This is a genomic window from Streptomyces sp. NPDC030809 (assembly GCF_055572195.1).
In genome coordinates, this window is sequence record NZ_JBVIDV010000012.1 from 31648 (window position 1) to 87374 (window position 55727).

Consider the following 55727-nt stretch of genomic DNA (forward strand, 5'->3'; position numbering starts at 1 on the left):
CACCCCCCCCCCCCCCCCCCCCCCACCCCCCCCCCCCCCCCCCCCCCCCCCCCCTCCTCCCCCCCTCCTCTCTCCCCCTCCCTCCCCCCCCCCTCCCCCCCCCGCGCCCTCAGGCGGTCGCCGAGCGGTACTTGCGGACCGCGAGGGTCCGGAAGACCGTGATGATCACCAGGGACCACAGCACCGACGCGAGCACCGGATGCTGCATGGGCCAGGCCGGGGAGTCGACCACCCCGGGATTCCCGAACAGCTCCCGGGCCGCCTGTACGGTCGCACTGAACGGGTTCCAGTCCGCCACGTGCCGCAGCCAGGGGGTCATCTGCCCGGTGTCCACGAACGCGTTCGACACGAAGGTCACCGGGAAGAGCCAGATCAGGCCGCCCGAGGTGGCCGCCTCGGGAGTCCGTACGGACAGCCCGATCAGCGCGCCGATCCAGGTGAACGCGTACCCGAGGAGCAGCAGCAGCGCGAAGGCGCCGATGACCTTGCCCGCGTTGGTGTGCGTGCGCCAGCCGACGAGCAGCGCCACCACGGCCAGGACGAGCAGGGTGAACGCGGTCTGCACGAGGTCCGCGAGGGTGCGGCCGGTGAGGACCGCCCCGCGGGCCATGGGCAGGGAGCGGAACCGGTCGATCAGGCCCTTGTGCATGTCGTCGGCGATGCCCGCGCCGGCCCCCGCCGTGGCGAAGGTGACGGTCTGGGCGAAGATGCCGGCCATCAGGAATTCCCGGTAGACCCCCGGGTCGGTGCTGTTTCCGACCTGCATCGAGCCGCCGAAGACGTAGCTGAAGAGAACGACGAACATCACCGGCTGGATCACGCCGAAAATGATCATCTCCGGGATGCGGGACATCCGGATCAGGTTCCGCTTCGCGATGACGAGGGAGTCGCCCACCGACTGGACCACGCCCCCGCGGGGCTTGGGGGCGGTGTGGCCCGCGTCGAAGGCGGAGGTCTGTGCGGTCACCGGCCGTCCTCCTTCCGGGCGGGGCGGCCCTGGTGCCCGCGAGGGGCCCGGCGGCCGCCGTCGGCGGACTGCCCGCCTCCGCCCCCGTTGTCCTCCTCCGTCAGTGCGGCCGCGTGGCCGGTGAGGGAGATGAACACGTCGTCGAGGGTGGGGCGGCGCAGCCCGATGTCGTCGATCTCGATCCCGCGGGCGTCCAGCTCGCGGATCACCTCGGCCAGCAGCTTGGCCCCGCCGGTGACCGGGACGGTCAGCTTGCGGGTGTGCTCCTCGACCGTGGTCTCGCCCTTGCCGAAGGCGGCGAGCACGGTGCGGGCGTCGCCGATGTGCTCGCGCTCGTGCACGACCACCTCCACCCGCTCCCCGCCCGTGCGCGCCTTCAGCTCGTCGGAGGTGCCGCGGGCGATGACCCTGCCGTGGTCCACCACGCAGATGTCGTGGGCCAGGTGGTCGGCCTCCTCCAGGTACTGGGTGGTGAGCAGCAGGGTGGTGCCGCCCGCGACCAGCTCCTGGATCACGTCCCACAGGGCCTGCCGGTTGCGCGGGTCCAGCCCGGTGGTCGGCTCGTCCATGAACATCACGGGCGGCCGTACGACGAGGGCCGCCGCCAGGTCGAGGCGGCGGCGCATGCCGCCGGAGTAGGTCTTGGCGGTGCGGTCGGCCGCGTCGGCGAGGTTGAAGCGCTCCAGCAGCTCCACCGCGCGGGACTTCGCCGCCTTCGCACTCATCTGGTAGAGCTGCCCGACCATCTGGAGGTTCTCGCGGCCGGTGAGGTACTCGTCCACGGCGGCGAACTGGCCGGACAGGCCGATGGAGCGGCGCACTTCGTTGGGGTGCTTGAGCACGTCGATGCCGGCGACGACGGCGCGGCCGCTGTCCGGCTGGAGGAGGGTGGTCAGCACCCGCACGGTCGTGGTCTTTCCCGCGCCGTTGGGGCCGAGCAGGCCCAGCACGGTGCCCTCGGGCACATCGAGGTCCACGCCGTCCAGTGCCCTCACCTCGCCGAAGGTCTTCACCAGGCCTTCGGCGTATATGGCGCCTGGCATAGGGGTTCTCCCAGCGTCAAATCGGCTGATACCTACGCAAATCCTAGGTGTGGAGCGGCCTGCCCGCCCGGGCGGCCGGGTGGGCAGGAGGCTGCACCGTAACGCGTTATGTCGCGTACGTCTGGCGTTTTGCCGATTTCGGTGCGCGGGCGGCAGGGGCGGTGCGGGCGGCCGGTGCGGTGCGGGCTGCGGGACCGCGCGGGCCCGTCAGCCGAGGACCCGGTAGCCCGCCGCGTGCAGCGCGCGGGCCACCGCCGTGCAGTGCTCCGGGCCCTTCGTCTCCAGGTGCAGCTCGACCTCCACCTCGGTCAGCCCGAGCCGCGGGTCGGTCCGTACGTGGCTCACGTCGAGCACGTTCGCGTCCACCCCCGACAGCACCCCCAGCAGCCCGGCCAGCGCCCCCGGCCGGTCCGGCACCCGCAGCCGGAGCGAGAGGTAGCGGCCCGCCGAGGCCATGCCGTGCCGGAGGATCCGCTGGAGCAGCAGCGGATCCACGTTCCCGCCGGACAGCACGGCCACCACCGGCCCGCCCCCGTACCGCTCCGGATCGCTCAGCAGCGCCGCCACCGTGCTGCACCCGGCCGGCTCCACCAGCAGCTTGGCCCGCTCCAGGCACAGCAGCAGCGCCGTGGACAGCGCCTCCTCCGACACCGTCCGCACGTCGTCCAGCAGCTCGCCGATGATCCGGAACGGCACGTCCCCGGGGCGGCCCACCCTGATCCCGTCGGCCATCGTGGCCGGATCGTCCACGGACACCGGGTGCCCGGCCGCCAGCGAGGGCGGATAGGCCGCCGCACCCGCCGCCTGCACCCCGATCACCCGCACGTCCGGCCGCAGCGCCTTGACCGCCACCGCGACCCCCGCCGCCAGTCCGCCGCCGCCGATCCCGACCAGGATCGTGCGCACCTCCGGGCACTGCTCCAGGATCTCCAGGCCGACCGTGCCCTGCCCCGCGATGATGTCGTGGTGGTCGAAGGGGTGGATGAAGACCGCCCCGGTGCGCTCCGCGTGCTCCTGCGCGGCCGCCAGGGTCTCGTCCACGACCTGCCCGTGCAGGACCACCTCGGCCCCGTAGTCGCGGGTGGCGGCCACCTTCGGCAGCGGGGCCCCGGCCGGCATGAACACGGTGGACCGCACCCCCAGCAGGGAGGAGGCCAGGGCCACCCCCTGGGCGTGGTTGCCGGCGCTGGCCGCCACCACCCCGGCCGCCCGCTGCACCGGGCTCAGCCCGGCGATGCGCACGTACGCCCCGCGCAGCTTGAAGGAGCCGGTCCGCTGGAGGTTCTCGCACTTCAGGTGCACCGGCGCGCCCACGAGCGAAGACAGGTGCCGGCTGCCCTCCATGGGGGTCACCCGGGCGACCCCGGACAGCATCTTCTGGGCCCCGCGGACGTCGTCCAGGATCACCGGGGCGATCGGGGCGGGCAGGCCGTAGCTCATGCCGCCAGTCTCCCAGCCGGACGCGGGCCCGGCGCGGGGGCTTGCGGGGCGCGGCGGGCAGGGCGCGAGGCAGGGTGCGGAGCAGGGCCGCTCGCGCACCCGCGGGCGGTACGACCGGGCTGCAACAGCCCCTGTCCGATTGCCCGTACCGGATTGTGCACGCGCCGTACGGGTCGCACCCGGGCGGCGTACTCTGTCCCCCATCCCTGTCGCCCTTGCATGAAGAGAGCCTCTGGCCATGCCCTCCTCCCCGGCCTACCCGGACGTCCCGGCCGACTCCGCAGCCGGTCTCCTCGACGCCCTCCAGCACCAGGTGGCGGTCTTCGCCCGCCGTGCCGAACAGACCCGGCTCGGCGGAGTCGGCCAGGCCCGCAACTCGATGGACCGCGCCGCGTACCTGCTGCTCAACCGGCTCGACCTGGAAGGCCCGATGGGGGTCAAGGCGCTCGCCGCCGGCATGGGCATCGACTCCTCGACCGTCACCCGGCAGGTCGCGCCGCTGGTGGACACCGGGCTGGTCAAGCGGACCTCGCACCCCGAGGACGGCCGGGCCGTGGTCCTCGCCCTCTCCCCGCGGGGGCTGGCCCGCCTGGAGGACGTACGCTCCTCGCGCCGCGAGCTCATGGCACAGGTGACCGAAGGGTGGACCGAAGAGGAGCGGGAGTCCTTCACCGCCCTCCTGACCCGTTTCAACGTCTCCCTCTCGGAGCGCATGGCGGCCGCGGGAACGGAATCCACGGACCCCTCGCAGCCCTCTTGACCAGGGCGGCCCCGCTGCCCCCTTATGGGAAGGGTGACGGCAGGGCCGCAAGGTCAAAGCGCTTACTGGGACCGGGAGTTCGAGGCGTTCGTCGCCGGAGCCGCCGGCCGGCTGCTGCATGCCGCCACCCTGCTGACGGCCGAGCCCGACGAGGCCAACCCGGCCGCCCGCGAACTCCTCGCGGGCGCCCTGGCCCGTACGTACGCGCACTGGGGGCGGCTGCGCGGGGACGACCCGTACAACCACGCCCGCCGCGAGCTGTGCACCGCCTTCGCCCGGCAGGCCTGGCGGCACCGCCGCGGCCGCGGCGGCATCCTCTCCCGGCTCACCCCGCGGCTGCGCCTGGTCCTCGTCCTGCGCTACTACGAGGGCCTCGCGGAGGAGCAGACCGGCGCCCTGCTGGGCCTGCCCCCCGAGCGCATCCGCGCCCTGGCCGGCCGCGCCGCGAACCTCACCCGGCGCCCGGCCGCCGGGGCCGGGGGCGGAGACGGCGGCCGGGCCGGAGCCGCGCCCGGAGCCCGGAACGGGGGCGGCGCGTGAGCGGCGGCAGCCACCGGGAGGCCGAGCTGCGCCGCCTCCTGGAAACCCCGCACCCGACGGTGCCGCCCGGACTGGCCGCCGGGGCCGCCGCGCGCGGCCTGCGCCTGCTGCGCCGCCGCCGGGCGCTGCACCGGGCCGGCTGGCTGCTCCTGATCGCGGCGGCCGCGGCCTTCGCGGTCTGGGCGGCCGCCGTCGAACCGTGGGTGGTGCCGCCGACGACGATTGCCCCGGGGTTCGAGGGGCCGTGACGGGCGCGCAGGGGGGCCGCAAGGGGCCGCGACCGGATGAGCCGCCGCCGCAGCCGCCCGAGCCGGCGGCCGGCCGTCAGCGGGACTGGCAGCCGACGAGCTCGACCGTCGTGGCGCGGGAGGTCGTCTTGAGGGTGACCATCTCGTCGATGCGCTTCGCAGCCTGGTCGAAGGGGAAGTCGGCGCGGCCGACGTCGCCGTGGTTCACGTCCTGGGCGTTGACCGTGCACACGCCCTTGGTGTCCGGAGTGTCCTTGCGGACCTCCAGGTGGATCTGCACCGCGGAGTCGGAGACCACGTCGAACTTGATCACCTCGCCGCTGACCGTCTGCCCGCCCACGTAGTCGTAGCCGATCCAGCCCACCACGGCGAGCAGTCCCACGCCCAGCACCGAGCCGACGATCTTGAGCTTGCGGTCGGCGCGCTCGTCCGCGGAGCGGCCGTAGCGGCCCTCGGGGAGGCTCTCGCGTACCGCGCTCATCGACCGATCCTTTCGCAGGGGCTCTTCTGTCGTGCGGACCCCGGGGCCCGCGGAATTTTTCGCCCCCCGGTTCGGTCACTATAGAAGCCGTCCACCCCGCACCGTCACGAGGGATCGAGTCTTGACTGAGCAGCTTCGACTGATGGCCGTGCACGCCCACCCCGACGACGAGTCGAGCAAGGGCGCGGCCACCATGGCCAAGTACGTGTCCGAGGGGGTGGACGTGCTGGTCGTCACCTGCACGGGTGGCGAGCGCGGCTCGGTCCTCAACCCCAAGCTCCAGGGCGACAAGTACATCGAGGAGAACATCCACGAGGTGCGCCGCAAGGAGATGGACGAGGCGCGCGAGATCCTCGGCGTCAAGCAGGAATGGCTGGGCTACGTGGACTCGGGCCTGCCCGAGGGCGACCCGCTGCCCCCGCTGCCCGAGGGCTGCTTCGCCCTGGAGGACGTGGACGAGGCCGCCGGGCGGCTCGTCGCCAAGATCCGCAGCTTCCGCCCGCACGTCATCACGACGTACGACGAGAACGGCGGCTACCCGCACCCCGACCACATCATGACCCACAAGATCACGATGGTGGCCTTCGACGGCGCGGCCGACACCGAGAAGTACCCCGAGGCCGAGTTCGGCCCCGCCTACCAGCCGCAGAAGGTCTACTACAACCAGGGCTTCAACAAGCCGCGCACCCTCGCCCTGCACAACGGGCTGCTGGAGCGCGGCCTGGAATCCCCGTACGGGGAGTGGATCGAGCGCTGGAAGGAGTTCCAGCGCAAGGAGCGGACCCTCACCACGTACGTGCCGTGCGGCGAGTTCTTCGAGATCCGCGACAAGGCGCTGATCGCCCACGCCACGCAGATCGACCCCGACGGCGGCTGGTTCCGCGTCCCGCTCGACCTCCAGCGGGAGATCTGGCCGACGGAGGAGTACGAGCTCGCGAAGTCCCTCGTGCCGACATCCCTCCCCGAGGACGACCTCTTCGCGGGCATCCGGGAGAATGCTTAGCCATGAGCGCTACGCACGCAGCACTGACCCAGCTCGTTCCGCTGGCCGACAGCTTCGACAAGAACAAGGTGACCCCGGGGATCCTGGGCTTCATCGTGTTCGCGGCGCTGGCCGTGGGGGTGTGGGCCCTGATGAAGTCCATGAACCGGCACATGGGGCGCGTCGACTTCGAGGAGGCCCCGGAACCGGGTGCCTCCGGCGGTCCCGCGGAACCCCGCGGCGCCTGACCCCCCAGGGGCTCCGCCCCCGGGGGGCGGAGCCCCGTCAGGGGGACACGCCCAGGATTTCGCGCGCGTGGCGGGACGGGGTCAGGCCCAGGGACCACGCCTGCCAGCCCGCCCCCGGGTCGACCCCCCGCCCGAGCGCCACCTCGTACGCCTCCAGGGCCGACGCCAGCGCCGGGTCCCGGACCGCGTGCGCCCCGCCCACGAGAACCGCCAGCTCCGCCCGCGCCGCCGCCACCCCCGCATCCGGATCCGCGTACGGCAGCAGCGTGCAGCGCAGGAAGCCCGCCCAGTCCAGCCCCCGCGCATCCCCGTACGAGCCGAACAGCACCTCCGCCTCGCCGCACAGCGCCAGCGCCTGCGCGATCCGCGCATTGCCCGCGTCCACGACCGCCAGCTCCAGGCAGCTCCACGCCTCCCCGTGCGCGAGCCCGATCCGCTGGAAGTCCGCCCGCGCGTCCGCCAGCAGCTGCCGGGCGAAGCCGGAGTTGCGCAGGCTGCCCGTCTGCGCGGCCCGCAGGTCCCGGCTGACCCGGCCCGAGTGGTGGCGGGCACAGGCCAGCCCGTACATGTCCCGCATCCGCGAGAACATCGTGCGGGCCCGTTCCAGCTCCCGCACCGCCTGGTCCCGGTCCCCCCGCTCCTCCAGCGCCTGCCCCAGGTAGTACCGCGTCCACGCCTCCCCGCGCGCGTCCTCCGCCTCCCGGTGCCGCGACAGCGCCTGCCGCAGCCCGTCCACCGCCGCCGCCGGGTCCCCGGCCACCAGTGCGACCCGGGCCAGCTCCGTCAGCGCCCACGCCTCCGCCCGCCCGTCCCGGGTCCGCCCCGCCAGGTCCAGCGCCCGCCGCAGTCCGGCCTCCGCCGCCGCGAGGTCCCCCCGGCGCACGTGCACCTGCCCCAGCTGGAACTGCGCCCAGCCCTGCCCGTGCAGCGACTCGCTCGCCTCGTGCAGGGTCAGCGACTGCTCCAGCAGGGCCCGCGCCTCCGCCGGCCGGCCCCGGTCCCGTTCCACCGCGCCCAGCGCGTGCAGGGTCCACGCCCGGTCCGCCGCCAGCTCCTCCCCGGCCTGCACCTCCAGCGCCTCCCGCAGCTTCGCCGCCGCCTCCGACAGCCGGCCCTGGTGGTGCAGGGTGATCCCCAGCGAGCACAGCGCCCGCGCCGCCCCCGCCTCGTGCTGCGCCTCGAAGTAGCGGTCCACCACCGAGGTCAGCGTCGTACGGGCCTTGTCGAGCTCGCCCAGCTGCCGCGCCGCGATACCGGTGCGCCACTGCACCGACCGCGTCAGCGAGTCCCCGGCGAGCCGGTCCGCCCCCTGCTCCGCGCCCGGGTCCACCTCCTGGATCAGCTCGTCGATCTCGCCCAGCCGGTACAGGTCCCCGCGCAGCAGGCAGTAGTCGCACAGCGCACCCAGCAGGTCCAGCACCGCCCGCTGGTCCACCCCGCGGGTGTGCCGCAGCGCCGCCGTGATGAAGCTCGACTCCTCGTCCAGCCAGGCCAGCGCCGCGTCCAGCGAGCCGAAGCCGTGGCCCTCGAACCGGTCCGCACGGGTCGAGGTCTTCCCGTCCACCATCCGGATCACGGTGTCCGCGAGCAGCGCGTACGTGCGCACCAGCCGGTTCTGCGCCGCCGCGATGTCCTCCGCGTCCTCCTCCGCCAGCAGCTTCGCGGCCGCGTACGAGCGCACCGAATCGTGCAGCCGGTACCGCTCCCCGCGCACGTGGTCCAGCAGACCGGCCCGGGCCAGCCCCGCCAGCAGCCGCCGGGTCTCCGCCTCCGGGCCCTCGGCCAGCGCGGCCGCCGCGGCCGCACCCACCGACACCCGGCCCGCGAGCGACAGCCGCCGCAGCAGCCGCCGCGCGGGCTCCTGGAGATGGGCGTACGCCAGGTCCAGCGCCCGCTCCGTCACGTCGAGGGAGCCCAGCCGCTCCGCGAGGTGCACCTCGAACCGGCGGGCCGTGTGCGTGCCCAGCAGCGGGCCCGTCAGCCGCAGCGCCAGCGGCAGACCCCCGGTGAACCGGAAGATCGCCGACAGCGCCTGCTCGTCGTACACCGAGGTCTGCGCCTCCTCGACCGCCGTCCGCAGCACCGCCTCCGCGTCCGCGGCCGCCAGCGGGGCCACCTCCAGGTGGTGGACCCACGCGGGCAGGTCCGCCGGCAGCTCCAGCCGCTCCCGGGCGGTCACCAGCACCAGGCTGTCGGAGCGCTCCGGCACCAGCAGCCGCACCTGCTCCGCGTCCACCGCATCGTCGAGGACCACCGTCACCGGCAGCCCGTGCAGGTGCCGGTGGTACAGCTCGGCCAGCCGCCGCACCTGCTGCACCGCCGAGGACCGGTCCCGGAACAGGAGCTGCTCGCGGGGCGCGCCCAGCCGGTTCAGCAGGTGCAGCAGCGCGTCCCGGGTGGGCAGCGGGCGCTCCCCGCTCAGCGAGCCGCCGCGCAGGTCCACCACGCAGGCGCCCCGGTACTGGTCGCGCACCTCGCGGGCGGCCCGCACCGCCAGGGAGGTGCGGCCCGCGCCGGGCTCCCCGTAGAGGACCACGACCACCGGCCGGGTCTCGGTCCCGGCCCGGGCGGCCTGCACCCACTGCGAGATCCGCGCCAGCTCGGTCCGCCGGCCCAGGAACGGCCCGTCCGGCTCCGGCAGTTGACCGAAGGACCGGTCGAGCGCGGTCCGCCGGCGGGCCGCCGCACTGCGGTCCGCCCCGCGCAGCTGCGGCCCGCCCCCGGCGGCGGGCCGCCCCCGCTCCCCGCGCACCGCCGACCCGGCGGCGGCCGCCGCCACCGCCCGCTGCCGGTCCAGGAAGGGCCGGATCCCGCGCACCTCCAGGGCGGTCAGCCACTGGAGCCGCAACTGCTCGGCGCCCCCGGGCCGCCCCAGCTCCCCGGCCCGCCGGTGCGCGGCCGGCCAGTGCGAGGCCGTCACCTTCAGCACGGTCGCGGCCGCCCCGGCCACCGCGACCACCGCCCCGGCCCCGAACGCCGGACCCGCGGCCAGCCCCAGCGCCAGGTCCGCCCCCACCGCCGAGACCGCGGCGACGGCCGTGGCGAGCACGGCGGTCGAGGCGTTGCCCCGCCGGAACGCCTCGCCGAGGGTCTGCTCGGAGGCCGCGGCCGCGTCCAGCGCCCTGGTCCACGCCTCGTACTCCGCCGCGGCCGTCCCGGCCATGGCCCCGAGCTCCTGCCGGCCCCGCGCCAGCAGCGCCGCCTGCTCCACCCGCCCCCCGGACCTGCGCACTTCCTCCTCGACCGCCCGCACGAGCAACTGCTCGGCCTCACCCCGGTGCACGTCCCGCATCAGCCACCCCCTCCACCACCGGCCCGCCAGGAGCCGCCCGTCCCCGTAGGACTACCCCTCCGCCCACCCAAACCTGCTGAGACGCCGGGGAGTTGAGCGAATTCAGAGCTTTCCCACTGCCGCGGCGGCCTTCGCTCAGGCGTTCGGGTCCGGGCGCGGCCGGGTCCCGGCGCGGCGGGCCGGGACACGGGGGACGCGCAGACGGCGTACGGCCGCGGGCTGCGGGCGGCCAGCGCATAGATTGGCGCCATGCCGAATCGCCTCGCCGACGAGACCTCCCCGTACCTGCTCCAGCACGCCGAGAACCCGGTCGACTGGTGGCCCTGGGCGCCGCAGGCGTTCGCGGAGGCCCGGGAGCGGGGCGTACCCGTGCTCCTGAGCGTCGGCTACTCCAGCTGCCACTGGTGCCACGTCATGGCCCACGAGTCCTTCGAGGACGCGGTGACGGCCGCCTACATGAACGAGCACTTCGTCAACATCAAGGTGGACCGCGAGGAGCGGCCCGACGTGGACGCGGTCTACATGGAGGCCGTGCAGGCGGCGACCGGCCAGGGCGGCTGGCCCATGACGGTCTTCATGACCCCCGACGCGGAGCCCTTCTACTTCGGCACCTACTTCCCGCCCGAGCAGCGGCACGGGATGCCCTCCTTCATGCAGGTGCTGGAAGGCGTGCACAGCGCGTGGACCGGCCGCCCCGACGAGGTGGCCGAAGTGGCCGGCCGGATCGTCCGGGACCTGTCCGGGCGGCAGCTCGACTACGGCAGGGCGCAGGTGCCCGGGCCGGAGGAGCTCGCGCAGGCCCTGCTGGGGCTGACCCGCGACTACGACGCCGTGCACGGCGGGTTCGGCGGGGCGCCCAAGTTCCCGCCGTCCATGGCCGTCGAGTTCCTGTTGCGCCACCACGCCCGCACCGGCTCCGAAGGGGCCCTCCAGATGGCCTCCGACACCTGCGAGGCGATGGCCCGCGGCGGGATCTACGACCAGCTCGGCGGGGGTTTCGCCCGCTACGCGGTGGACCGTTCGTGGACGGTTCCGCACTTCGAGAAGATGCTCTACGACAACGCCCTGCTGTGCCGGGTGTACGCACACCTGTGGCGGGCCACCGGGTCGGATCTGGCGCGGCGGGTGGCGCTGGAGACGGCCGACTTCATGGTGCGGGAGCTGCGGACCGGGGAGGGCGGGTTCGCCTCGGCGCTCGACGCGGACAGCGAGGACCGGGAGAGCGGGAAGCACGAGGAGGGCGCGTACTACGCGTGGACGCCCGCGCAGCTGCGGGAGGTGCTCGGGGAGGCCGACGGGGAGCTGGCCGCCGGGTACTTCGGGGTGACCGAGGAGGGCACCTTCGAGCACGGGAAGTCGGTGCTCCGGCTGCCGCAGGACGGCCCGGTGGTCGGGGCCGAGCAGCTGGCCTCGATCCGGGAGCGGCTGCTCGCGGCCCGCGCGGAGCGCCCGGCGCCCGGGCGGGACGACAAGGTGGTGGCCGCCTGGAACGGGCTGGCGATCGCCGCGCTGGCCGAGACCGGGGCCTTCTTCGACCGGCCCGACCTGGTGGAGCGCGCCACCGAGGCCGCGGACCTGCTGGTACGGGTGCACTTCGACGCGTCGGCCGGGCGGGCGAGGCTGGCCCGGACCAGCCGGGACGGCCGGGCCGGGGCGAACGCGGGGGTGCTGGAGGACTACGCGGACGTGGCGGAGGGCTTCCTCGCGCTGGCCGCGGTGACGGGGGAGGGGGTGTGGCTGGAGTTCGCGGGCTTCCTGGCGGACCTGATCCTGGACCGGTTCACGGCCGAGGACGGCACCCTCTACGACACCGCGCACGACGCCGAGCAGCTGATCCGCCGCCCGCAGGACCCGACCGACAACGCGGCGCCCTCGGGCTGGACGGCTGCGGCCGGGGCGCTGCTGTCGTACGCGGCGCACACCGGATCGGAGGCGCACCGCACGGCGGCCGAGCGGGCGCTCGGGGTGGTGCACGCCCTGGGGCCGCGCGCGCCGCGGTTCGTCGGCTGGGGGCTGGCGGTGGCGGAGGCGCTGCTCGACGGGCCGCGGGAGGTGGCGGTCGTGGGGCACCCGGAGGACCCGGCGACGGCCGCCCTGCACCGGACGGCGCTGCTGGGTTCGGCGCCGGGGGCCGTGGTGGCCGTGGGTGCGCCGGCCCAGCCGGGTGCGCGGGAGGCGGAGTTCCCGCTGCTGGCCGACCGCGCCCTGGTGGGGGACCGGCCGGCGGCGTACGTGTGCCGGCACTTCACGTGTGAGCGGCCCACGACGGACCCGGCGGAGCTGGCGGGGCAGCTGGGGCCGGCCCGTTCCTGAGCGGGGGGCCGGAACCCGGCCGCGGCCCGTTCCCGGCGCGGGAGGGGCGGGGCCGGATTCCGGCCACCGTCGCCCCGCCTCACGCGTGCGTGTAGGCCACCAGGGAGATGCCCACGTAGTGGGTGACGAAGGCCGCGAGGGTCAGCGAGTGGAAGACCTCGTGGAAGCCGAAGAAGCGCGGGGAGGGGTTCGGGCGCTTGAGCCCGTAGATGACCCCTCCCGCGCTGTAGAGCAGGCCGCCGACGACCACCAGGACGAGGACCGCGATCCCGCCGGTGCGCATGAAGTCGGGCAGGAAGAACACCGCGGCCCAGCCCATGGCGATGTAGCAGGGCGTGTAGAGCCAGCGCGGGGCACCGACCCAGAAGACGCGGAAGGCGATCCCGGCCGCGGCCGCGATCCACACCGCCCACAGGAGGGTCCGTCCGGTGGAGGGCGGGAGGAGGAGCACCGTCAGCGGGGTATAGGTGCCCGCGATGATCAGGAAGATGTTGGCGTGGTCGAGCCGCCGGAGGACGGCCTCGCCGCGCGGCCCCCAGGTCCCCCGGTGGTAGATCGCGCTCACTCCGAAGAGGAGGCAGGCCGTCAGGATGTACACCCCGCACGCCACCCGGGCCCGCGTGGAGTCGGTGAACGCCAGGAGTACCAGCCCTGCGACCAGCACCGCGGGGAACATGCCGGCATGCAGCCAGCCGCGCATCACCGGCTTGACGGGGGCAAGTGAAGTCATGGCCCACATGCTACCTACGGGTCCGTAGGTTTCAGTCCTGCGCCCCGATAGTGCGCTTTACGGAAGATTGACGGAAGTGGCGATGCTCACGTGAGAGGCCCTCTGGACATATGCGCACACGCACCGGATGATCAGATGAGTGCGGTCGGCACCGGATGAGCGGAGCGCGAAGCGTCCGGGTCGCAGCCCCCACGGGGCATACACCAAACGAATCCCTCAACAAGGAGCAATCGTGGCGCGCGACAACGCGGCTCCCACTTCCGTCCCGACGAACCACACGGAGCTCGTCTCCTGGGTGGAGGAAATCGCAGCCCTGACCGAGCCCGACCGGATCGTCTGGTGCGACGGTTCCGAAGCCGAGTACGAGCGCCTGTGCGAGGAGCTCGTCGAGAAGGGCACGTTCAAGAAGCTCGACCCCGTCAAGCGCCCGAACTCGTACTACGCCGCCTCCGACCCGACCGACGTCGCGCGCGTCGAGGACCGGACCTTCATCTGCTCCGAGAAGGAAGAGGACGCGGGCCCGACCAACCACTGGAAGGCCCCGGCGGAGATGAAGGACGTCTTCGCCGGCGAGAAGGGCATCTTCCGCGGCTCCATGAAGGGCCGCACGATGTACGTCGTGCCCTTCTGCATGGGCCCCCTCGGCTCCGAGCTCTCCGCCATCGGCGTCGAGATCACGGACTCCGCCTACGTCGCCGTCGCGATGCGCACCATGACCCGCATGGGACAGCCGGTCCTGGACGAGCTCGGCACCGACGGCTTCTTCGTCAAGGCCGTGCACACCCTCGGCGCTCCGCTCGCCGAGGGCGAGGCCGACGTGCCGTGGCCCTGCAACACCACCAAGTACATCTCGCACTTCCCGGAGACCCGCGAGATCTGGTCGTACGGCTCGGGCTACGGCGGCAACGCCCTGCTCGGCAAGAAGTGCTACGCCCTGCGCATCGCGTCCGTCATGGCCCGCGACGAGGGCTGGCTGGCCGAGCACATGCTCATCCTGAAGCTCACCCCGCCGCAGGGCGAGGCCCGCTACGTCGCCGCCGCCTTCCCGTCGGCCTGCGGCAAGACGAACCTGGCCATGCTGGAGCCCACGATCCCCGGCTGGACCGTCGAGACCATCGGCGACGACATCGCCTGGATGCGCTTCGGCGAGGACGGCCGCCTCTACGCGATCAACCCCGAGGCCGGCTTCTTCGGCGTCGCGCCCGGCACCGGCGAGCACACCAACGCCAACGCCATGAAGACGATGTACGCGAACACCGTCTTCACCAACGTCGCGCTCACCCCCGACGGCGGCGACGTCTGGTGGGAGGGCATGACCGAGGAGGCGCCCGCCCACCTGATCGACTGGAAGGGCAACGCCTGGACCCCGGAGTCCGGCACTCCGGCCGCCCACCCCAACGCCCGCTTCGCCGTCCCGGCCTCGCAGTGCCCGACGATCGCCCCCGAGTGGGAGGACCCCAAGGGCGTCCCGATCTCCGCGATCCTCTTCGGCGGCCGCCGCGCCTCCGCCGTCCCGCTGGTCACCGAGTCCTTCGACTGGAACCACGGCGTCTTCATCGGCTCGAACATCGCCTCCGAGAAGACCGCCGCCGCCGAGGGCAAGGTCGGCGAGCTGCGCCGCGACCCCTTCGCCATGCTGCCGTTCTGCGGCTACAACATGGGCGACTACATGGCCCACTGGGTGAAGGTCGCCGCCGACAAGGACCAGGCGAAGCTTCCGAAGATCTACTACGTGAACTGGTTCCGCAAGAACGACGCGGGCAAGTTCGTGTGGCCGGGCTTCGGCGAGAACAGCCGCGTCCTGAAGTGGATCGTCGGGCGCCTCGACGGCACCGCCGAGGGCGTCGAGACCCCCATCGGCGTCCTGCCGACCAAGGCGGCCCTCGACCTCGACGGCCTCGACATCTCCGACGCCGACCTGGACTTCCTCCTCACGGTCGACAAGGAGGTCTGGCGCGAGGAGGCCGCCCTGGTCCCCGAGCACCTCAACACCTACGGCGACCACACGCCGAAGGAGCTGTGGGACCAGTACCACGCGCTCGTCGAGCGCCTGGGCTGATCCGCCCCGCCCCGTCACACCGGGGCGACCGAGAACGTGGGAGCCCCCGACCAAGCGGCGCCCACCGCGATGGGAATCCCCGACCAAGGCATTCCCGCCGCAGCACACCGCCCGTCTGACCGGTCCTGTCCGGCCGGCTCAGGAGCGTCCGCGCTCCTCCAGATAGGCCGTGTGCGTCTGCTGACGGCGGGCCTCCCTGTCCAGGAGGTCCGCCGTCAGGCGTTCCGCCTCGTCGAAGAGCACCGCAAGCTGCCGCTCCAGGTGCTGCTCCGGCGATCCGGCGCCCGGCTGCAGCCGGTCCCACCAGCGGGCCCGGCGGTACGCGTCCACGCACTCCGGCAGGTCCCGGCGCACCGCCCGCGCCAGGACGTGCACCGTCTCCGGGTCGGTGGCCAGCGCCTCCTCCATCCGTCCCCCGCCTTCGGCGGGCAGGCCCCGGCCCGGGTCGAGCAGCGCCTCGTACCGGGCGAGCAGCTCCGCCAGCCGCCCGGCCGCCGCGGGCGGCAGCTCCGCCCCGTCCAGGTAGCCGCGCAGCGCCGCGAAGTCCGCGCGCAGCGGCCCGAACTCCTCGGCCGGGTCGAAGACCGGCACCGGCGGCCGGTCCGGCGGGGCCAGCAGGGCCCCCGCCGCGTACAGCCCGGCGACCACCGCCGGCCAGTACGCGCCCGCGAGGCCGGTGAAGGTCAGGACCAGCCCGGCCAGGCCGAAGGCGCTGCCGGTCAGGTTCTTGCGGGACTCCAGCCAGGCCGCGACCCGGCCGCCGGATCTCCTACTGGTAGCCACGGATCTCCTCGAAGGCACTGTCCAGCGAGCCGTCCCCGCCGGTCGCGTCGAACACCCGGCCGCCGGTCAGCTCGGTGATGTGGGCGAGCTCCGCCCGGTCCGAGTCCCCGAACAGCACCGCGAACACCGGGGTGTTGCGCTGCGCCGCGGGCAGCTCCCGGTAGAAGCGGTCGAAGTCCGAGGCCGGGGCCCCCTCGCTGTTCTCCCCGTCCGTCATCAGCACGACCGAGGTGAACGCGTCCCCCGGATGCCGGCCCAGGTACTCGTAGGCCGCCTCCAGGCTGCTGTAGACGGCCGTCCCGCCCTCGGGGCGCAGCGCGGCCACGTCCTCGGCGATGTCCTCCAGGGCGGTGTCGATCATCGTCGGGTACACGGTGTGGGAGCTGATGGACTTCACCTCCGAGCCGAACGCCAGCAGGGTCACCTCCTCCCGGTCCCGGAACCGCTTGCCGACCGGTGCACCGCCGGTCCCGGTCAGCCGGGTGAGCGCCGACTTCAGCCGGCCGATGCGGTTCCCGTCCGCCATCGACCCGGAGGTGTCGAGCACGTACACGGTCCGCGAGGGCCGCCGCCACTCGTTCTCGAACGAGGCGAGGAGCCCGTCGGCGACCGAGCGGGAGCCGGGGAAGGGCAGTTCGCGCCGCTTGTCCGCGGCCAGCCCCGCTGCCGGGGCGACCCCGGAGACCACCGGCCGCCGGAAGGTCTGCGCGGTGATCGTCCGCTGCACCGCGGGGCTGCGCAGGTACGCGGTCAGTGCCCGGCCCGACTCGCGGGCGCCCGCGGGGGCCGAGGAGAGCAGGGTGAACGGGTAGTCGGCGGTCAGCACCCCGTCGCGGGGCCGGATCACGGTCAGGCGGTCCGCGGCGCCGGAACGGTTCATCGAGGTCAGCACGGACTCGTAGTTGACCAGCGCGTCCACCGTGCCGCGCCGCCGGTAGGTCTCGGCCAGCCAGCCGGACGAACCCGAGGTCAGCTGCTGGCCGTTGAAGAACTCCTTCAGCCGCGGCCGGACCGCCTTGACGTCGGCGTCCGTCAGCGCCGCCTGCGCCCCCGACAGCCCGGAGGCCACCGAGACCAGGGCCGAGAAGCCCGAGTTGGAGCGCACCGGATCGGTCATCCCGTACGTCAGCCTTCCCGAGGCGACGGCGGCGTGGACGGCCCGCCAGGTCACCTCGGCGGGCTTCCAGCCCAGCCGGGCCACCGCCTCGGGCTTCACGCCGAGCGCGACCGGGGAGGACATCACCGGGGTCTGCGAGCCCAGCCGGCCGGCCGCCCCGGGCCGCAGCCGCAGGTAGTCGTTGGAGGACAGCCAGACCGCGTCGTAGCGGCCGTCGGCCTTCCCGGAGGCCACGAGCTCGGCGGCGTCGAGGGTGCCCATGGGGACCAGCTCCACCGTGACCCCGGTCGCCTTGCGGGCGGCCGCCAGCACGTCCTCCATGTCCTCCAGCTCGCTGGAGGCCAGTACCCGCAGGGTGCCGTCCTTGTAGACGCTCTCCTCCGGGCCTTGCCCGCCCGCGCAGGCCGCGGCGCCGGTCAGCACCGCCATCGCCATGACCAGGGCGGCCGCCCGGTGGCCCGCGTACCGCCGGTTCACGCGCCACCGCCTTCCACCGCGCCCGCGGTACGGGTCCGCGCCAGGTGCGCGGACGCCGCCTGCAGTTCGCCGGTCAGCGCCTCGACGGTGGCCGCCATGTTCTCGGTGGCCTGCACCTTGTACGTGTCGATCGCGTCCAGCGTCTTGTAGATCTGGCCGAACGCGGCCCGCAGCGTCTCCGCACCGACCGCCGGGTCGGCCGCGATCCGCTGGATCTCACCGCTCTGCGAGCCGATCATCTCGGCGTTGCCGCGGATCAGGTCCTCGGTGGTGCTGCGCAGGGTGTCCACCTGCGCGATCACCTTGCGCTGGCTGTCCAGGGCGGAGGCGAGCATGACGGCGATCCGCAGCGCCGACACGGTCGTCGTCGCCGCCCGTTCCACGCCCTTGACCAGCTCGTCGTTGTTCCGGCGCACGACGTCCATGGCCAGGTAGCCCTGGGCGCACACGGCCAGCTGGGTCAGCAGGTCCTGGTGCTTCTGCCGGACCGGGAACAGCACGTCCGCCCGCAGGGCGTCGGCCTGTGCCGGATCGACCGGCTCGGTCTCGGCGATCCGCTGCGCGACGGCCCCGTCCAAGGCCTCGGTGAGGACCGCGTACTCCTGCAGCCTGCCCATGGTCTCCCAGAGCCGGGTGCGTTCGGTGTGCAGGGCCGCGTTGTCGCGGCGCAGTTCGTCCTGGCCGCTGCGCAGGGCGCCGACGATCCGGTTGAGGGCGGCCTGCGAGGAGGCGTACTTGGCGACGTGGTCGCGGAACCTGTTCCCGCCGGGCAGCTTCGACAGGAGCCGGCCCACACCCTTGCCGGGGCGGTCGCGCGGGTCGAGGTCCTCGACGGTGCGGCGCAGTTCGACGAGGGAGCCGGCCACGCGGGCCTGGGCGTCGCCGCCCCCCTGCGCGCCCAGGGACCGCACGGCCCGGTCGAGCATGCGGTTGGACTGCTGGGCGGCGGTGCGGATCTCCCCGGTGCCCAGTGCGGTGATCTCGCCGATGCGGGCGGCGAACTCGGGGGAGCGGGCGTCGAGTCCGGCGAGCCCGCCGACGTACTCGCCGGCCCGGCGGGCCATCTCCTCGTGCACCCCGTCCTGGAGCGGCACCAGTCCGGCGGCCTGCTCCTTGCGGACGGCGGGGACGGGCTCGGGGGCGGTGAGCACGAGGGGCGGGTCCTCGGGCGGGGTGAGCGGGATGGAGGTCATGGCGTGTCCCTGCCCTTCAGTTCGTCCCCGTGGCCCGGCGGGCGAGTGCCTGCAGGACGGGGAGGGTCGGCGCGGACACCTGGCGGATGCCGGCCAGCTGCCGGTTGAGGTAGGCGGTGTGCCGCGCGGTGGCGGCGGTGAACTCGGCCGGTGCGCCCTGCGGGCGAAAGCCGTGCCGGACGGCCAGTTCGCGCAGTCTCCGGTCGCTGCTGAGCAGGGTGCCGAGGGTGCGGGCGTCCTCGCCGAGCGGGACCAGGGTGTGGTCGCTGTTGACGGTGGTGTCGGGGTAGAGGACGACCAGGTCCCCGGGGTCCTGGTGCTGGAGCAGCAGGGCGGCGACCTGGGACTCGTAGACGAGGATCAGCGGGTCTCCGGCGCCGCTGATGAAGTCCCGGAAGGGTTCGTCGGTGCTCGTCGCCAGCGCCCCCTGTACGGCGTACAGCTTGCGCAGGAGCGGGGCGGTGGCCCGGATGCCCCGGTCGTCGGAGACGGCCTTGCTGCCGTTGGCGACGTGGGAGGCGGCGGCGAGCCAGAGGGCGCCGGAGTTGGAGGTGTTCGGGTCGGTGGTCTTCACGAAGACGGTGCCGGCCAGTTCGGCGTGCCCGGCCGCGCCCTTGAGCTGCTGCCAGGTGCGGTCCTCGGCCGCCGCCTTGAGGTAGGCGGCCATCTTCAGGGTGCCGGTGTGCGCGCCGGTCAGCTCCGCCAGCCCGTTTGCGGCGAGCACCCCGGCGGCGGCGCCGCGGGTGACGACGACGAGCGGGGAGTAGAACGGGCGGGCGGCCGGAGCCCCCTTGAGCCCCGCCTTGGCGAGGATCCGGCGGGCCGGCTCGCCGCTGCCCGGGAAGGCGAAGTCGTAGTCCTTCAAGGGCAGTTGGTCCATGGCCCAGGAGCCGGACGTATCGGTCTCCACGGTGTAGCCCTTGTCGGCCAGGGCCTTCACCACGTCGGGGTCCGTGAAGAACTCGCTCTTCTCCGAACCGATGATTCCGCGCACGGTCTTCGTTGCCGTGCGGTCTGAGCCCTGACCTCCGCGACCCGTGACGAGGGCGACGGCCACGCCGCCGATCAGCACGATCGCCAGGGCGATTCCCAGGATGCGTCTCACGGGGGCAGCGTGCTCGCGGAAACCCACATTCCAGGCGGGGTCGGGTGAACGGCAGGTGACGAAGCGGTCCCCGTTCGGCAGCCCCGCGGTGTCGGCGGCGGGCGCCCGGCCGCCGCTTCCGCGCCCGCCGGACGGGGCCGGTCCGCGGCCCCCGGGTGTCGGGCGCCGGTGGCTGGGAATGATCGGGCCATGTCGTACGGCAGACCCGGTGCTCGTCCGGGCGAATGGCGCGGGTGGCAGGTGGCCCTCGTGCTGGTGGCGGCGCTGCTGGTGTTCGCCCCGTTCATGCTCTATTCGTGGGCGGCCATCGGGCCGCGGCCGCAGCGTGGGGCGGCGGAGGCGGCGGAGGCGGCGCAGGCGCGCGAGGCCGCCGGGCCGCCCTCGCGGGACGTGGCGCTGACCCGCTGCCGGGTGGATCCGGCCACCCGCCGGGTGGCGGCGGAGATAGCGGTGACGGCGGTCGCGGCGCGCCGGGGCACGTACCGGGTGACGGTGGACTTCCGGCGGGCCGAGCAGGCGCCGGGGGAGGGCGCGAAGGCCCTGGCCCTGGTGGACCTGCGGGGGGCGGCGACGGGCGCGGTGCGCAGCGGGCAGGCCCTCGGGCCGGTGTGGCCGCGCGGGGTGGTTCCGTACTGCGGGGTGTACGAAGTGGTGCTCTCGCCGGAGCCGTGACGGCCGGAGCGGCGTGCGCGCCCTGCGACCGGGGCGACCGGGTCGGGCGTGACGGCCGGGCCGGCGGGCAGTGGCTCCCGGTCCGAGGCCTCCGCGGCCCCGGACCGGGGCCGTCAGAAGGCCGCGGGCAGGTTCAGCGCGGCGGTGTGGGCGTCCATGCGCTCGGCGGCGAGGATCGCGGCCGAGGTGTCGGCGCGCGAGGCCGCGACGAGCAGGGCGCGGGCGGCCGTGTCGTGGGCACGGCGGTGCAGGGCGGCGGCGTTCTCCCGGCGGTGGCCGGCGTGCCGGGCCGGCGGGGCGCCGCGCAGGCGCGCGACCTGCCGGGCGATCGCCTCGGCGGGCTCGGCGAGGCCCAGCTCGTCGGTGAGGGCGAGGAGCGCGGACAGGTGCCCGGCCAGCTGGATGTCCAGCTCCTCCCCGCGGCTGCGGTGCGGGAAGTCGGGGGCCGGGTGACCGGCGCGGCCGGGGACGCCATGGCCCGGCTTGGTGCGGGTCGGTTCGTACATGATGGCCTCCTGGCAGGGTCAGGAGGCCATCCTACATTGGATCGGTTCTAAAGTAGAGATGAGTCCAGTATTCGTACGCCTGTACCGGCGGGCGGCGGATCGGGAGGCGGGTCGGGCGGCAGGCCGGGGCGGGTCCGGGCGTCGCGGGGCGGGGGTTGCGGGGCCCGGCTACGGCTGCCCGTACCCGTCGAGGAACTCGCCGATCCGGGTCACGGCGTCGGCCAGGTCCGTCGCGTTGGGCAGGGTCACGATGCGGAAGTGGTCGGGCTCGGGCCAGTTGAAGCCGGTGCCGTGCACCACCATGATCTTCTCGGCCCGCAGCAGGTCCAGGACCATCTGCCGGTCGTCCTTGATCTTGTAGACGGCCGGGTCCAGCTTCGGGAACAGGTACAGGGCGCCCTTCGGCTTCACGCAGGTGATGCCCGGGATCTGCGTCAGCAGGTCGTACGCCGTGTCCCGCTGCTCCAGCAGCCGGCCCTGCGGCAGGACCAGGTCCTCGATGGACTGCCGACCGCCGAGGGCGGTGGCCACCGCGTGCTGGGCGGGCATGTTCGCGCACAGGCGCATGTTCGCGAGGATCGTCAGGCCCTCGATGTACGAGGCGGCGTGCTGCTTGGGGCCGCAGACGGCCATCCAGCCGGAGCGGTAGCCGGCCACCCGGTAGTTCTTCGAGAGCCCGTTGAAGGTCAGGCAGAGCAGGTCGGGGGCGATCGCGGCGGTGGTCGTGTGCGTCGCGCCGTCGTAGAGGATCCGGTCGTAGATCTCGTCCGAGCAGACGATCAGGTTGTGGCGGCGCGCGATGTCCGTGAGCCCGCGCAGCATCTCGTCGTCGTAGACGGCGCCGGTGGGGTTGTTCGGGTTGATGATCACGAGCGCGCGGGTGCGGTCGGTGATCTTGCGCTCGATGTCCGCGAGGTCCGGCATCCAGTCGGACTGCTCGTCGCAGCGGTAGTGCACCGCGGTGCCGCCGGCCAGGCTGACGGAGGCCGTCCACAGCGGGTAGTCCGGGGCCGGGACCAGCACCTCGTCGCCGTCGTCCAGCAGGGCCTGCATGGACATCTGGATCAGCTCGGAGACTCCGTTGCCGAGGTAGATGTCCTCGACGTCCAGCTCGACGCCCTTGGTCTGGTAGTGCTGCATGATCGCGCGGCGCGCGGAGAGCAGCCCCTTCGCGTCCCCGTACCCGTGGGCGTTGCCCAGGTTGCGGAGCATGTCCTCGAGGATCTCGGGCGGGCACTCGAAACCGAATGCCGCGGGGTTGCCCGTGTTCAGCTTGAGGATGCGATGACCTGCCGCTTCGAGCCGCATGGCCTCTTCGAGTACCGGGCCGCGGATTTCGTAGCAGACATTGGCGAGCTTCGTTGACTGGATCACCTGCATGACGGGAGCTTACGGGCCCGCGACTCGGCCCGCGCTGGAATTCGGACCGCGCGGTGCTCGCGGCAACCCCGGCGAATTGTCCTGTTTCGCGCAACCGCCGGGTGCGGGGCTCCTCCCCCCTTGGAAACGGAAGCCCACGCCCTCCGCGGCCTGCGGATTGCGCACCCCGCCCCGCGCGCCCACGCGCCGGTGTTGCCCTCGTCACCTTCCCCGGGGGCGGGTCCTCCGGGGGGCGGGTGCCGCCGGGCCGGGGCGGACGGACGGGGGTTGCGTCCGCGCCGGCCCGGGGCTCGGAAGCAGGGTCAGGCGGCCGGGACGCGCCCGCAGACCGAGTCGATCAGGGTGCGGCCGTGGCGGACCAGGCTGTCGCGCAGCAGCTCGCGGCCGCCGCCCGGGACGGCCGGGGGCTCGGTCATGAGGCGGCGCTGCTGCTCCACCACGAAGGGCCAGCTGGCGATGGCGATCAGGGAGAAGAGCAGGTGGGCGGCCTCCGCGGGGGAGCCGATGCCCAGGGCGTCGCTGAACGCCGTGCTCTTGTGCTCGTAGTACGCCTGGCGCTCCTCGCGGCCGGGGAAGTCCTTGGCCCCGTAGTGCAGCCCCTCCCAGGCCAGCAGCCGGACCAGGTCGCTGTTGCGGGAGTGGTAGTCGAACACCGCGCCGACGTAGTCGTGCATCCCCTCGATGGTGTCGGGGACGGGCACTTCGCGGCCCAGCTCCACGTAGGTGTCGCTGATGACCGCCGCGAAGAGGCCCTCCTTGTTGCCGAAGTAGGCGTAGATGCGCTGCTTGTTGACGCCGGACTTCTCCGCGATGCGGTCGACGCGCGCGCCCGCGATGCCGTGTTCGGCGAACTCCGCGCGCGCGGTGTCGATCAGCTTCTGGCGCGTGATCTGTGACTTCTGGATGGACATGACCCAAGGATCCCGCACTCCGGGCGAGCGAGCAACCATCTAGTTGGTTTCGAGGTGACATAAAACCAACTAGATGGTTGCGCAGCCTCCCGCCCCGGCCTACCTTGATCCATGTCCGCCGACGCACCAACTGTCCGGGAGTGAGCATGACTGCGTCCATCGCACCGATTCAGACGGTATTCCTCGTGGGTGACCGGTTTGCCGGATTCGCTGTACAGGAAGACGTCAGCACCGTCACCCAGTTCCTCGCGGACCTCCAGACGGGGGCCTACGAGCCGGCCGGGGAGCCCGTGCTCGTCCAGGCCGCCCAGGGCGTCACCGCCTTCGAATGGGACCTGGTCTGCGAGCAGATCAGGCGCCACGGCCTCGACTCCCGGCTCCGCCCGCACCTGCCCGGCGCCGTCCTCGCCGGCCGCGGCGAGGTCCACAAGTGCCTGGAGGCCAACGCCCTGATCGCCGACCTCCACCAGGTCGACGAGGCCTTCTTCCGGGCCACGCTCCGCGTCCACAACGACAACGAGCTGCTGCTCGACCACCAGACCGGCCAGCACATCCAGGGCATGGTGGCCATCGAGGCCGCCCGCCAGATGTTCCTCGCCGTCAGCGAGCGCTACTTCGCCAGCCGGCACCCCGAGCGGAACTACTACTTCGTGATCGAGTCCATGAACACGGACTTCGAGAACTTCCTCTTCCCGCTCGACGCCACCATCGAGTACCGCATCCTCGACCAGCACATCGAGGACCCCGCGCGGCTCTCCTTCGCCGTCGAGATCGGCCTGGTCCAGGCCGGCCGCCGGGCCTCCCTCACCCGCGTCGCCTTCACCGCCTTCGACTCCTCGGTCATCAAGGCCAAGGAGGGCAAGCGGGCCCGGTACGCCGTCCAGCAGCTGGCCCGGCGCACCGACGGCGGAGCCCGCACCGGGCAGGACCTCGTCGGTGTCTGACCTGCCGCCGCACCACCGCCCCGCCCGGGCCGCCTTCTTCGACGTCGACGAGACCCTGATCTCCGTCAAGAGCATGTTCCGCTTCCTCTCCTTCTACCTGGCCGAACGCGGGGAGGGTCCGGCCGTGTACGAGAGGCTCAGCGGGGAACTCCACGCCATGTCCGCCATGGGCGCCGCCCGCGAGGACGTCAACCGCGCCTACTACCGCTTCTACGCGGGGGAGTCCGCGGAGAAGCTGACCCGGCTCGGCCGGGCCTGGGCCGCCCGCGAGGAGGAGTCCGACACCTTCTGGATCCGCCCCGCGGTCGCCGCCCACACCGCACACCGCCGCAGCGGGACGCCCACCGTCCTGCTCTCCGGCTCCTTCTCGGCCTGCCTCGACCCGCTCGCCGAACGGCTGGGCGCGAGCGAGGCCCGCGGCTCCGAACCCCTCGTCCGCGGGGGCCTGCTCACCGGCGAGATCCACGAGCCGATGATCGGCGCCGGCAAGGCGCGCGCCGCCCGGGCCTACCTCGCCCGGCACGGCCTGCCCGCCGCGGACTGCATCGCGTACGGGGACCACGCCAGCGACCTGCCGCTGCTCGAATCCGTCGGGCACGGGGTGGTCGTCGGCGAGGACCCGCACATGGCCGACACCGCCGCCCGGCGCGGCTGGCAGCGGCTGGCCACCGCCCCGCTCGCCACCGCGTCCTGAGCCCCGCGTCCCGAGCCCCGAGTCCTGGCGACACCTGCCGCACGGCACCCGGCCGGGGCACGGCACCGGCCCGGCGCACTGCATCCGCCCGGCGCGTACGGCGCACCGCGCCCGCCCCGGGCCGCGGACCGCCACCCGGTCCACCACCCGCACGCACACCACACCCGCACGCACACCACACCCACACCGCATCCAGGAGCACCACCATGTCCGCAACCCTGATCGTCACCTCCGAGGTCTCCGTCAAGCCCGGCGCCGCCGCCGAGGCCGCCGCCGTCTGGCAGGCCCTGCCCGCCGCCGACGGGATCCGCGAGCGCGCCCTGTTCCGCAGCCTCGACGGGGACTCCCTGCTGGAGCTCACCGCCATCGACGCCATCGGCACGGTCGAGGCGCTGCGCGCCGACTGGGACCGCCAGTTCGAGGCCCTCGCCCCGTACGCCGAGGGCGACTTCAGCCGCGAGCTCCTCGGCTACATCGAGGCCCCCAAGCCCACCGACGCCCCGCTGCCCACCACCCCGTACATCCAGATGCGGCACGTCGAGGTCAAGCCCGAGCAGTACCAGGCGTACCGGGTCTGGCGGGACGAGACCATCTTCGACGTCGTCCGCACCCACGACGAGGTCGAGACCTTCCTCGCCTACCACTCCCTGCTCAGCAGCCAGCCCGGCGTGATGTTCGTGTCCGGCTTCAGCTGCGACCCGCAGGCCTACACCGCCGTGTTCACCTCCCCGCGCTACCAGGAGATCGTCAAGCAGGCCGGCGACCGCTACATCACCGGTGGCGACCGCGGCCTCTACACCAAGCTGTACGAGCGGGTCTCCAAGTGACCGCCGCCGGAACCGCACCGGCCCTGCGGGGCTCGTACGACCTGAGCGTCACCACCCAGGGCCCGGCCTACCCGCCCGCCGAAGTCGTCGACGCCAACGGGGACTTCGTCGTCATCGGGCGCATCAACCGCGAGGACGGCCCGGCCTGGGGGCGGGCGGTGGTCTCCGCCGACAGCCCGCTGCCCCCGCTCGGGCAGGACCTCCCGTACCGCATCGTGCGGGAGCTGCCCGACCGGCTCGGCCCGCAGGACGAGGCGATGGAGCTCTTCACCCTCCCGCTCCCGCTGCCCTGCAACAACTACCCCATGCTGTTCGCCCCCGAACAGCGCCCGGACGCCCACAGCGTGGTCCGCCCGAGCCACCCCCTCAACCGGGTGCCCATCCCGGACCTGCGCCAGGAGGACGGACCGCGCCCGCGCGGCCCCGTCACCCTCGGCCAGTGGGTCAAGGCGCGCGGCCAGCTGGAGGTGACCGTCGCCGAGGACGGGCGCAGCGCCGGATTCGAGTTCTCCTTCACCGGCCTCATCCCCGACAGCGTCTACACCGTGATGTCCCTGCGGGAGCGCGACCTCGACCCCGAGGCGCCGACCCGGCCCGGACCCCTCGGCGTGCCGAACGCGTTCTACAGCGACGAGCACGGCATGGCCCGCTACCAGGCCACCCTGCCCGACCCCTTCCCGGCGCCCGGCACCCCCGGCGCCAACCGGGTGATCAACGTGGTCGTGCTCTGGATGAGCTACCAGCAGAACTACGGCGGCGCCATCGGCCACTTCGGCCTCGGCGGGGACATCCACGCCCAGCTCAAGCTCCAGGGCCCGCACTTCCACGAGTTCACCACCCGCCCCTGACCTACCGGAAAGCACGCACACACATGAGCAGCACGCAGCACCGGGGCCGTACGGCCCTCATCACCGGCGCGGACCGCGGCATCGGTCTCGCCCTCGCCCGCCGGCTCGGTGCGGCAGGCGCCAACCTCGTCCTGCACTCGAACAACGCGGAGGGCCTCGCGGCCGCCGTCGAGGCCGAGGGCTGGCCCGAGGAGCGCGTCCTGACCGCCGTCCTCGACGTGGCCGACGCGCCCGCCGTCGAGAAGGCGGTGGCCGAGGCCACCGAGAAGTTCGGCGGCATCGACTACCTCCTCAACGTCGCCGGGATCGTGCACTTCGGCGGGGTCGCCGACTGCACCGTCGAGCAGTGGGAGCAGACCCTCGCCACCAACCTCACCGGCTACTTCCTGATGGCGCGGACCGTGCTGCCCGGCATGCGCGCCGCGGGCACCGGCACCATCGTCAACATGTCCTCCATCTGGGGGCGCCGCCCGGCCCCGGCCACCCTCGCCTACTCCGTCTCCAAGTACGGGGTGGAGGGCCTGACCAAGTGCCTCGCGGAAGAGGCCCGCCCGTGGGGGGTCAAGGTCTCCGCCCTGGTCCTGGACAAGGTGGACACCGACTTCCGCGACGGCATGGCCGCACACGTCAGCTACGACGCCGAGCAGCGCGCGCGGATGCTCAGCGCCGACGACGTCGCCGACGCCACGCTCGGGATCCTCGAAAGCTCCGGCCGCGCGCACCCCTCCTCCGTGGAGCTCGACGCCTGGCGCTGGGTCTGAGCCCCTCCGTCCCCTCTGGTTAGGAAACACCCGTGTCCTCCCCCAACTCTTCCGGCCCCGCGGGCTCTTCGGCCTCCTCCAAGACGGCCAAGGGCATCGCCGGCGGCATCACCACGGCCCTCGCCTGGGGCGGCATGTTCGCCGTCGCCCGCTCCGCGTACGGCCACCTCGACCCCTTCCACCTGACGGCGGCCCGCTTCACCCTGGGCGCGCTGATCTTCCTCGCCCTGCTCGCGTTCCGGGAGGGGAAGCGGGCCTTCTCCTACGAGGGCCGGCTCGGCCGGCTGTGGCTGCTGGGCACGATCGGCTTCGCCGGCTTCAACCTGCTCACGTACGTCGGTCTGCAGAGCATGCCCGCGCAGAGCTCCTCCCTGGTGGTGGCGACCATGCCGCTGGTGACGGTGCTCGTGCTGTGGGCGCGCACCGGCAAGGCGCCGGCGCCCGCCGCGCTGGGCTTCGTGGTCCTGGCCCTGCTGGGCCTGACCATCGTGCTCGGCAACGGCAACCCGCTGAGCGTGTTCTCCGGGGGGCTGGGCAAGGGCGGACTGCTCACGCTGCTCGGCGTGATCTGCTGGGTCGTCTACACGACGAGCGCCGGGCAGTTCCCCGACTGGTCCCCGCTGCGGTACACCGCGCTGAGCTGCCTGCCGGGCACGGTGAGCATCGTCGTGATCACCGCGGTCAGCCAGGCCGCGGGCTGGGTCGGCAGCTACGGGGTGTCGGACTACGCCGACGCCTGGTGGCAGATCCTGTACGTGGCGGTGCCCGCCACCGCGGTCGCGATCCTGACCTGGAACATCGCCATCAGGAACCTCGGCCCGGCGAACGGCGTGCTGTTCATCAACCTGGTCCCGATCACCGCCTTCGTCGTGTCGGCCTTCCAGGGCCACACGCCGACCGGCGCGGAACTCACCGGCATCTGCCTGGTGGTCCTCTCCCTCCTCGGCGCCAACCTCGCCTCCCGCCGCCACGCGTCCCGCCTCGCGACGTCCGCCCCGGCCCCGGCCCCGGCCCCGGCGGCCCGGTCCTGACGGGTTGCCGGCCCGCGCCCGACCGGCTCCGGCGGCCGCGCCCGCCCCGGCCCCGAAACCCGGCAGTCCGGCCGTGACCGGCCGTCGGCTCGGGCCCGCGCCCGGGCCCCGGCCCCGGAGCCGCTTCGGGGCTCGGACCCGGGCTCGGACCCGCTTCGGGCCCGGACCCCGCTTCGGGGCTCGGACCGGTCCGAGACCCGGCCCCGCTTCGGGGCTTCGCTGCGGGGGCCCGTCGCCCCCGTGTTTTCCGCCCGGCAGGGCGCAGGCCCGCGGCCGGTCGCCGACGCGATGCGGTCACCCCCGGCGGGGCCGCCCTGCCGGGCGGATCCCGTGCACGGACCGTGCACCGCCCCACCCACCACCGCCCCATCCCAAGGAGTTGCCATGTCCATGGACGCCGCCACGGCCGCATCCGCCCGGGCCGCATCCACCGCGGCCGCCGCCACCGCCGTCGGCGTGCTCGGCACCGGCTCGTACCTTCCCGAGCGGGTGGTCGGCAACGACGAGGTCGGGGCGCGCGCCGAGGTCACCGCGGACTGGATCCACGCCAAGACCGGGATCCGCACCCGCCGCTACGCCGGCCCCACCGAGGCCACCTCCGACCTGGCCGCCCGCGCGGCCCGCGCCGCGCTCGCCGACGCCGGGATCCGGGCCGGACAGCTCGACTACGTCGTCGTGGCCACCTCCACGCCCGATCACCCGCAGCCCGCCACCGCCGCCATCGTCCAGGGCCTCATCGGCGCGGACGGCGCGGCCGCCTTCGACGTCAACGCGGTCTGCACCGGTTTCCTCTTCGCCCTCAACGCCGCCGCCGGGATGCTCCCCGCGGACGGCTACGGCCTGGTCATCGGCGCGGACATCTACTCGCGGATCATCGACCCCACCGACCGGCGCACCGCCATCCTCTTCGGCGACGGGGCCGGGGCGGTCGTCATCGGGCCCGTGGCCCGCCCGTACGGCCTGGCCGCGACCCGGCTGCGCACCTTCGGGGAGCAGCACCGCACCATCTGCGTGCCGGCCGGGGGCAGCCGGATGCCGGCGCGGCTCCAGCCCAGCGACGACCCGGCGCACTACTTCGCCATGCACGGGCGGGCGGTGCGGGAGTTCGTCACGGAGCAGCTGCCGCCGGCGGTCAAGGAGATCCTGGCGATGTCGGGGCTGGCGCCGGACGAGGTGCAGCACTTCGTACCGCACCAGGCGAATGGGCGGATGCTGGCCGACATCGCGCCGAGCCTCGGGCTTTCGGCGGCGCGGCACCACCTCGTCGTCGAGGCGTACGGGAACACGGGGGCCGCGTCGGTGCCGATCACCCTCGACGCGGCGCGTCGTGAGGGCGTGCTGCACACGGGCGACAACGTCCTCCTCGCCGCCTTCGGTGGCGGCATGTCCATCGGCACGACCCTCCTCCGCTGGTCCTGACCCACCAGGGGCTCCGCCTCAATCGCCGGCGGGGCTGGATGTGGCCGCGTCGTCTGAACGTGCGGGCCCGCCGCGGGTTATCGGGGCTCCGCCCCGGACCCCGGTCCTCAAACGCCGGACGGGCTGGATGTGGCCCCGTCGTCCCGGATGTGCGGCTCGTCGCCGGATGGTGGCCACCCCGGCGGGGGCGCGCTCAAGGACTGGACGCTGCGGGGCCAAATCAAGCCCGTCCGGCGATTGAGGACCGGGGGTACGGGGGCGGAGCCCCCGGAGAGCCGGGTGGGACCCGGCTCAAGCCCCGCCGGCGTCAGAGGCGCGCAGGCGCCGGGGAGCGGCGTACGGAGCGGCCTGCCAAGGCGTTCGTGCGGGCGCCCTCGTGGATGACGAAGCGGCCGTCGATCAGGACGTGCGGGATCCCGCGGGGCAGCGCGCGCGGCCGCGCGTACGTGGAGCCGGCCGCAACCGTCCGCGGGTCGAAGAGGACGAGGTCAGCCCGGTACCCCTCGCGCACCAGCCCCCGGTCCGGCAGCCGCAGCCGCGCCGCGGGCCGGCCCGACAGGTGGGCCACGCACTCCTCCAGGGAGAGCACGCCCAGCTCGCGCACGTACCGGCCCAGGTAGTGCGGGAAGGTGCCGTACGCCCGCGGATGCGGCTTCGCCCCCTGCAGGATCCCGTCGGATCCCCCCGTGTGCGCCGGATGCCGCATGATCGCCCGCACGTTGTCCTCGTGGCCCACGTGCTGGAGGACCGCCGTGCCCAGCCGGTCGTCCAGCAGCAGCCGCCGGGCCGTCTCCCAGCCGTCCAGCCGCCGCCCCACGTACCGGCCGAGCGCCGGGTCGGCCACCCCCGACACCTCCACCGAGGACCAGTCCACCGGCACCCCGTGGCAGCCGTCCGAGCCGGTGACCTCCATCGCGGTACGGATCCGGGCCGCGGCCGCCGGGTCGGCCAGCCGCTCCAGCACCGCCGCCGGGCCGCCCTCGTTCGCCCAGGAGGGCAGCAGGGCCACCAGCGTGGTGCAGCCGGGGGTGTACGGGTAGCTGTCCAGGGTGATGTCCGCCCCCGCGGCCAGCGCCGAGTCGAGCAGCGCCAGCAGCTCGCCCGCCCGGCCCTCGTTCTCGGGGAAGTTCATCGTGGCGTGCGCCAGGTGCAGCGCGCAGCCCGCCTCCCGGGCCAGCGCCACCATCTCCGCGTACGCCTCCAGCGCCCGGTGCCCGTACGAGCGGTGGTGCGGGCAGTAGTAGCCGCCGTACCGGGCCACCACCCGGCACAGTGCGGCGAGTTCGGTCCCGTCCGCGTACATGCCCGGGGTGTAGGTGAGCCCCGAGGACATGCCGACCGCGCCCTGCGCCAGGCCCTCGGCGACGAGCTGCCGCATCCGGTCCAGCTCGGCCGCCGTGGCCGGGCGGTCGTCCCAGCCGACGGCGTACGCGCGTACGGTGCCCTGCGGCACCAGGTAGGCGGCGTTGACGGCGATGCCCCGGTCGAGCCGGTCGAGGTACTCGCCGACCGTCCGCCAGTCCATGTCGAGGTCCGAGCCGTCCCCGTTCCAGCCCGCGATGGCGGCCCGCACCCCCGCCAGGGTGCGGTCGTCGGCCGGCGCGTACGACATCCCGTCCTGGCCCAGCACCTCCAGGGTCACCCCCTGGGCGGCCTTGGCGCTGTGGTCGGGGTCGCGCAGCAGCGCGAGGTCGCTGTGCGCGTGCATGTCGACGAACCCGGGGGCGAGGACGAGCCCGGAGGCGTCCAGGGTCCGCCGGCCGCCCACCGGGACGCGGCCCGGGGACCGCCGGACCTCCGCGATCCGGCCCTCGTGCACCCCGACGTCCGCGGTGTACGAGGGCCCGCCGGTGCCGTCGGCCACGCGCGCCCCGCGCAGCACGAGGTCCACCGCGCGCCCCTCAGAAGAAGGTGCGCACGTAGTCGACGGCCGCCCCGTCCCGGTCCACCAGCGGGATCAGCGGCCACTTCTCGAAGATCGTGCACGGGTGGGACATGCCGAGCGCCACCCAGTCCCCGACCTGCACGGCGTCCGCCGTGTCCGTCTCCAGCCAGGCGTGCTGGTCGGACAGCTTCACCACGCGGATCCCCGCGGCGGGCCGCTCCGTCCCGTCGAGCCCGTCGCGCACCGCCGTCACCTCCGGCAGCCCCAGGTCGTACGCGATGTCCCGCTTGCCGGCGTTCACGAAGGCCTGGCCGGGGGAGGGGCGGGAGACCACCTGGGTCCACAGCCGGAAGGCCGGCAGCAGCCCGCCCTCGTCGGGCACCCGGTTGAAGGGGGTCAGGCGGGTGTACCAGCCGTGGTCGTGGGAGACGTACGCCCCGGAGCGCAGCAGCTTCAGCACCGGCCGGGACAGCTCCGGCAGTTCGGCGAACACCTCGGCCACCGCGTCGAACCAGGCGCTGCCGCCCGCGCTCACCACGATCTCGTCCAGGTCCGCGGCGAACCGCCCGGCCTTGTCGAACTCCACCGCGAGCCCCGTCAGCCGGCGCAGCCAGGCGGCGACCCGCTCCGGGTCCGCGTCCGGCACCTCGGCCTCGTAGCCGGCGACCCCGACCAGCCGCAGGTGCGCGGCCGCGGCCACCGCGTCGGCGACCTCCCGGCAGTCCTCCTCGGTACGGGCCCCGGTGCGCGCGCCCTCGCCGCCGCCGAGTTCGACCACCACGTCCACCGGGCGGGCGGCGCCGGCCAGGGCGCGGTCCATCAGCTGCACCCCGCGGACCGAGTCCGCGTAGCAGACGAAGCGGAAGCCGGGGTCGGCTTCGAGTTCGGCGGCCACCCAGCGCAGGGCGGCCGGGTCGACCAGCTCGTTGGCGAGGAAGATCCGCCCGATGCCGAACGCGCGGCAGACGCGCGCCTGGTGGGGGACGGCCACGGTGATGCCCCAGGCGCCGTGCTCCAGCTGCCGTTCGAAGAGCTGGGGGGCCATGCAGGTCTTGCCGTGCGGGGCGAACGCCAGGCCGTGCCGGGTGCTGTACTCCTCCAGGGCGCGCAGGTTGTGCTCCAGGGCCTCGGCGTCGAGGGTGAGCACGGGGGTGGTGAACCCGCCGGTGAACAGGTCCCGGCGCTGGCCGGCCAGCTCGCCCACGGTGAGGCCCGCAGCCCCGGCGTCCGGCGGGAGGCCCTTGAAGCGGTGGTCGACGGGCTCCTGGGTGAGCGCGTGGACGGCGTCGCCGGCCATGGGTTCCTCCTTCTGGCAGAACGCGTTGCACAGAACGCAACGCGCGTTGCACCAACTGTGCACGCTGTCTAACATCCCGGGTGACGACGGGTCAATGCGGCCGGGGCGCAGACCGATGCGCGCACGCCGATGCGGGCACAGCGGGGAGGACGGACGTGAGCCAGAGCGTCGAGCGGGCGCTGCGGATCCTGCCGCTGCTCGCCCGGGGTCCGGCCGACCTCGGCCGGGTCGCCGAGGAGCTCGGCGTGCACAAGAGCACCGCCCTGCGGCTGCTGCGCACCCTGCACGAGCACGGCTTCGCCTACCGGCAGGCCGACGGCCGGTACCGGCTGGGCGCCCGGCTGTTCACCCTCGCGGCCGAGGCCGTCGAGCACCTCGACATCCGCGAGATCGCCCACCCCCACCTGGTGGAGCTCGGGGAGCGGACCGGCCACACCGTCCACCTGGCCGTCCACCAGGACGGCGAGGTGATCTACATCGACAAGGTGGACAGCCGGTACCCGGTCCGCATGTACTCGCGCATCGGCAGGCCGGTCGCCATCACCGTGGCGGCCGTGGCCAAACTGCTGGTCGCGGACCTGCCCGAGGCCGAGCGCCGCGCGCTGGCCGAGCGGCTCGACTATCCCGCGTACACCGCCCGCTCCACCCCGGACGCGGCCGCCTGGCTGCGCGAGCTGGAGACCGTACGGGCCCAGGGCTGGGCCGCGGACCTCGGCGGGCACGAGGAGACGATCAACTGCGTGGCCGCGCCGGTCCGCGGGCCGGACGGCCGGGTCGTGGCCGCCCTGTCGGTGTCCGCCCCCGGGGTCGTGGTCCCGGCGGAGGAACTGCTCGCGCTGCTGCCCCTCGTACGCCGTACCGCCGCGGCCGTGGGCCGCGACTGGTCGGGCGGGACCCCGGAGGCGGCGGACGCCTCCGCAACCGAAGAAGAGTGAGGACCACTTCCGTGAGCGAGCAGTTCCCGAAGACCGCCGTCACCCCGGCCACCCACGCCGCCCCGCCCGCGCGGTTCTCGCACGGCGTGCGCAAGGGGAACATCCTCCAGGTCGCCGGCCAGGTCGGCTTCCTCCCCGCGGTGCCCGGGCAGCCGCCCACCCCGGCCGGGCCCACCCTGCGCGAGCAGACCCTCCAGACCCTGGAGAACGTCCGGTCCGTGCTGGAGGCGGGCGGCTCCGGCTGGGACGACGTGATGATGCTCCGCGTCTACCTGACCGACACCGGCCACTTCACCGAGATGAACGAGATCTACAACGCCTACTTCGAGGAGCAGGGCCTCAAGGAGGCCCCGGCCGCCCGCACCACCGTGTACGTGGGGCTGCCCGCCGGGCTGCTGATCGAGATCGACGCACTGGCCGTCCTCGGCTGACCGCCGGGACGGCGCGGGCCGGGCAAGGCGAAGGCCGGGACGGCCCGCGGCCGGCCGCCCCTCCCCGGCGGGAGCGGCGGCCGGCCGCGGCCGTCCGTCACGGATCACTGCTCAGGAGCAGTACTGCGCTTCCTTGCCGATGGAGCGGTACATGCAGTCCGCGTTCTCCAGCAGCTGGAGCACCGCGTCCCGGTTGCGCGCGGTCTCCCGCTCGATGACCTCGTCGGGCGGGTAGAAGCCGCCGTTCCCGCTCTCCGGGTACATCTCGAAGGTGTAGGAGAAGATCTTCTGGCTGCCCCACAGCCAGTCGTCGATCGTCCCGTCGGTGATGTACAGGTCGCTCGACTGCTCGGGGGTGTAGCCGTTGCTCCCGGCCATGGACTGGCCGATCTTCTTGTAGACGGCCAGGTCGTCCGCCGTCAGGCCGGGCGCGGTGTCGTTGTAGGTGTAGCCGTAGGGCCAGAGCACCAGCTCGCTGTACGTGTGGAAGTCGATCGCGGCCGTGATCTGCTGCTTGCCGCCCACGACCCGGCTGCGCACGAAGTCCGAGACCGCCTTGACCTCGGGGGCCGACTCGGCGGCCGCCCCGCGGTAGGTCTCGGAGCTCTTGCTGCTGCTGGAGCCGCCGCAGCAGCCCCACTTGTAGTTCCAGTTGCGGTTCTCGTCGGTGCCCACGTACGAGGAGCCGGAGTTGGGCTGCCGGTTCTTGCGCCAGGAGCGGTAGGAGCCGGAGGCGATGTCGTACTCGCCGCCGTCCGGGTTGAGGTCCGGGACGATCCAGATCTCGCGGTTGTTCACCATGTTGGTGATCCGCGCGTCGGAGCCGTAGCCCGCGCCGAACTCGCGCAGCAGGTAGAGCGCCATCTCGACGGTCAGGTGCTCGCGGGCGTGCTGGTGGTGGGTGAAGAGCACCTCGGGCTCGGCCTCGTCGGTGCCGACGTTGTCGCTGATCTTGATCGCGACCAGGTCGCGGCCCTGGTACGACTTCCCGATGACCCGCTTGCTCATGATGTTCGGGTACGCCGCGAGCCGCTGGTCGATCTCCGCGGTCATCTCGGCGTAGTTGTGGTACTTCGAGTCCGCGGACGGGAAGTCCATCGGGGAGGCGGCGACCCCGGGCAGGGACCGGTTCGGCGGGCCGGCGAGCGCGGTCAGCTTGTAGCCGCGCGCCCGCAGCTTCTTCGCCTGCATGGTGTCGGCGCTGACCACGACGGTGTGGTCGTCCACCTCGTCGATGGACACCCCGTAGGCGAGCAGGGCGGTCCGGTCGGCGACCGTGGACGGGCCGTGGACCCGGTACTGGACGATCGCCTCGTCCTGGGTGGCGGTGGAGGGGCTGGGCGGGGCCGAGGCCGTGGCGCTCGTGCCCAGGGCGGGTGCGCCGAGGGCGAGGGCGACGACGGCCGCCAGGGTGGCGGCCTTCCGTCCTCGACTGCCGCGGATGCGTAGCCGCATGAGATCTCCTGGGTGTGGAGGTGTGGGGGTGGCTCCGTGCGGACGCGCACAGCGTGCGCCTGTGACATGTCCGGGTCAAGAGTCCCGTTCCGGCCAGAAGCGCGCGGCGGACGGCACGGGCCGCCCGCCGCGCGCTCCCGGCGCGGACCGGTGCGGGGGGGGGGGGGGGGCTACCCGGAGAACCCCCCCCAACCCCCCCCCCCAAGCAACCCCACACACTCGAGACACCCCCCCACTCGCCCGAAGGCCCCCCCCCCACCCCCCCCCCCCCCACCCCCCCCCCCCCCCCCCCCCCCCCCCCCGCTCCCGGCGCGGACCGGTGCGGCGCCGGACGGTCTCCCGCCCGGCGCCGCCCCCCACTGCTACCGCTACGGCAGCCCGTGCACGTGCGGACCCACCGCGTTGGACCAGGCATTTCCCGCCTTCGCATCCCAGTTGGTGGACCAGGTCATCGCCCCGCGCAGCGCCGGGTACGTCTTCGAGGGCTTGAACGAGCCGCAGCCGGTGCCCCGGGTCAGGCAGTCCAGGGCGTTGTTCACCACGGCCGGGGAGACGTAGCCGCTGCCGGCCCCGCTGGGCGAGGCCGGGACCCCGATGCCGACCTGCGAGGGGGCGAGTCCGTTCTCCAGCTGGATGCAGGCCAGGGCGGTGAGGAAGTCCACCGAGCCCTGGGAGTAGACCTTGCCGTCGCAGCCGTTCATCGCGCCGCTGTTGTAGTACTGCATGTTGACGACGGTCAGGATGTCCTTGATGTTGAGCGCCGTCTTGAAGTAGGCGTTCGACGGGGACTGCATGTCGATGGTCTGGGGGGCCATCGTGATGACGAGGGAGGGGCCCGCCTTGGCCGACAGGGCGCGCAGCGCCTGGGTCATGTAGGTGGCGTTGAGGCCGTTCTCCAGGTCGATGTCGATCCCGCTGAAGCCGTACTCCTGCATCAGGGCGTACGCCGAGTTGGCGAGGTTGGTCGCGGAGGCGGAGTCGTTGACCGCGATGGTGCCCTTCTCGCCGCCGATGGAGAGGACCACCGCCTTGCCGGCCGCCTTCTTCGCGGCGACGTCCGCCTTGAACTGCGCCACCGTGTAGCCGCCGAGCCCGGCCGAGTCCAGGGTGAAGGAGATGGCCCCGGGCGTGCTCGTGGCGTCGGCGAAGGAGACGGCGATGATGTCGTACGCGGACGGGACCTCGGAGATCTTCTGGACGGTCGCCCCGTTGTTGAAGTTCTGCCAGTAGCCGGTCAGGGCGTGCCGGGGCACGGTCGGGTTGCCCGGGTCCCCGCCGCCGGGGGCGGTGCTCGCGACGACCGGCGGGGACTTGGGGCCCTCGCCGGCCTCGTTGAACGCGCTCACCTGGAAGGAGTACGAGGTCGAGGGCGAGAGCCCGGTACGGGTGAGCCCGGTGGCGGTGACCTCGGCCACGCGGGCGCCGTCCTGGTAGACCCGGTAGCCGGTGGCGCCCGGGACGGCGTTCCAGGAGAGGTTCAGCGAGGTGGCGGTGGCCCCGCCGGCGGTGAGGCCGGTCGGAGCGCCGGGCAGGGACGGGCCGGGGTCGGTCGGGCCGCCGCCGTCGGGGCCGAAGACGCTGAAGTCGTCCGCGACGTAGGCCGGCTGGCCGTACCAGCCGTGCGTGTAGACGGTCACCTGGGTGGTGTTCGCGCCGGTGGTGAAGGTGGTGGACAGCTTGGTCCAGCCGCTGCCGCCGGGGGTCCAGGTGGACACGTCCTGGGTGCCGGTGCCGGTCGCGCCCAGATGGACGTACGAGCCCTGCACCCACTCGCTCAGGGTGTACGTGGAGTTGGGCTTGACGGTGACGAGCTGCGAGCAGCGGGCGTTGTCCGAGCCGGCCGGGGTGCCCTTGAGGGCGCCGGCTCCGCCGTGCACGGGGGAGGACACGGCGCTGCCGCTGCCGTTCGTACAGGTCCAGTGGGTCAGGCCGGACTCGAAGCCGCCGTTGCGGACGACGTTGATGTCGGCGGCCTGCGCGGTGCCCGCGGTCAGGGCGGTGAGCCCGGTCGGGACGAGGAGTCCGGCGGCGAGCAGGGAAAGGGAGCGTATGCGGTTCACGGAGGCTCCTGTGGGGGGAGGTGCGGGGATGGGAGGTGCGGGGATGGGAGGAGCGGGGATGGGAGGAGCGGGGATGGCGGAACGGGAGGTGCGCATGGGGGAGTTGTGGCGGGTGGGGCGCACAGGTGGGTCAACTGCGGTGACCCGCACCCAAGTTGGTCCAGACCAATGCTTCTGTCAAGGGTGCGTACCCGCTCACCCCGCCCCTGCCGGAAGTGACCGGATTTGTTGCCGAATTGGCAGTGGTGAATCAGCCAACGACCGAAAAGCGGAGCCAGGGGAAAGGAACAAGGCCCTGCCCGGAGCCTTAAGACGCGGATAAGGTGCTGGGGCAGGAGGGCAGAACAGTGATCGTTTGCGGTAGCGCAGCTTCTGCGCGACCGCTGTGCACGGGGTGAATGGGGGATTCACATGCCGATCGCCATCGCTGTGACCAGTGCCGATCTGGTGCTGCCCGCCGCCGACCGGCACACCCCCGAGGCCGCCGCCCTCACCAGCCCGCAGACCGCCTCCCTGGACGAGTCCCTGGCGGAGATGTCCGGTCTGCTGGAGCGGCACGGATACGTCGTCGCGGTCCTCCCGTCCTTCCTTCCGGCGGCCTTCTCCCAGCGCCTGCACACCGTGCGGGCGATCCTGGAGAGTGACCGGATCGCACTCCTTGACATCGACCTCCCGCCGCTCGGCACCGCCCTGCTCGTCCGCCAGCTGCGCCAGCTGTCCGCCTGCGACTTCAGCCCCGGGGTGATCGCCTCCGCCGCCCGGCTGCTGTCCCACTACGTCTACGCGGGCGCCCTGCTCGGCACCGTCACCCGCCTGGACCGGGTGCCCGTCAGCCTCAAGACCCACGCCCGCTCCTGGCTCCCCGGCAGCCAGTTCGCCGTACTCGCCAACCCGCACCCGCACCTGGCCCGGCTCGGATCCGGCGCCAGGGCGGCCGGCCAGGGAGGCCAGGGCGGCCGGGGCCGAGGCGGGGCCCACGGCAAGGGCCGCGGCACGGAGGCCGGCGGGCCCGAGCTGCCCCCCGGCCCCGACTTCGGCACCCACCTCACCTTCGCCCGCGGCCAGCTCGCCTCCGACTGGGTGGCCGCCGAACTCGCCCCCGCCTGGCAGGTCCAGGGCGTGCTGGAGAGCCCGCTGCCCGCCGACTCGGCCCGCTGGTGGGCCACTTCGCGCCTGGTGGAGTTCGCCGCCGCCATCCCGGACATCTCCGTGCTCTACCAGCTCGTCGCCTCCGTCCGGCGCGAGCCCTGCCGGTGGTGCGGCCTGGAACTCATAGGCGACCGCTGCGGATTCTGCGCCGCACCGCTCGCCGCGCCCCTGTCCCCGTCCCCCCTGTCCGCGCATCCGTGACCCCCGCGGTTCCCCGCGCCCGCGGGGGCTCCGGTTGATCGACGCAATCCGACGAACGGCGAGGTAGTCCGGTCCATGAACTCACGTCAGCGGCGCGGTGTGATCCTCATCGTCCTCTCCGTGCTGTGTGCCCTCGGCGCCTTCGCCGGAGTCCTGTCGGTGATCGCCGACGTCAACTCGAAGGTGGGCCCCGAGGTGACCGCCTACCGGGTCAAGGAGGACATCGCCCCCTTCAGCGAGCTCGACGAGGACGACTTCGAGAAGACGAGGATCCCCAAACGGTGGCTGTCGGGCACCGCCGTCACCACCGGCCTCGCCGAGGAGCTGCGCGGCAAGACCGCCCTGACCACCCTGAAGGCCGGCTCCCTCCTCCAGAGCGACATGCTCGCCGAGATGCCCCGCCTGGCGCCGGGAGAGCAGGAGATCGCCATCATGATCGACGCCTCCACCGGGGTCGCCGGCCGGATCCAGCCCGGCGACCGGGTCAACATCATCGGCACCTTCAAGGGGACGTCGGCCGCCAGGTCCGAGGCCGTCACCCTCGTCACCAACGCCCGGGTCCTGACCGTCGGCACCCTCTCCGAGCCCCGCAAGGGCACCGGCCAGAGCCGCAAGGGCGACGAGCAGACCGTCCCGATCACCTTCGCCCTCGGCAACAAGGACAGCCAGCGCGTCGCGTACGCCGTGTCCTTCGCCGAGCACGTCCGCCTGGCCCTGGTCGCCCCCGGCAGCCGGTCCACCGTGGCCCCGGGCGACCGCCGGTACACCCTCGACGGGGACAAGTGAGGCACGGATGAGCACCCGAATCCTCCCCGCGGTCGGCGACCCGGACGCCGCCCGCTCCATCACCACCCTCATCGGCCAGCTCCCGGCCGCCGAACCGGCACCCCCGGTCACCGACTCCACCTCCCTCCTCGACGCCCTGGCCCGCCTGGCCGCCGAATCCCTGGACGAACTCCCCGAGGTGGTCCTCGTCCACGACCGGATCGGCCCCGTCCCCGCCCTGGAGCTGATCCGCGAGGTCGCCCTGCGCTTCCCGGCCGTCGGCGTGGTCCTCGTCTCCACCGACACCAGCCCCGGCCTGTTCTCGGCCGCCATGGACTCCGGCGCCCGCGGACTCCTCGGCCTGCCCCTCTCCTACGAGGAACTCGCCGCCCGGGTCCAGGCCGCCGCCCAGTGGGCCGCAGGCGTACGCCGCCACCTGGGGCGCGGCAGCGACGTGTTCACCGGCCCCGGCGGCAAGGTGGTCACCGTCACCGGGGCCAAGGGCGGGGTCGGCACCACCCTCGCGGCGGTCCAGCTCGCCCTGGCCGCGGCCGCCTCCGGACGCCGTACCGCCCTGCTGGACCTCGACCTCCAGGCCGGGGACGTGGCCTCCTACCTCGACGTGCAGTTCCGCCGCTCGGCCGCCGACCTCGCCGGCATCCAGGACATCACCCCCCGGGTCCTCCAGGACGCCGTGTACGACCACCCCACCGGGCTGGCCCTGCTGCTGGCCCCCGGCGAGGGGGAGCGCGGCGAGGAGGTGGACGACCGGGCCGCCCGGCAGATCGTCAGCGCCCTGCGCAACCGCTACGAGCTGGTCGTGGTCGACTGCGGCACCCAGATGAACGGCGCGAACGCCGCCGCCGTCGAGATGGCGGACACGGCGGTCCTCGTCACCACCCCCGACGTGCTCGCCGTACGGGCCGCCAAGCGGATGGTGCGGATGTGGGAACGGCTCCAGGTGCGCAAGGCGGAGGAGACGGCCATGCTCGTGAACCGCTGGACCAAGCACACCGAGATCCAGCCCCCGCTCATCGAGAAGATCACCAAGACCCGGGTGACCCGGATCCCGGTTCCGGCGGCCTACAAGGAACTCCAGGGGGTCGTGGACGCGGGCCGGGTCCAGGACCTCGACAACAAGTCGAGCGTCAAGCAGGCGCTGTGGGGCCTGGCCGGCGAACTCGGACTTCTGAAGGGCGCGGAGGAAGCGGCCGCCGCGGCCGCGGCCGCCGGCAGGGAAGGCGGCAGCGGCCCGGGCGGCGGCACCCCCGCCCTCCCGCCCGGCACCGGCCGCCGGCAGCTCGCCCTGCGCGGCGGCGGCGCCGACCGCGGCGCGGTGGGCCGCTGGGGCAAGCGGAGGGCGGACTGATGTCCGCGGCGACGGCCATACGGGCGGAGGGCCGGTGGGACCCGGCCCGCGGGGACGGGCTCCGGGGGCGCGCGGCCCGGCGGGACCGGTTCCGGGGGCGCGCGGCCCGGCGGGACCGGGGCTCGACCACGTTCGAGTTCCTCGGGATGTTCCCGTACATCCTGCTGATCCTCATGGTGATCTGGCAGTGCGTGGTCATCGGCTACACCTTCCACCTGGCCGGGAACGCCGCCGACGAGGCCGCCCGCGCGGGCGCGGTGGGCGAGGACTGCCAGGCGGCCGCAGACGCGCACGTGGGTTCGGCATGGCAGGTCACGGCCTCCTGCTCCGGCAACCCCCTGGTCCACGCGACGGTGGCCCTGCGGGTCCCCGTCCTGGCCCCGCAGCTCCTGAACATCGACCTGACCATCACGGGGAAGGCCGCCGCGGTCTACGAACGCGAGGGGGAGGACTGACATGAGGCCAGCCGCATCCGCGCTCGCATCCGCACCCGCGCTCGCATCCGCGCTCGCATCCGCACCCGCGCTCGCATCCGCGCTCGCATCCGCACCCGCGCTCGCATCCGCGCCCGCGCCCGCATCCGCATCCCCTGCTCCGGGGGCCGATCCGGCGGGGCGAAATCAAGCCCGTCCAGGGGGTCCCCCCGGACGGAGTCCTGGGGAGCTTGAGGACCGGGGTCCGGGGCAGAGCCCCGAAAGCCCCGGCCCCCACCCCGCCCCCGGCCGCGGCACCGCCCGCGACCGCGGCCAAGTCGCCCTCGAATTCCTCGGCTGGCTCCCGATCCTCCTGCTCGTCGCCCTCGCCGGCATCCAGGCCGGCCTCATCGGCTACGCCGCCCAGCAGGCCGGCACCGCCGCCCGGGCCGCCGCCCGCATGGACTCCCTGCACGGCGAGGGCGGCGCAGCAGCCGGCCAGGCCGCCGTCAGCGGCTGGCTGGACGTGTCCGTCGAGGGCGGACACGGCGCGGACAGCGCCACGTACACCGCCGTCGTGCAGATCCCGAGCATCATGCCCGGACTCGGCCTCGGCTCCGTGACCCGCACCTCCACCATGCCCTACGACGGAGGACGCCCGTGAGCCTGCGCGCCAGGGTGCACACCCAGGACGACCCCCACAGCGCCCGCGAGGACGGCCACCTGGTCACCTCCTACCGGGCCAAGCTGCTGGAGGAGATCGACCTCGCCGAGATGTCCGCGCTCGCGCCCGCCGAGCGCCGCGCCCGCCTGGAGCGCGTCCTCGGCCACATCATCAGCCGCGAGGGCCCCGTCCTCTCCACCGGCGAACGCGCCCGGCTGATCCGCCGCGTCGTGGACGAGGCCCTCGGCCTCGGCGTGCTCGAACCGCTCCTCGAAGACGCCTCCATCTCCGAGATCATGGTCAACGGCCCCGACCACATCTACGTGGAACGGGCCGGCCGCGTCGAGCAGCTCCCGCTCCGCTTCGCCTCGCACGAGCAGCTGATGCAGACCATCGAGCGCATCGTCTCCACCGTCAACCGCCGCGTGGACGAGGCCAATCCGATGGTCGACGCCCGCCTGCCCAGCGGCGAGCGCGTCAACGTGATCATCCCGCCGCTCTCCCTGACCGGCGCCACCCTCACCATCCGGCGCTTCCCGCGGGCCTTCACCCTCCACGAGATGATCGGCCTGGGCTCCCTCGACGAGCAGATGCTCCTGCTCCTCTCCGGCCTGGTGCAGGCCAGGCTCAACCTGATCGTCTCCGGGGCCACCGGCACCGGGAAGACCACCCTCCTCAACGCCCTCTCCGGCCTGATCCCCGGCCACGAGCGCATCATCACCATCGAGGACTCCGCCGAACTCCAGCTCCAGCAGGCCCACGTCATCCGCCTGGAGTCCCGCCCGCCGAACGTCGAGGGCAAGGGCCGCATCACCATCCGCGACCTGGTCCGCAACTCGCTCCGCATGCGCCCCGACCGCATCATCGTCGGCGAGGTCCGCGGCGGCGAGACCCTCGACATGCTCCAGGCCATGTCCACCGGCCACGACGGCTCCCTCGCCACCGTGCACGCGAACAGCGCCGAGGACGCCCTCATGCGCCTCCAGACCCTCGCCTCCATGTCGGAGGTGGAGGTCCCCTTCGAAGCCCTCCAGGACCAGATCAACAGCGCCGTGCACGTGGTCGTGCAGCTGACCCGGTTCGCCGACGGCTCCCGCCGCATCACCGAGATCGCCATCCTCGACTCCCACGGCCGCGAGCCGTTCCGCATCATCACCGTCTGCCGGTACGTCGCCCAGCCGATGGCCGCCGACGGCCGCGTCTACGGACACTTCGAGTACTTCCCACTGCCCCGCCGCATCGCCGAACGGCTCTACATGAACAACCAGCCCGTCCCCCAGGCCTTCGGCGTGGCCGCCTCCGCCGACCGGCTCGCCGTCCGCACCGCCCGCTGACCCGCCCGCCAGCCACCAGCCGCAGGAAGCCGACACGCCATGAACAACCTGGTGCTCCTCACCCTGGGAGCCACCCTGCTCGGGTGCCTCTTCGTGGTCCTGGGCGTCCACGCGTACGCCAAGGGCCGGGCCGAGCGCGCCGCCCTCATCGACCGGCTCTCCGCCACCGCCCCCACCGCGGCCGCCGGCCGCAGGCGCCGCTTCCGCGGGGTGGACCGCAGGCTGCGCCGCACCGCCCTGGGCCGCCGCATCGAACGCAAGCTCGCCACCACCGGCCTGGACCTCACCCCCGGCGAGTTCTTCGTCTACGTGCTCGCCGGGGTGGCCGGGGTCTGGCTGCTCGCCGCCTCCCTCCTCGCCTCCTTCTTCGGCCCGGTCGCCGCCCTGATCGGCCTGTGGGCCTCCAACGCCTTCCTCAACTGGCAGCGGGCCAAGCGGACCGAGAAGTTCATCAACCAGCTCCCCGAGCTCTCCCGGATCCTCGCCAACGCCACCCAGGCCGGCCTGGCCCTCCGTACCGCCATCGGTCTGGCCGCCGAGGAACTGGAGGCCCCCGCCGGGGAGGAACTCGCCCGGGTCTCCCACAGCCTGGCCGTGGGCCGCTCCATCGACGACGCCCTCACCGAGCTCACCGAACGCCTGCCCTCCCGCGAGCTGGTCGTCCTCGTCTCCACCCTCGTGCTCTCCAACCGGGCCGGCGGCGCCATCGTCGGCTCCCTGCGCAACCTCACCGTCACCCTGGAACAGCGCAAGGAGACCCGGCGCGAGGTGAAGACCCAGCTGTCCCAGGTCACGGTGACGGCGTACGCGATCCCCGTGATCGGGGTCGGCTCGCTGCTGCTCGTGGACGCCGTCATGCCCGGGGCCCTGGACCGGATGACCGGCGCCTTCATCGGTCAGAGCGCCGTCATCGTCGCCATCGGGCTGTACACCCTCGGGTTCGCCCTGATCCGCCGCCTGTCCAAGATCGACGTCTGATTCCGAGGGGGACGTTCCGGCCATGACCGCCCTGCTGCTCGCCCTGGCCACGGGCCTGTGCGTCTTCGGCGCCTTCCACGGCGTCCGGATGTACCGGGCCGAAGCCAAACTGCCCGACGACCTCGCCCTCGCCCTGGAGGTGGGCGCCACCCGCACCACGGCCGTGGGCTCCGTGATCGACCGCATGGGCATCCGCTGGGCCCCCACCGTGCTCCGCCTGATGGGCCCCAAGCGCGTCGACCGCAAGCGCAAGCAGATCGACATGGCGGGCAACCCGCACGGCCTCACCCTCGACCGCTACGCCGCCCGGCGCGCGGTGTACGGCCTCCTGGGCGCGCTCGGCGCCCTCGCCATGCTGATGCGGGGCCAACTGGTCCTCGCCCTCCTCATGGTCGCGTTCGGGCTGTTCTGGATCGAGGTCGGCCTGTGGTCGGCGATCCGGGTCCGCCGCGACCACATCGAGCGGACCCTGCCCGACTTCCTCGACGTACTCGCCGTGGTGGTCAGCGCCGGCCTCGGCTTCCGGCAGGCCCTGGAACGCGTCGCCGAGAAGTACGACGGCCCCTGGGCCGACGAGATCCGCATCACCCTGCGCCAGATGGACATGGGCGTCAGCCGCCGCCAGGCCTTCGACGAACTCCGCCGCCGCAACGACTCGGAGCAGGTGGCCCAGTTCGTCACCGCCCTCCAGCAGGGCGAGGAACTGGGCTCCCCGATCGTGGAGACCCTCATCCAGATCGCCGACGACATGCGCCGCACCGACGCCCAGAACGCCCGCCGCCGCGCCGCCCGAGCCGTCCCGAAGGCCACCTTCGCCGTCACCACGTTCATGCTCCCCGGCACCCTGATCCTCCTGATCTGCGGCTTCGTCTACGGCACGAACGTGGACTTCGACTCGTTCACGGCAGGCTGAGCGTGTTCGCGGCGGGTGCTGGTGGCGCGGCGGGTGCTGATGGCCCGGCGGGTGCGGTAGGCGCGGCGGGTGCGGGCGACGGGGGCGACGCGGCGGGTGCGGGCGTCGGGGGCGATGCGGCGGGTGCGGGCGACGGGGGCATCGCGGCAGGTGCGGGCGATGGGGGCATCGCGGCGGGCGCGGCAGGCGCGGGCGAGCGGGTGGCAGCGAATCAAGCCCCGGTCCTGCACCCGGATGCCGCGGGACACATCCCGACCTCCCCGCTGCGTTCGGATGATGCGGGGCACATCCCGGTCTCCGCCCCGCGTTTCGACGCCGCGGGGCAGAATCCAGCCCCGCCGGCGTTTGAGGCGCGGGGTCTGGGGCGGAGCCCCAGGAGGCCCCGGTGCACCCCGCCGAACCCCGCCCTCACGCTCCAGCTGAACGCCCTCCAGGCCCTGTGCCGCCAAGCCTTCGGCTTCAGACTCGCCATGATCGCCCTGGGCACCCCCCTGGCCCTCGGCCGCACCACCCCCGGCCCGGCCACCTGGCTGGTCGGCGCCGCCGTCCTGGTCACCTTCATGGGCTCGTACGTCCTCTTCCGGGACTGGGAACGCTTCGGCCCCTACCTCCTGCGCCACCCCTGGGTCCTGGCCGTGGACATGTGCGCCGGCACCCTCCTGCTGGTCACCGCCACCCCCGAGTCCCCCCTCGGCCTCGTCTGCGTGTGCACCCCCCTGCTCGCCGGCCTCGTCTACGGCTGGCGCGGCTCGGCCGTGTACGCCGCCTTCCAGGCCCTGATCGTCGTCGGCGCGTACGCGGTGACCGCGGGCCCGGGTACCCCCGTCACGGGAGTCCTGCTGCTGCCCGGCCTCTGCCTGATCGCGGGCGCGGCCGGGGCCTGCCTGCGCAACCTCCTCTTCCGCTTCGGCGCGGCCGGCCAGGCCCTCACCGAGGCCCGCGCCCGCCTGGCCGTCACCGAGGCTGTCGCCGCCGAACGGGCCCGGCTGGCACGCGACATGCACGACTCGGTCGCCAAAACCCTCCACGGCCTCGCCCTGGCCGCCGACGCCCTCGCGGCCGCGGCCTCCGCCCCGGCCCCACCCGCGCCCACCCCGCCCCCCGGCCCGGCAACCGCCCCCGCCGCCCGCACGATGACAGCCCCCGGCCCCGCTGCCCGCACGACGGCAACCCCCGGCCCTCACGGGTCCCCCCTTACGCAGCCGTCCACCTGCCCCTCCGACACGTCACCCGAAGCGCCCCTCCTCCCGGCCCCGGCCGCCCGCCCGACGCCGTCCTCGGGTCTGGAGACGCCCCTCCGCACGGACGCGCCCCTCCGCCCGGACCCGGACGTCGTGCGGGCGCAGGCCGCCCTGGTGGCCGGTGCGGCTCGCCGGGCCGCTGCCGAGTCCCGGGAACTGCTGGCGGACCTGCGTCGCCGCGGGGACCTGGACGAGGCCGGGGGAGTCCACCTGCCGACCGAACTCGCCTCCCGCGTGGCCGACTTCGGCCGTACGACGGGCATCCCCGCGGAGTTCCGCCACCCGCACGGCGGCACGGGCCCCCTCCCCGCCACCGTCCCCCACGCCGTCGCCCGCCACCTGCTGGCCGTGGTCGCCGAGGCCCTGGAGAACGCGCACCGGCACGCAGGTGCCGGCCGGGTGGTCGTGGAGGCCGGCACCGACGCCGCCGCCGGCACCCTGCGCATCACCGTCCGCGACGACGGCCGCGGCCTGCCGCCCGGCACCACCCTCGACGAGCACCGCCACTCCGGCCGCTTCGGCCTCGTCGGCATGTCCGAACGGGCCGCGGCCATAGGCGCCCGCCTCCACCTGGGCCCGGCCCGGTGCGGCACCGGCCCCGGCACCGGCGCCGCCTCCGGCACGGAGGTCCGCCTCGACCTCCCGACCGCGGCCCTGTCCCCCGCGGAACCGGAGCCGGAGCCGGAACCCGTGCCGGAGCCGGTCCCCGCCGGGGCCGCCCGTCCGGCCCCACCCCCGTCCCGCCCGCCCGCACGCCCGTTCTCATGGAGAGGAGCCCGTCGTCATGCCGGATGAGTTCCATCCCCAGGCGCCTGCCGCCGCGGCTGCCTGCACCGCTCCGCCGCGCCCGCCCCGCCCCCTGCGGGTGCTGATCGCCGACGACAACCTGGTCGTACGGGCGGGCCTGCGGGCCCTGCTCGACGCCCGCCCCGACCTCACGGTGGCGGCCGAGGCCGCCGACGGCCGCGAGGCGGTACGACTGGCCGGGGAGCACCTCCCGGACGTGGTCCTGCTCGACGTCCGCATGCCCGCCATGGACGGCCTGGCGGCCCTCCCGCACCTGGTGCGGATCGCCCCCGTCCTGATGCTGACGTACAGCCGCGAGGACGAGACCGTACGGGAGGCCCTGCGTCGCGGCGCAGGCGGCTACCTCGTCCACGGCGAGTTCACGATGCCCGAACTCCTCTCCGCAGTAAGGGATGTGACCGAGGGACGGGCCCACCTCACCCCCTCCGCGGCCACCGCCCTCCTCCAGGAGCTGCGCGCCACCGTCCCGGCCGCCGTCCCACTTTCCGGGATTCCGACGCAAACCCCTTCGCACACGCAACGTGATGTGGCACCCTCTGTTCAGCAGAGGCGCAACCACGTGGGATTCGGGCTGAGTTCGCGGGAGGTGGAGGTCATGGATCTGATCGCATCCGGAATGAGCAATCAGCAGATCGCCGACACCTGCTTCATCAGCCAGAAGACCGTGAAGAACCACATCAACCGCATCTTCGCCAAGCTCCAGAGCGCGAGCCGTAGCGAGGCGATAGCGATGTGGCTGGGAACGGCCCGCCGCGGCCGGGGGGTGGTCGGCCATGGCTGAGCACAACCGGAACGCTTGGGCCCCGGGTTGGGCCCAGGGACCCTGGGTATGGCTGGGCACACGGACCTACCGTGCGACGGTCGGCAGCGACACCGGACCTGAAGGGGTAACCCATGCTCAAGGCGACTGTGCGCGTGAACGGCTGGGCGAACACAGCAGTGTCAACCCTCCGCCGCCGCTACGCGGCCACGGACCGCGGGCAGACGGCATTCGAATACCTGGGGATCATCCTGGTGGTGGTGGCGATCATCGGCGCGATCGTCGCGACGGGGATCGGCTCGGCGATCTCGGCGCGGATCAGTTCGCTGGTCGGGGCCATCACCGCGGGATGACGGTTGCGCGGTTGCGCGGAGACCAAGGGCAGGCTTTCCCCATCTACGTCTGGATGGTGGTGAGCCTGCTCTTTGTTGCGCTGGCCTTCTTTGCCATCGGCCAAGCCGGGGCTGCGCGCAACAACGCCCAAGGCGCGGCGGACGCAGCAGCCATCGCCGGAGCGCAGCACGTGCGGGATACAGAACCGTGGGAAGACCTTGCCAACCTCACATGGGAGGACTGGCAGGACATTCTCCTCGGCAAGGGTCTGAAAGCGGATGGCGCTTGCGATGCCGCTGATGCCTTCGCTGCTGAAAACCGCGCTTCGGTCCTGGAATGCGACCCGTCGCCGCGCGAGGTCTGGGTGCGGGTGCAGAACGTCAATGGTCTCGGGCCTTCGGTCGTTGCCGGTGCGAGCTCCAGGCGAGCAACGGCAGAAGCATCCGCGGAGATCAAGCCGCGGTGTGAACTCGGACCGAAGCCGGACGTCCCACCGGATCCGGGCGACGAGGAACCGGGCGATGAGCCCCTTCCGCCCTTCGACATCAGGTGTGCGGGCAAGACCCTTCACTTCGACCCCCTCCATCCGGGTGCGTGGAAGGACATCGCGCGCACCCTGTTCACCGTGCAACTGGTCGACTAATCGCGGACAACGAGACAAGGAACGAGCACATGAGCATTCGGTCCACTGCGACAGCTTGGAACGGGGTGGCGGCAACTGCCTTGGCAGCCGTACTCACGCTCACCGTGAGCGGCTGCGGTGGTGATGGCGGCGAAACGAGCCCTGACGCGAAGGCTCCGGCTCCCTCCCTCCCGGCGAAGAGCGCTGCTCCCAATGAACCAGCGCCGCAAACGGACCCGAACGTCAAGCTTGCCGAGGTGAAGGGCACGGGGGGCGTCGTGCTCGTAATCAATGAAGCGAAGAGGGATGGTGGCGGGTTCGTCACGATCAGCGGGTCCATCAAGAACGAAGGGGACATGGCCGTGAGCCCCGCTCGTTGGGCGGGGATTGAGGTTGAGGTAGTCACCAAGAACCCCAACTCGGTCGCCGGGGCAACGTTGGTGGATCAAGCGGGCAAGAAGCGGTATTACATCCTGCGGGACACAGAGGGGCGATGCCTGTGCACGACAGGGTTGTTGGCAGTCCAGCCCGGCAAGTCGCAGGACGTGTTCATGCAGTTCCCCGCCCCGCCCGCCGGGGTCGAAGAGGTGGACTTCAACCTCCCCACCTTCGCCACCGCCACCATCAAGATCTCCGGGTGAGGTGACCGACCATGACCGAGACACCCCCACGCCTGGTCACCGTCACGGTCGCCGCCGTGCTCCTCATCACCGGTGCCAACATCCTCGGCGCCACCGCCGCCCGCGCGGACGAGAAGCCCAGCGTGCCCCCGGGCACCGAGCCCTCCGCCTCCGCCCCCGTCCCCATCGACTCGAACTCGCCCGGCCTCAAGCTCCCGCAGGGCGCGACCCTCGCCGCACCCAAGGTGCTCGACATCGCGCAGGTCGTCGAGGACCTCGGCGGTGAGGAGCGCCGGCAGGACACCAACGAGACCGTGATGCTCGCGCTCCAGGCCGAGGTGCTGTTCCCCAAGAACAGCGCCACTCTCAACGCGCAGGCCAATGCCCGTATCGGGGCCATCGCCGCCGAGATCAACAAGGCCAAGGCCACCAAGGTGCGCGTCTTCGGCTTCACCGACAACCTCGGCACGTACGAGCACGGCAAGGTGCTCTCCAAGCAGCGCGCCGACGCCGTGCAGCGGGAACTCGCCAAGACCCTCAGCCCCGGCATCACCTTCGACATCCGCGGCTACAGCGAGGACTATCCGATCGCGGACAACGCCACCGAGGAAGGCCGCATGAAGAACCGCCGCGTCGAGATCTCCTTCCCCCGCGGCGCCCAGTAGGACTACCGGACCCAGGACCCCGGGACCCCGGGACCCCAGGACCACAGGACCCCAGGACGGCACGCGGCCGCCCCCGCCTCAGTCGCAGGGTTCCACCGCCGGTTCCGTGCTGTGGGGAAGGAGGGCGAGGGCCGTTTCGCGGGCGTGGTCGGCCGGGGCGCGGCCCGGGGTGAGGGCCGCGACCACCGTGGCGCCCTCGACCAGGATGAGGAGCCGGTCGGCGAGGGTCTCGCCCCCGCCGGCGGCGGCCGCTACCTCGCCGAGCAGCGCGCGCAGCTGCGCCTTGTGCCGGCGTACGACGGCCAGCACCGGTGCCGGGGCGGCCTCGCCCAGCTCCCCGTACGCGTTCAGGAAGGCGCAGCCGCGGAAGTCCGGCTCGGTGAACCAGTCCGCGAGCCAGTCGAAGAGCGCGGTCAGCCGGCCGACGCCCTCCGCCGCCTCGACGCGTTCGCGCAGGCTCGCCGTCCAGCGTTCGTCGCGCCGCTCCAGGTACGCCGCCACCAGGGCCTCCTTCGCTGGGAAGGCGCGGTAGAGCCGCTTCAGCGGGACCTGTGACTCGGCGCGGATGCGGTCCATGCCGACGGCCTGGATCCCGTGCGCGTAGAACAGCGCCTCGGCCGCGTCGAGCAGCCGCGCCCTGGTCTCTTCCTCGTCCGTGACAGCCATGACCCCATTATGACTTGTGCCGAGAACGGTCGTTCTCGTAACCTGGGCGGACAGTCGAGAACGACCGTTCTCCGCACCTGCACCTGCACCCGCACCCGCACGCTCGCCCTCACTCTCACTCAGGGAGCAGCCATGACCGGCACCATCCCCGCCACCTCCCCCCGTCCGCCCCTGCCGCCCTTCACCGAGGAGACCGCCCGGGCCAAGGTGCAGGCCGCCGAGGACGCCTGGAACAGCCGGGACCCCGAGCGGGTGGCCCTCGCGTACACCGAGGACTCGGTCTGGCGGAACCGGGACCGGTTCCTGACCGGCCGCGAGGAGATCCGGGCCTTCCTCGCCGAGAAGTGGGACCGCGAGCTGGACTACCGGCTCCGCAAGGAGCTGTGGTCGTACACCGGCAACCGGATCTCCGTCCGTTTCGAGTACGAGTGGCACGACGCGGCCGGCCAGTGGTGGCGCAGCCACGGCAACGAGCAGTGGGAGTTCGACCCGGACGGCCTGATGCGCCGCCGCGAGGCGAGCATCAACGACGTACCCATCAGCGCGTCGGACCGCCGACTGTAGGGCCGGACCCCCGCGCCCCCGTACGGTGTGGCCGGTGGCCGGTGGCCGGTGGCCGGTGGCCGGTGGCCGAGGAGCCGTGCCGCACCGCCGGCGGCCACCGTACGGCGCGCCGCGAGGCAAGGGGGCGGGCCCGGAACCACCGTCCGGCGCAAGGAGGAGAACGGCCCCATGACCACCGAGTTCGTGCTGGTGTCCGGCGGGCACACCGGCGGATGGATCTGGCGGGAGGTCGCCGACCGGCTGCGGGAGGCCGGGGCCGTGGCCCACCCCGCGACCCTCACCGGAATGGGCGACCGCCGCCACCTGTCCGGCCCGGACACCGACCTTGACACCCACGTCGAGGACCTCGTCCAGCTCGTCGACCACCTGGACGCCGAGCAGGTGGTCCTCGTCGGCCACTGCTACGGCATCTTCCCCGTGACCGGCGCCGCCGACCGCCGCCCCGACCGGGTCGCCCGCGTGATCGCCGTGGACGCCGGCCGCCCCGGGGACGGGGACTCCGTCGCCGGCCTGCTGCCCGGCCACCCCGCCGAGGTCCGCACGCGCGAGCGGGTCGCGCAGGCCGAGGAAGGCTGGCGGATCCCGCCCCCGCCGCCGGAGGACCGGGTGATCTGGGGCAGCACCGCCGGGATCTCCGGCCCGGCCCTGGCCCGCATGATGCGGCTGGCCGCCCCGCAGCCCGCCGGTACGCTCGTCAGCCCGCTCCGGCTGACCGGAGCGGCGGCCGATCTGCCGTCAAGTGCGGTGTTCTGTACGGCGAACGGGCTGAGCATCGCCCTCGTCGAAGAACTCCTGGCGGCGGGCGAGCCGACCGCCCTCGCGCTCACCGACCCGGCAACCCGCTACTTCGACCTGCCCACCGGCCACTGGCCGATGCTGTCCGCCCCCGCAGAGCTGGCGTCCGTACTCGTCCGCGCGACGGCGGGCGAGGGACGGCTCCTGGGAGGCCGGGAAGAGCCCTGACGGTTCCGCGGCACGCAGGCACGCAGGCACGCAGGCACGCCGTCCCCGGCCCGCCTCCCGCGGTCCGCAGGACGAGCCGGCTAGGAAGAGCCGGCACGGAAGATCCGGCAAAGAAGATCTGGCAGGGGTGACAGGAGTCGAACCTGCGACATGCGGTTTTGGAGACCGCCGCTCTGGCCATCTGAGCTACACCCCTTGGTGATCACACCTTCGCACACGCCGGGGCCCCGGCACCAGCCGGTTTCCGCGGCGGCGCGCGCCCGTACCCCTGACGGGGGCTACCGGGTGCCGGTCGGGGCCCCGCCCAGGCTGCCGTACCGTTCCATCCGCTGCCAGCGCAGCCGCGAGCCCGCCAGCGCCGTGTACACCGACTGGATCACGACGAGGTACATGAGCTGCCGGTACACGAACTGCTGGAGCGGCAGGCTCCACAGCGGTCCCGGGCGTTCCCCGTCGAGCCGGAACGCGTACAGGCCCATCAGCAGCTGGAGGAGCAGGAAGGCCGTCCACAGGCCCAGGATGCGCAGCGGATCGAGGAAGACCAGGCCGTACAGGGCGAACACGTCCACCACCGGGGCCAGCAGCGGCAGCAGCACCTGGAACAGGAGCAGGTACAGCAGCCCGCGGCGGCCCAGCTTGCCCGCCTGCCCGCCCTGGACCACCGCGCCGCGGTGCTTCCACATCGCCTGCAGGGTGCCGTAGCACCACCGGTAGCGCTGCTTCCACAGGGCGCCGAGGGAGGCCGGGGCCTCCGTCCACGCCTTCGCGCGCTCCTCGTAGACCACCCGCCAGCCGTCCCGGCACAGGGCCATCGTCAGGTCCGTGTCCTCGGCGAGGGTGGTGTCGCTGACCCCGCCCACCCGCAGCAGTGCCGAGCGCCGGAACGCGCCCACCGCGCCCGGCACCGTCGGCATGCACTCGGCCAGGTCGAACAGGCGCCGGTCGAGGTTGAAGCCGACCACGTACTCGATGTGCTGCCAGCGGCCCAGCAGCCCGCCCCGGTTGACCACCTTCGCGTTGCCGGAGACCGCGCCGACCGCCGGGTCCGCGAACGGCTGGACGATCATCCGCACCGCGTCCGGCTCGAAGACCGTGTCCCCGTCCACCATCACCAGCAGCTCGTGGGAGGCCGCCGCGATACCGGTGTTCAGGGCGGCCGGCTTGCCCGCGTTGGCCTGCCGGATCACCCGTACGCCGGGCAGCCCGAGGGCCTCCGCGAGGTCGGCGGTGCCGTCGGTGGAGCCGTCGTCCACGACGATCACCTCCACCGGATGGTCCGAGGCCACGAGCGAGCGGACCGCCGCCTCGATGCCCGCGCTCTCGTTGTACGCGGGCACGATCACGCTCACCGGCGCGGTCACCGGCTCGCCCCACGGCCCGCGCCGCCGCAGCCGCACGTGCCGGCGGGCCGCCGCGAACACCGCCACCGCGCGCAGCAGGGCGATCCCGCCCGCCGCCCACAGCAGCCAGCCGAGCACCTCCAGGGCCACGTCCGTGCTGCGCAGCGCGGCCACCATGGCCCGGCCCTGCCACTCGTGCGCGCCCACCGCGGGCCGCTCGGCGGAGCTCAGGTCCACGGCCTCGCCGACCGTGGCGAACCGGAAGCCCTCGGACTTCAGCCGGGGCACGAGCAGGCCGAGGGCCTCGACGGTCTGGGCACGGTCCCCGCCCGCGTCGTGCATGAGGACGATCTGCCCGGCGGAACCCTTCGGCGTGGCGTTGGCCGCGATCCGCGCGGCGCCCGGCCGCCGCCAGTCCTGGCTGTCCAGGGTGGTGAGGACCGTCAGGTAGCCCTCCCGGCCGGCCTGCTCGACGGCCCGCCAGTCGGCGTCGGTGAGCGCGCCGTTGGAGGAGGAGTACGGGGGCCGCATCAGCGGGGTCGTGACCCCGGTGGCCCCGACGATGGCCAGCTGGGTCTGGCGCAGCTCCAGGGACCGCCGCCAGGCGGGTGCGGCGCCGAGGTTGGCGTGCGTGAAGGAGTGCACGCCGATCTGGTGGCCCTCGGCGACGATACGGCGGGCCAGCGCGGGGTGTTCCGCCACGCGCGAGCCGACCGCGAAGAAGGTGGCCTTCACGCCCTCGCGGCGCAGCACGTCGAGGATCTTCGGGGTCCAGACCGGGTCGGGCCCGTCGTCGAAGGTGAGCGCGACCGTCCTGGCCGCGGGCTGCGCGGTCCGCCCGGCGCCGCCGTCGATCACGGGCCCGCCGTCGAGCACCCGCGCGGGCACGTCCCCACTGCTCCCTTCGGCGTGCACGGCCCCGTCCGCGGTCGAGTCGAACATGTGCCGGGAGTAGCCCTGGAGGAGCAGGGCGGCGGAGAGCGTGAGTACGAGGGTGGCCAGCAGCAGCCAGTGGGTGCGGGGGGTGACGGTACGCAAAGTGGCTTCCTGCCTGGTGTACGGGTGGTGCGGCATGACTGGTCCCGGGGTACGGGTCGCGGGTCCCGGGGCGCGGCCCGGCCCACGCGCCCCAGCCCCGGGGCGGTGGGACGTGCCCGCTGCCGGGACCGGATGTGGCCCGTGCCGTTTCTCCGGCTGCGGCCCGCCGTCGGCTTCCGGTGGCTCCGCCCCGAACCCCCGCGCCTCAATCGCCGGCGGGGCTTGATGTGGCCCGCAGGATCCACCCCCCGAGCCAGTTCATGGGACGGGGCCCACGAGGCAAGCCGCGCGCATCCAAGCCGAGAGCGCGAATCCCAGCCCGTCCGGCGTTTGAGGACCGGGGTCCGGGGCGGAGCCCCGGGGGCTTGGCGGTGGCTGGGCTCGGGTTGCCGGACGGGCCCGGCGAATCCAAGCCCCGCCGGCGTTTGAGGCGCGGAGGTTTTGGGGGTGGGTCCCCCGAAGACTTCGGGGGTGGCTGGGCTCGGGTT

At 73.5% G+C, this 55727-nt stretch carries 53 protein-coding genes and 1 tRNA gene; 33 read left to right on the plus strand and 21 right to left on the minus strand.

From position 1 onward, the window contains the following. Positions 1–109 precede the first annotated feature (109 nt). The 3 genes from ACZ407_RS17480 to ilvA form a co-directional block, all read right to left on the minus strand. Entirely contained in the window at positions 110–967 is an 858-nt protein-coding gene (locus tag ACZ407_RS17480) for an ABC transporter permease (RefSeq protein ID WP_468128973.1), read from the minus strand. After that, positions 964–2010 carry an ATP-binding cassette domain-containing protein gene (locus ACZ407_RS17485; protein ID WP_468128974.1) on the minus strand — a complete coding sequence of 349 codons (1047 nt, stop codon included), beginning with the start codon at positions 2008–2010 and terminating at the stop codon, positions 964–966. Before ACZ407_RS17485 ends, ACZ407_RS17480 begins: the two co-directional genes overlap by 4 nt. A gap of 207 nt (positions 2011–2217) precedes the next feature. Beyond that, entirely contained in the window at positions 2218–3450 is a 1233-nt protein-coding gene (gene ilvA, locus ACZ407_RS17490) for a threonine ammonia-lyase (RefSeq protein ID WP_468128976.1), read from the minus strand. Between the two features lie 238 nt (positions 3451–3688). Here ilvA and ACZ407_RS17495 point away from each other — a divergent pair, with 238 nt between their 5' ends. The 3 genes from ACZ407_RS17495 to ACZ407_RS17505 are packed head-to-tail and all read left to right on the plus strand — an operon-like array spanning position 3689 to position 4998. Then, a complete protein-coding gene (locus ACZ407_RS17495) occupies positions 3689–4210 on the plus strand; it encodes a MarR family winged helix-turn-helix transcriptional regulator (protein ID WP_468128978.1) in 522 nt (173 codons plus the stop codon). 33 nt (positions 4211–4243) lie between these two features. Further along, entirely contained in the window at positions 4244–4750 is a 507-nt protein-coding gene (locus ACZ407_RS17500) for a sigma factor-like helix-turn-helix DNA-binding protein (RefSeq protein ID WP_468128980.1), read from the plus strand. After that, positions 4747–4998 (plus strand): hypothetical protein, encoded by a 252-nt coding sequence (locus ACZ407_RS17505; RefSeq protein ID WP_468128982.1) that lies wholly within the window; start codon positions 4747–4749, stop codon positions 4996–4998. The genes ACZ407_RS17500 and ACZ407_RS17505 overlap by 4 nt, the downstream gene beginning before the upstream one ends. A gap of 76 nt (positions 4999–5074) precedes the next feature. Here ACZ407_RS17505 and ACZ407_RS17510 read toward each other — a convergent pair whose 3' ends face one another. Further along, positions 5075–5479, minus strand: a complete 405-nt coding sequence (locus ACZ407_RS17510) for a DUF4307 domain-containing protein (RefSeq protein WP_468128984.1) — start codon at positions 5477–5479, stop codon at positions 5075–5077. Between the two features lie 121 nt (positions 5480–5600). On the opposite strand from ACZ407_RS17510, the gene mca reads away from it, so the two are divergent. Together mca and ACZ407_RS17520 are read left to right on the plus strand one after the other, a co-directional pair. Further along, positions 5601–6482, plus strand: a complete 882-nt coding sequence (gene mca / locus ACZ407_RS17515) for a mycothiol conjugate amidase Mca (protein WP_468128986.1) — start codon at positions 5601–5603, stop codon at positions 6480–6482. Positions 6483–6484: 2 nt separating this feature from the next. Continuing rightward, positions 6485–6709: a hypothetical protein gene (locus ACZ407_RS17520; RefSeq protein WP_468128988.1), complete on the plus strand. Its 225-nt coding sequence runs from the start codon at positions 6485–6487 to the stop codon at positions 6707–6709. Positions 6710–6746: 37 nt separating this feature from the next. Here ACZ407_RS17520 and ACZ407_RS17525 read toward each other — a convergent pair whose 3' ends face one another. Further along, positions 6747–10001, minus strand: coding sequence for a tetratricopeptide repeat protein (locus ACZ407_RS17525; protein WP_468128990.1), 3255 nt, complete (start codon positions 9999–10001; stop codon positions 6747–6749). A 249-nt stretch (positions 10002–10250) separates the two neighbouring features. Here ACZ407_RS17525 and ACZ407_RS17530 point away from each other — a divergent pair, with 249 nt between their 5' ends. Beyond that, positions 10251–12314 (plus strand): thioredoxin domain-containing protein, encoded by a 2064-nt coding sequence (locus ACZ407_RS17530; RefSeq protein ID WP_468128992.1) that lies wholly within the window; start codon positions 10251–10253, stop codon positions 12312–12314. Positions 12315–12393: 79 nt separating this feature from the next. On the opposite strand, the gene trhA is transcribed toward ACZ407_RS17530, so the two are convergent. Further along, positions 12394–13053 (minus strand): PAQR family membrane homeostasis protein TrhA, encoded by a 660-nt coding sequence (gene trhA, locus ACZ407_RS17535; RefSeq protein WP_468128994.1) that lies wholly within the window; start codon positions 13051–13053, stop codon positions 12394–12396. Between the two features lie 223 nt (positions 13054–13276). Between trhA and ACZ407_RS17540 the strand changes: the two genes are divergently transcribed. Then, positions 13277–15103, plus strand: a complete 1827-nt coding sequence (locus tag ACZ407_RS17540; RefSeq protein WP_468128996.1) for a phosphoenolpyruvate carboxykinase (GTP) — start codon at positions 13277–13279, stop codon at positions 15101–15103. Positions 15104–15241: 138 nt separating this feature from the next. On the opposite strand, the gene ACZ407_RS17545 is transcribed toward ACZ407_RS17540, so the two are convergent. The 4 genes from ACZ407_RS17545 to ACZ407_RS17560 are packed head-to-tail and all read right to left on the minus strand — an operon-like array spanning position 15242 to position 19778. Further along, positions 15242–15886, minus strand: a complete 645-nt coding sequence (locus ACZ407_RS17545) for a hypothetical protein (RefSeq protein ID WP_468128998.1) — start codon at positions 15884–15886, stop codon at positions 15242–15244. Then, entirely contained in the window at positions 15873–17438 is a 1566-nt protein-coding gene (locus ACZ407_RS17550; protein ID WP_468129337.1) for a substrate-binding and vWA domain-containing protein, read from the minus strand. Before ACZ407_RS17550 ends, ACZ407_RS17545 begins: the two co-directional genes overlap by 14 nt. Positions 17439–17476: 38 nt before the next feature. Beyond that, positions 17477–18673, minus strand: coding sequence for a toxic anion resistance protein (locus tag ACZ407_RS17555; protein WP_468129000.1), 1197 nt, complete (start codon positions 18671–18673; stop codon positions 17477–17479). A 16-nt stretch (positions 18674–18689) separates the two neighbouring features. Continuing rightward, entirely contained in the window at positions 18690–19778 is a 1089-nt protein-coding gene (locus ACZ407_RS17560) for a substrate-binding domain-containing protein (RefSeq protein WP_468129002.1), read from the minus strand. Positions 19779–19967: 189 nt separating this feature from the next. Between ACZ407_RS17560 and ACZ407_RS17565 the strand changes: the two genes are divergently transcribed. Continuing rightward, on the plus strand, positions 19968–20450 hold the full coding sequence (locus tag ACZ407_RS17565; RefSeq protein ID WP_468129004.1) for a hypothetical protein: 483 nt from the start codon (positions 19968–19970) through the stop codon (positions 20448–20450). Positions 20451–20563: 113 nt separating this feature from the next. Here ACZ407_RS17565 and ACZ407_RS17570 read toward each other — a convergent pair whose 3' ends face one another. The 3 genes from ACZ407_RS17570 to ACZ407_RS17580 form a co-directional block, all read right to left on the minus strand. Further along, a complete protein-coding gene (locus ACZ407_RS17570; RefSeq protein ID WP_468129006.1) occupies positions 20564–20956 on the minus strand; it encodes an SCO4983 family protein in 393 nt (130 codons plus the stop codon). A gap of 168 nt (positions 20957–21124) precedes the next feature. After that, positions 21125–22336, minus strand: coding sequence for a pyridoxal phosphate-dependent aminotransferase (locus ACZ407_RS17575; protein WP_468129008.1), 1212 nt, complete (start codon positions 22334–22336; stop codon positions 21125–21127). 302 nt (positions 22337–22638) lie between these two features. Beyond that, positions 22639–23247, minus strand: coding sequence for a TetR/AcrR family transcriptional regulator (locus ACZ407_RS17580; RefSeq protein WP_468129010.1), 609 nt, complete (start codon positions 23245–23247; stop codon positions 22639–22641). Between the two features lie 185 nt (positions 23248–23432). Here ACZ407_RS17580 and ACZ407_RS17585 point away from each other — a divergent pair, with 185 nt between their 5' ends. From ACZ407_RS17585 to ACZ407_RS17615, 7 genes are all read left to right on the plus strand, one after another. Beyond that, complete coding sequence (locus ACZ407_RS17585; protein WP_468129012.1) at positions 23433–24191, plus strand: AfsA-related hotdog domain-containing protein; 759 nt, start codon at positions 23433–23435, stop codon at positions 24189–24191. Then, positions 24184–24885, plus strand: a complete 702-nt coding sequence (locus ACZ407_RS17590) for an HAD family hydrolase (RefSeq protein WP_468129014.1) — start codon at positions 24184–24186, stop codon at positions 24883–24885. Before ACZ407_RS17585 ends, ACZ407_RS17590 begins: the two co-directional genes overlap by 8 nt. Before the next feature lie 206 nt (positions 24886–25091). After that, positions 25092–25712: a hypothetical protein gene (locus ACZ407_RS17595; RefSeq protein WP_468129016.1), complete on the plus strand. Its 621-nt coding sequence runs from the start codon at positions 25092–25094 to the stop codon at positions 25710–25712. After that, positions 25709–26560, plus strand: a complete 852-nt coding sequence (locus ACZ407_RS17600) for a hypothetical protein (RefSeq protein ID WP_468129018.1) — start codon at positions 25709–25711, stop codon at positions 26558–26560. Before ACZ407_RS17595 ends, ACZ407_RS17600 begins: the two co-directional genes overlap by 4 nt. Positions 26561–26583: 23 nt before the next feature. Then, a complete protein-coding gene (locus ACZ407_RS17605; RefSeq protein ID WP_468129020.1) occupies positions 26584–27321 on the plus strand; it encodes an SDR family oxidoreductase in 738 nt (245 codons plus the stop codon). A 32-nt stretch (positions 27322–27353) separates the two neighbouring features. Beyond that, the gene (locus ACZ407_RS17610) at positions 27354–28352 is read left to right on the plus strand and encodes a DMT family transporter (protein ID WP_468129022.1); all 999 of its coding nucleotides are present in this window, start codon (positions 27354–27356) and stop codon (positions 28350–28352) included. A 384-nt stretch (positions 28353–28736) separates the two neighbouring features. Next, positions 28737–29771 (plus strand): 3-oxoacyl-ACP synthase III family protein, encoded by a 1035-nt coding sequence (locus tag ACZ407_RS17615; RefSeq protein ID WP_468129024.1) that lies wholly within the window; start codon positions 28737–28739, stop codon positions 29769–29771. 307 nt (positions 29772–30078) lie between these two features. On the opposite strand, the gene ACZ407_RS17620 is transcribed toward ACZ407_RS17615, so the two are convergent. Beyond that, complete coding sequence (locus tag ACZ407_RS17620) at positions 30079–31662, minus strand: N-acyl-D-amino-acid deacylase family protein (RefSeq protein WP_468129026.1); 1584 nt, start codon at positions 31660–31662, stop codon at positions 30079–30081. 10 nt (positions 31663–31672) lie between these two features. Next, positions 31673–32953, minus strand: a complete 1281-nt coding sequence (locus ACZ407_RS17625; protein ID WP_468129028.1) for an amino acid deaminase — start codon at positions 32951–32953, stop codon at positions 31673–31675. Positions 32954–33108: 155 nt separating this feature from the next. On the opposite strand from ACZ407_RS17625, the gene ACZ407_RS17630 reads away from it, so the two are divergent. Next, a complete protein-coding gene (locus tag ACZ407_RS17630) occupies positions 33109–33888 on the plus strand; it encodes an IclR family transcriptional regulator (RefSeq protein ID WP_468129030.1) in 780 nt (259 codons plus the stop codon). Between the two features lie 11 nt (positions 33889–33899). Next, complete coding sequence (locus ACZ407_RS17635; RefSeq protein WP_468129032.1) at positions 33900–34319, plus strand: RidA family protein; 420 nt, start codon at positions 33900–33902, stop codon at positions 34317–34319. A 111-nt stretch (positions 34320–34430) separates the two neighbouring features. Here the strand turns inward: ACZ407_RS17635 and ACZ407_RS17640 are convergent, their stop codons facing one another. Both ACZ407_RS17640 and ACZ407_RS17645 read right to left on the minus strand, forming a co-directional pair. Next, the gene (locus tag ACZ407_RS17640; RefSeq protein ID WP_468129034.1) at positions 34431–35774 is read right to left on the minus strand and encodes a M14 family metallopeptidase; all 1344 of its coding nucleotides are present in this window, start codon (positions 35772–35774) and stop codon (positions 34431–34433) included. 368 nt (positions 35775–36142) lie between these two features. Further along, positions 36143–37834 carry a chitinase gene (locus ACZ407_RS17645; RefSeq protein ID WP_468129036.1) on the minus strand — a complete coding sequence of 564 codons (1692 nt, stop codon included), beginning with the start codon at positions 37832–37834 and terminating at the stop codon, positions 36143–36145. Between the two features lie 411 nt (positions 37835–38245). Here ACZ407_RS17645 and ACZ407_RS17650 point away from each other — a divergent pair, with 411 nt between their 5' ends. From ACZ407_RS17650 to ACZ407_RS17685, 8 genes are all read left to right on the plus strand, one after another. Further along, positions 38246–39184, plus strand: coding sequence for a hypothetical protein (locus ACZ407_RS17650; RefSeq protein WP_468129038.1), 939 nt, complete (start codon positions 38246–38248; stop codon positions 39182–39184). A gap of 75 nt (positions 39185–39259) precedes the next feature. Further along, the gene (cpaB, locus tag ACZ407_RS17655; RefSeq protein ID WP_468129040.1) at positions 39260–39970 is read left to right on the plus strand and encodes a Flp pilus assembly protein CpaB; all 711 of its coding nucleotides are present in this window, start codon (positions 39260–39262) and stop codon (positions 39968–39970) included. Between the two features lie 7 nt (positions 39971–39977). Then, positions 39978–41318 (plus strand): AAA family ATPase, encoded by a 1341-nt coding sequence (locus tag ACZ407_RS17660; protein ID WP_468129042.1) that lies wholly within the window; start codon positions 39978–39980, stop codon positions 41316–41318. Continuing rightward, complete coding sequence (locus tag ACZ407_RS17665) at positions 41318–41773, plus strand: TadE/TadG family type IV pilus assembly protein (protein ID WP_468129044.1); 456 nt, start codon at positions 41318–41320, stop codon at positions 41771–41773. The genes ACZ407_RS17660 and ACZ407_RS17665 overlap by 1 nt, the downstream gene beginning before the upstream one ends. A 1-nt stretch (position 41774) precedes the next feature. After that, positions 41775–42395, plus strand: coding sequence for a TadE/TadG family type IV pilus assembly protein (locus ACZ407_RS17670; RefSeq protein ID WP_468129046.1), 621 nt, complete (start codon positions 41775–41777; stop codon positions 42393–42395). Continuing rightward, a complete protein-coding gene (locus tag ACZ407_RS17675; protein WP_468129048.1) occupies positions 42392–43729 on the plus strand; it encodes a CpaF family protein in 1338 nt (445 codons plus the stop codon). Before ACZ407_RS17670 ends, ACZ407_RS17675 begins: the two co-directional genes overlap by 4 nt. Positions 43730–43768: 39 nt before the next feature. Beyond that, the gene (locus ACZ407_RS17680) at positions 43769–44707 is read left to right on the plus strand and encodes a type II secretion system F family protein (RefSeq protein ID WP_468129050.1); all 939 of its coding nucleotides are present in this window, start codon (positions 43769–43771) and stop codon (positions 44705–44707) included. Between the two features lie 22 nt (positions 44708–44729). Further along, positions 44730–45620: a DUF5936 domain-containing protein gene (locus tag ACZ407_RS17685; protein WP_468129052.1), complete on the plus strand. Its 891-nt coding sequence runs from the start codon at positions 44730–44732 to the stop codon at positions 45618–45620. Here ACZ407_RS17685 and ACZ407_RS17690 read toward each other — a convergent pair. Next, positions 45578–45868, minus strand: a complete 291-nt coding sequence (locus ACZ407_RS17690; protein ID WP_468129054.1) for a hypothetical protein — start codon at positions 45866–45868, stop codon at positions 45578–45580. The genes ACZ407_RS17685 and ACZ407_RS17690 overlap by 43 nt on opposite strands. A gap of 222 nt (positions 45869–46090) precedes the next feature. On the opposite strand from ACZ407_RS17690, the gene ACZ407_RS17695 reads away from it, so the two are divergent. The 6 genes from ACZ407_RS17695 to ACZ407_RS17720 all read left to right on the plus strand — a co-directional run bounded on the left by ACZ407_RS17695 (position 46091) and on the right by ACZ407_RS17720 (position 50668). After that, entirely contained in the window at positions 46091–47656 is a 1566-nt protein-coding gene (locus tag ACZ407_RS17695) for a sensor histidine kinase (RefSeq protein WP_468129056.1), read from the plus strand. Beyond that, complete coding sequence (locus ACZ407_RS17700; protein ID WP_468129058.1) at positions 47646–48449, plus strand: response regulator; 804 nt, start codon at positions 47646–47648, stop codon at positions 48447–48449. Before ACZ407_RS17695 ends, ACZ407_RS17700 begins: the two co-directional genes overlap by 11 nt. Before the next feature lie 113 nt (positions 48450–48562). Then, on the plus strand, positions 48563–48781 hold the full coding sequence (locus ACZ407_RS17705) for a hypothetical protein (RefSeq protein ID WP_468129060.1): 219 nt from the start codon (positions 48563–48565) through the stop codon (positions 48779–48781). Beyond that, positions 48778–49404 (plus strand): pilus assembly protein TadG-related protein, encoded by a 627-nt coding sequence (locus ACZ407_RS17710; RefSeq protein WP_468129062.1) that lies wholly within the window; start codon positions 48778–48780, stop codon positions 49402–49404. Before ACZ407_RS17705 ends, ACZ407_RS17710 begins: the two co-directional genes overlap by 4 nt. Before the next feature lie 29 nt (positions 49405–49433). Next, positions 49434–50024 (plus strand): hypothetical protein, encoded by a 591-nt coding sequence (locus ACZ407_RS17715; protein ID WP_468129064.1) that lies wholly within the window; start codon positions 49434–49436, stop codon positions 50022–50024. A gap of 11 nt (positions 50025–50035) precedes the next feature. After that, positions 50036–50668 (plus strand): OmpA family protein, encoded by a 633-nt coding sequence (locus tag ACZ407_RS17720; RefSeq protein WP_468129066.1) that lies wholly within the window; start codon positions 50036–50038, stop codon positions 50666–50668. Between the two features lie 78 nt (positions 50669–50746). Here the strand turns inward: ACZ407_RS17720 and ACZ407_RS17725 are convergent, their stop codons facing one another. Continuing rightward, a complete protein-coding gene (locus ACZ407_RS17725) occupies positions 50747–51334 on the minus strand; it encodes a TetR/AcrR family transcriptional regulator (protein ID WP_468129068.1) in 588 nt (195 codons plus the stop codon). A gap of 132 nt (positions 51335–51466) precedes the next feature. Between ACZ407_RS17725 and ACZ407_RS17730 the strand changes: the two genes are divergently transcribed. After that, positions 51467–51898 carry a nuclear transport factor 2 family protein gene (locus ACZ407_RS17730; RefSeq protein WP_468129070.1) on the plus strand — a complete coding sequence of 144 codons (432 nt, stop codon included), beginning with the start codon at positions 51467–51469 and terminating at the stop codon, positions 51896–51898. A 168-nt stretch (positions 51899–52066) separates the two neighbouring features. Further along, complete coding sequence (locus ACZ407_RS17735; RefSeq protein ID WP_468129072.1) at positions 52067–52861, plus strand: alpha/beta fold hydrolase; 795 nt, start codon at positions 52067–52069, stop codon at positions 52859–52861. 119 nt (positions 52862–52980) lie between these two features. Here ACZ407_RS17735 and ACZ407_RS17740 read toward each other — a convergent pair. Together ACZ407_RS17740 and ACZ407_RS17745 are read right to left on the minus strand one after the other, a co-directional pair. After that, positions 52981–53057: transfer RNA gene (locus tag ACZ407_RS17740), tRNA-Trp, on the minus strand. Positions 53058–53139: 82 nt separating this feature from the next. Beyond that, a complete protein-coding gene (locus ACZ407_RS17745; RefSeq protein WP_468129074.1) occupies positions 53140–55275 on the minus strand; it encodes a bifunctional polysaccharide deacetylase/glycosyltransferase family 2 protein in 2136 nt (711 codons plus the stop codon). Positions 55276–55727: the final 452 nt, after the last annotated feature.

Excerpts from the sequence above, each read along its gene's own strand:
- ACZ407_RS17485 (WP_468128974.1), bottom strand. The coding sequence starts at position 2,010 with ATGCCAGGCGCCATATACGCCGAAGGCCTGGTGAAGACCTTCGGCGAG.
- ilvA (WP_468128976.1), bottom strand. The coding sequence starts at position 3,450 with ATGAGCTACGGCCTGCCCGCCCCGATCGCCCCGGTGATCCTGGACGAC.
- ACZ407_RS17495 (WP_468128978.1), top strand. The coding sequence starts at position 3,689 with ATGCCCTCCTCCCCGGCCTACCCGGACGTCCCGGCCGACTCCGCAGCC.
- ACZ407_RS17510 (WP_468128984.1), bottom strand. The coding sequence starts at position 5,479 with ATGAGCGCGGTACGCGAGAGCCTCCCCGAGGGCCGCTACGGCCGCTCC.
- ACZ407_RS17520 (WP_468128988.1), top strand. The coding sequence starts at position 6,485 with ATGAGCGCTACGCACGCAGCACTGACCCAGCTCGTTCCGCTGGCCGAC.
- ACZ407_RS17525 (WP_468128990.1), bottom strand. The coding sequence starts at position 10,001 with ATGCGGGACGTGCACCGGGGTGAGGCCGAGCAGTTGCTCGTGCGGGCG.
- ACZ407_RS17530 (WP_468128992.1), top strand. The coding sequence starts at position 10,251 with ATGCCGAATCGCCTCGCCGACGAGACCTCCCCGTACCTGCTCCAGCAC.
- trhA (WP_468128994.1), bottom strand. The coding sequence starts at position 13,053 with ATGTGGGCCATGACTTCACTTGCCCCCGTCAAGCCGGTGATGCGCGGC.
- ACZ407_RS17550 (WP_468129337.1), bottom strand. The coding sequence starts at position 17,438 with ATGGCGATGGCGGTGCTGACCGGCGCCGCGGCCTGCGCGGGCGGGCAA.
- ACZ407_RS17555 (WP_468129000.1), bottom strand. The coding sequence starts at position 18,673 with ATGACCTCCATCCCGCTCACCCCGCCCGAGGACCCGCCCCTCGTGCTC.
- ACZ407_RS17565 (WP_468129004.1), top strand. The coding sequence starts at position 19,968 with ATGTCGTACGGCAGACCCGGTGCTCGTCCGGGCGAATGGCGCGGGTGG.
- ACZ407_RS17570 (WP_468129006.1), bottom strand. The coding sequence starts at position 20,956 with ATGTACGAACCGACCCGCACCAAGCCGGGCCATGGCGTCCCCGGCCGC.
- ACZ407_RS17575 (WP_468129008.1), bottom strand. The coding sequence starts at position 22,336 with ATGCAGGTGATCCAGTCAACGAAGCTCGCCAATGTCTGCTACGAAATC.
- ACZ407_RS17580 (WP_468129010.1), bottom strand. The coding sequence starts at position 23,247 with ATGTCCATCCAGAAGTCACAGATCACGCGCCAGAAGCTGATCGACACC.
- ACZ407_RS17595 (WP_468129016.1), top strand. The coding sequence starts at position 25,092 with ATGTCCGCAACCCTGATCGTCACCTCCGAGGTCTCCGTCAAGCCCGGC.
- ACZ407_RS17605 (WP_468129020.1), top strand. The coding sequence starts at position 26,584 with ATGAGCAGCACGCAGCACCGGGGCCGTACGGCCCTCATCACCGGCGCG.
- ACZ407_RS17615 (WP_468129024.1), top strand. The coding sequence starts at position 28,737 with ATGTCCATGGACGCCGCCACGGCCGCATCCGCCCGGGCCGCATCCACC.
- ACZ407_RS17625 (WP_468129028.1), bottom strand. The coding sequence starts at position 32,953 with ATGGCCGGCGACGCCGTCCACGCGCTCACCCAGGAGCCCGTCGACCAC.
- ACZ407_RS17640 (WP_468129034.1), bottom strand. The coding sequence starts at position 35,774 with ATGCGGCTACGCATCCGCGGCAGTCGAGGACGGAAGGCCGCCACCCTG.
- ACZ407_RS17650 (WP_468129038.1), top strand. The coding sequence starts at position 38,246 with ATGCCGATCGCCATCGCTGTGACCAGTGCCGATCTGGTGCTGCCCGCC.
- cpaB (WP_468129040.1), top strand. The coding sequence starts at position 39,260 with ATGAACTCACGTCAGCGGCGCGGTGTGATCCTCATCGTCCTCTCCGTG.
- ACZ407_RS17660 (WP_468129042.1), top strand. The coding sequence starts at position 39,978 with ATGAGCACCCGAATCCTCCCCGCGGTCGGCGACCCGGACGCCGCCCGC.
- ACZ407_RS17665 (WP_468129044.1), top strand. The coding sequence starts at position 41,318 with ATGTCCGCGGCGACGGCCATACGGGCGGAGGGCCGGTGGGACCCGGCC.
- ACZ407_RS17670 (WP_468129046.1), top strand. The coding sequence starts at position 41,775 with ATGAGGCCAGCCGCATCCGCGCTCGCATCCGCACCCGCGCTCGCATCC.
- ACZ407_RS17680 (WP_468129050.1), top strand. The coding sequence starts at position 43,769 with ATGAACAACCTGGTGCTCCTCACCCTGGGAGCCACCCTGCTCGGGTGC.
- ACZ407_RS17685 (WP_468129052.1), top strand. The coding sequence starts at position 44,730 with ATGACCGCCCTGCTGCTCGCCCTGGCCACGGGCCTGTGCGTCTTCGGC.
- ACZ407_RS17695 (WP_468129056.1), top strand. The coding sequence starts at position 46,091 with ATGATCGCCCTGGGCACCCCCCTGGCCCTCGGCCGCACCACCCCCGGC.
- ACZ407_RS17700 (WP_468129058.1), top strand. The coding sequence starts at position 47,646 with ATGCCGGATGAGTTCCATCCCCAGGCGCCTGCCGCCGCGGCTGCCTGC.
- ACZ407_RS17705 (WP_468129060.1), top strand. The coding sequence starts at position 48,563 with ATGCTCAAGGCGACTGTGCGCGTGAACGGCTGGGCGAACACAGCAGTG.
- ACZ407_RS17710 (WP_468129062.1), top strand. The coding sequence starts at position 48,778 with ATGACGGTTGCGCGGTTGCGCGGAGACCAAGGGCAGGCTTTCCCCATC.
- ACZ407_RS17715 (WP_468129064.1), top strand. The coding sequence starts at position 49,434 with ATGAGCATTCGGTCCACTGCGACAGCTTGGAACGGGGTGGCGGCAACT.
- ACZ407_RS17720 (WP_468129066.1), top strand. The coding sequence starts at position 50,036 with ATGACCGAGACACCCCCACGCCTGGTCACCGTCACGGTCGCCGCCGTG.
- ACZ407_RS17725 (WP_468129068.1), bottom strand. The coding sequence starts at position 51,334 with ATGGCTGTCACGGACGAGGAAGAGACCAGGGCGCGGCTGCTCGACGCG.
- ACZ407_RS17730 (WP_468129070.1), top strand. The coding sequence starts at position 51,467 with ATGACCGGCACCATCCCCGCCACCTCCCCCCGTCCGCCCCTGCCGCCC.
- ACZ407_RS17735 (WP_468129072.1), top strand. The coding sequence starts at position 52,067 with ATGACCACCGAGTTCGTGCTGGTGTCCGGCGGGCACACCGGCGGATGG.
- ACZ407_RS17745 (WP_468129074.1), bottom strand. The coding sequence starts at position 55,275 with ATGCCGCACCACCCGTACACCAGGCAGGAAGCCACTTTGCGTACCGTC.